Source organism: Salinicola endophyticus (genome assembly GCF_003206575.1).
Lineage (GTDB): Bacteria > Pseudomonadota > Gammaproteobacteria > Pseudomonadales > Halomonadaceae > Salinicola > Salinicola endophyticus.
Genome location: NZ_PZJO01000008.1, coordinates 1 through 56,105, shown reverse-complemented (window position 1 = coordinate 56,105; position 56,105 = coordinate 1). Strand labels below are relative to the sequence as shown.

Annotated in this window: 54 protein-coding genes and 1 riboswitch (1 of these 55 running past the window's edge); of the genes, 35 read left to right on the top strand and 19 right to left on the bottom strand. The window is 66.4% G+C overall.

Annotated features, from left to right (window positions below):
- The 8 genes from DOM66_RS15910 to hemG form a co-directional block, all read left to right on the top strand.
- A protein-coding gene (locus DOM66_RS15910; protein WP_110678524.1) for an enolase C-terminal domain-like protein crosses the window boundary here: on the top strand, positions 1-119 show its 3' portion. 1,249 nt of this gene lie to the left of the window's left edge; the window shows 119 of its 1,368 coding nt (coding positions 1,250-1,368); its start codon lies off the left edge, out of view; it ends in the stop codon at positions 117-119.
- Between the two features lie 240 nt (positions 120-359).
- The gene (locus tag DOM66_RS15905) at positions 360-1,937 is read left to right on the top strand and encodes an aldehyde dehydrogenase (NADP(+)) (RefSeq protein WP_110690847.1); all 1,578 of its coding nucleotides are present in this window, start codon (positions 360-362) and stop codon (positions 1,935-1,937) included.
- 289 nt (positions 1,938-2,226) lie between these two features.
- Entirely contained in the window at positions 2,227-2,700 is a 474-nt protein-coding gene (locus DOM66_RS15900; RefSeq protein WP_110678521.1) for a nuclear transport factor 2 family protein, read from the top strand.
- Between the two features lie 154 nt (positions 2,701-2,854).
- Positions 2,855-4,369 carry a choline-sulfatase gene (gene betC / locus DOM66_RS15895; RefSeq protein WP_110690846.1) on the top strand — a complete coding sequence of 505 codons (1,515 nt, stop codon included), beginning with the start codon at positions 2,855-2,857 and terminating at the stop codon, positions 4,367-4,369.
- Positions 4,370-4,533: 164 nt separating this feature from the next.
- The gene (locus tag DOM66_RS15890; RefSeq protein ID WP_110690845.1) at positions 4,534-6,123 is read left to right on the top strand and encodes an ABC-F family ATPase; all 1,590 of its coding nucleotides are present in this window, start codon (positions 4,534-4,536) and stop codon (positions 6,121-6,123) included.
- A gap of 75 nt (positions 6,124-6,198) precedes the next feature.
- Positions 6,199-6,831, top strand: coding sequence for an isochorismatase family cysteine hydrolase (locus DOM66_RS15885; protein WP_110690844.1), 633 nt, complete (start codon positions 6,199-6,201; stop codon positions 6,829-6,831).
- 184 nt (positions 6,832-7,015) lie between these two features.
- Entirely contained in the window at positions 7,016-8,353 is a 1,338-nt protein-coding gene (locus DOM66_RS15880; protein ID WP_223162025.1) for an aryl-sulfate sulfotransferase, read from the top strand.
- A 157-nt stretch (positions 8,354-8,510) separates the two neighbouring features.
- Positions 8,511-9,935 carry a protoporphyrinogen oxidase gene (gene hemG / locus DOM66_RS15875; protein WP_110690842.1) on the top strand — a complete coding sequence of 475 codons (1,425 nt, stop codon included), beginning with the start codon at positions 8,511-8,513 and terminating at the stop codon, positions 9,933-9,935.
- 35 nt (positions 9,936-9,970) lie between these two features.
- On the opposite strand, the gene DOM66_RS15870 is transcribed toward hemG, so the two are convergent.
- The 4 genes from DOM66_RS15870 to DOM66_RS15855 form a co-directional block, all read right to left on the bottom strand.
- On the bottom strand, positions 9,971-10,828 hold the full coding sequence (locus tag DOM66_RS15870; RefSeq protein WP_110678508.1) for an HAD-IIA family hydrolase: 858 nt from the start codon (positions 10,826-10,828) through the stop codon (positions 9,971-9,973).
- A 79-nt stretch (positions 10,829-10,907) separates the two neighbouring features.
- Complete coding sequence (locus DOM66_RS15865; protein ID WP_110690841.1) at positions 10,908-11,861, bottom strand: 2-hydroxyacid dehydrogenase; 954 nt, start codon at positions 11,859-11,861, stop codon at positions 10,908-10,910.
- Positions 11,858-13,504 (bottom strand): gamma-glutamyltransferase family protein, encoded by a 1,647-nt coding sequence (locus DOM66_RS15860; protein WP_110690840.1) that lies wholly within the window; start codon positions 13,502-13,504, stop codon positions 11,858-11,860. The genes DOM66_RS15865 and DOM66_RS15860 overlap by 4 nt, the downstream gene beginning before the upstream one ends.
- Positions 13,505-13,616: 112 nt before the next feature.
- Positions 13,617-14,600 (bottom strand): TDT family transporter, encoded by a 984-nt coding sequence (locus DOM66_RS15855; protein ID WP_245392463.1) that lies wholly within the window; start codon positions 14,598-14,600, stop codon positions 13,617-13,619.
- 182 nt (positions 14,601-14,782) lie between these two features.
- Between DOM66_RS15855 and DOM66_RS15850 the strand changes: the two genes are divergently transcribed.
- The 10 genes from DOM66_RS15850 to DOM66_RS15800 all read left to right on the top strand — a co-directional run bounded on the left by DOM66_RS15850 (position 14,783) and on the right by DOM66_RS15800 (position 24,470).
- Positions 14,783-15,688 (top strand): LysR substrate-binding domain-containing protein, encoded by a 906-nt coding sequence (locus DOM66_RS15850; protein ID WP_110678502.1) that lies wholly within the window; start codon positions 14,783-14,785, stop codon positions 15,686-15,688.
- A 56-nt stretch (positions 15,689-15,744) separates the two neighbouring features.
- Positions 15,745-15,933 carry a hypothetical protein gene (locus DOM66_RS15845; RefSeq protein ID WP_110678500.1) on the top strand — a complete coding sequence of 63 codons (189 nt, stop codon included), beginning with the start codon at positions 15,745-15,747 and terminating at the stop codon, positions 15,931-15,933.
- A gap of 122 nt (positions 15,934-16,055) precedes the next feature.
- On the top strand, positions 16,056-17,270 hold the full coding sequence (gene ubiM / locus DOM66_RS15840) for a 5-demethoxyubiquinol-8 5-hydroxylase UbiM (protein ID WP_110690839.1): 1,215 nt from the start codon (positions 16,056-16,058) through the stop codon (positions 17,268-17,270).
- Between the two features lie 126 nt (positions 17,271-17,396).
- The gene (gnd, locus tag DOM66_RS15835) at positions 17,397-18,302 is read left to right on the top strand and encodes a phosphogluconate dehydrogenase (NAD(+)-dependent, decarboxylating) (protein WP_110690838.1); all 906 of its coding nucleotides are present in this window, start codon (positions 17,397-17,399) and stop codon (positions 18,300-18,302) included.
- 461 nt (positions 18,303-18,763) lie between these two features.
- Complete coding sequence (gene nrdH, locus DOM66_RS15830; RefSeq protein ID WP_035475161.1) at positions 18,764-18,988, top strand: glutaredoxin-like protein NrdH; 225 nt, start codon at positions 18,764-18,766, stop codon at positions 18,986-18,988.
- Between the two features lie 178 nt (positions 18,989-19,166).
- Positions 19,167-19,571, top strand: coding sequence for a class Ib ribonucleoside-diphosphate reductase assembly flavoprotein NrdI (nrdI, locus tag DOM66_RS15825; protein ID WP_110678494.1), 405 nt, complete (start codon positions 19,167-19,169; stop codon positions 19,569-19,571).
- A complete protein-coding gene (gene nrdE, locus DOM66_RS15820; RefSeq protein WP_232825312.1) occupies positions 19,553-21,724 on the top strand; it encodes a class 1b ribonucleoside-diphosphate reductase subunit alpha in 2,172 nt (723 codons plus the stop codon). The genes nrdI and nrdE overlap by 19 nt, the downstream gene beginning before the upstream one ends.
- 74 nt (positions 21,725-21,798) lie before the next feature.
- A complete protein-coding gene (nrdF, locus tag DOM66_RS15815) occupies positions 21,799-22,779 on the top strand; it encodes a class 1b ribonucleoside-diphosphate reductase subunit beta (RefSeq protein ID WP_110690889.1) in 981 nt (326 codons plus the stop codon).
- A 160-nt stretch (positions 22,780-22,939) separates the two neighbouring features.
- Positions 22,940-23,752 carry a hypothetical protein gene (locus tag DOM66_RS19760; protein ID WP_188115202.1) on the top strand — a complete coding sequence of 271 codons (813 nt, stop codon included), beginning with the start codon at positions 22,940-22,942 and terminating at the stop codon, positions 23,750-23,752.
- 97 nt (positions 23,753-23,849) lie between these two features.
- The gene (locus tag DOM66_RS15800; RefSeq protein WP_110690836.1) at positions 23,850-24,470 is read left to right on the top strand and encodes an NUDIX hydrolase; all 621 of its coding nucleotides are present in this window, start codon (positions 23,850-23,852) and stop codon (positions 24,468-24,470) included.
- Positions 24,471-24,491: 21 nt separating this feature from the next.
- On the opposite strand, the gene DOM66_RS15795 is transcribed toward DOM66_RS15800, so the two are convergent.
- Positions 24,492-25,727: a methyl-accepting chemotaxis protein gene (locus DOM66_RS15795; RefSeq protein WP_110690835.1), complete on the bottom strand. Its 1,236-nt coding sequence runs from the start codon at positions 25,725-25,727 to the stop codon at positions 24,492-24,494.
- Between the two features lie 225 nt (positions 25,728-25,952).
- Here DOM66_RS15795 and DOM66_RS15790 point away from each other — a divergent pair, with 225 nt between their 5' ends.
- The 3 genes from DOM66_RS15790 (at position 25,953) to arfA (ending at position 28,041) form a co-directional block, all read left to right on the top strand.
- Complete coding sequence (locus DOM66_RS15790) at positions 25,953-26,600, top strand: tellurite resistance TerB family protein (RefSeq protein ID WP_110690834.1); 648 nt, start codon at positions 25,953-25,955, stop codon at positions 26,598-26,600.
- Positions 26,601-26,924: 324 nt separating this feature from the next.
- Positions 26,925-27,085, top strand: a riboswitch (yybP-ykoY riboswitch).
- Positions 27,086-27,107: 22 nt separating this feature from the next.
- Positions 27,108-27,686 carry a manganese efflux pump MntP gene (mntP, locus tag DOM66_RS15785; RefSeq protein ID WP_110678636.1) on the top strand — a complete coding sequence of 193 codons (579 nt, stop codon included), beginning with the start codon at positions 27,108-27,110 and terminating at the stop codon, positions 27,684-27,686.
- Positions 27,687-27,888: 202 nt separating this feature from the next.
- Positions 27,889-28,041: an alternative ribosome rescue factor ArfA gene (gene arfA, locus DOM66_RS15780; RefSeq protein WP_110690833.1), complete on the top strand. Its 153-nt coding sequence runs from the start codon at positions 27,889-27,891 to the stop codon at positions 28,039-28,041.
- Between the two features lie 78 nt (positions 28,042-28,119).
- Here the strand turns inward: arfA and DOM66_RS15775 are convergent, their stop codons facing one another.
- From DOM66_RS15775 to rhtA, 3 genes are all read right to left on the bottom strand, one after another.
- Positions 28,120-28,725, bottom strand: coding sequence for a LysE family translocator (locus tag DOM66_RS15775; RefSeq protein ID WP_110690832.1), 606 nt, complete (start codon positions 28,723-28,725; stop codon positions 28,120-28,122).
- A 225-nt stretch (positions 28,726-28,950) separates the two neighbouring features.
- Positions 28,951-29,769 carry an AraC family transcriptional regulator gene (locus tag DOM66_RS15770; protein ID WP_110690831.1) on the bottom strand — a complete coding sequence of 273 codons (819 nt, stop codon included), beginning with the start codon at positions 29,767-29,769 and terminating at the stop codon, positions 28,951-28,953.
- Positions 29,770-29,869: 100 nt separating this feature from the next.
- Positions 29,870-30,763, bottom strand: coding sequence for a threonine/homoserine exporter RhtA (rhtA, locus tag DOM66_RS15765; protein ID WP_110678474.1), 894 nt, complete (start codon positions 30,761-30,763; stop codon positions 29,870-29,872).
- A 109-nt stretch (positions 30,764-30,872) separates the two neighbouring features.
- Between rhtA and DOM66_RS15760 the strand changes: the two genes are divergently transcribed.
- Positions 30,873-31,433: a helix-turn-helix domain-containing protein gene (locus tag DOM66_RS15760; protein WP_245392462.1), complete on the top strand. Its 561-nt coding sequence runs from the start codon at positions 30,873-30,875 to the stop codon at positions 31,431-31,433.
- 30 nt (positions 31,434-31,463) lie between these two features.
- Here the strand turns inward: DOM66_RS15760 and DOM66_RS15755 are convergent, their stop codons facing one another.
- The gene (locus tag DOM66_RS15755; protein WP_110690830.1) at positions 31,464-31,940 is read right to left on the bottom strand and encodes a carboxymuconolactone decarboxylase family protein; all 477 of its coding nucleotides are present in this window, start codon (positions 31,938-31,940) and stop codon (positions 31,464-31,466) included.
- A gap of 137 nt (positions 31,941-32,077) precedes the next feature.
- Positions 32,078-33,484 (bottom strand): MocR-like pyridoxine biosynthesis transcription factor PdxR, encoded by a 1,407-nt coding sequence (gene pdxR / locus DOM66_RS15750; RefSeq protein ID WP_110690829.1) that lies wholly within the window; start codon positions 33,482-33,484, stop codon positions 32,078-32,080.
- Between the two features lie 91 nt (positions 33,485-33,575).
- Here pdxR and DOM66_RS15745 point away from each other — a divergent pair, with 91 nt between their 5' ends.
- Both DOM66_RS15745 and DOM66_RS15740 read left to right on the top strand, forming a co-directional pair.
- Positions 33,576-34,028, top strand: coding sequence for a GNAT family N-acetyltransferase (locus DOM66_RS15745; RefSeq protein ID WP_110690828.1), 453 nt, complete (start codon positions 33,576-33,578; stop codon positions 34,026-34,028).
- Complete coding sequence (locus tag DOM66_RS15740) at positions 34,025-34,621, top strand: FMN-dependent NADH-azoreductase (RefSeq protein ID WP_110690827.1); 597 nt, start codon at positions 34,025-34,027, stop codon at positions 34,619-34,621. The genes DOM66_RS15745 and DOM66_RS15740 overlap by 4 nt, the downstream gene beginning before the upstream one ends.
- A gap of 56 nt (positions 34,622-34,677) precedes the next feature.
- Here the strand turns inward: DOM66_RS15740 and DOM66_RS15735 are convergent, their stop codons facing one another.
- Positions 34,678-35,262: a hypothetical protein gene (locus tag DOM66_RS15735; protein ID WP_110690826.1), complete on the bottom strand. Its 585-nt coding sequence runs from the start codon at positions 35,260-35,262 to the stop codon at positions 34,678-34,680.
- A gap of 298 nt (positions 35,263-35,560) precedes the next feature.
- Here DOM66_RS15735 and ampC point away from each other — a divergent pair, with 298 nt between their 5' ends.
- Positions 35,561-36,742, top strand: a complete 1,182-nt coding sequence (gene ampC / locus DOM66_RS15730) for a class C beta-lactamase (protein WP_110690825.1) — start codon at positions 35,561-35,563, stop codon at positions 36,740-36,742.
- Positions 36,743-36,850: 108 nt separating this feature from the next.
- Here ampC and mqo (DOM66_RS15725) read toward each other — a convergent pair whose 3' ends face one another.
- Both mqo (DOM66_RS15725) and mqo (DOM66_RS15720) read right to left on the bottom strand, forming a co-directional pair.
- Positions 36,851-38,449 carry a malate dehydrogenase (quinone) gene (mqo, locus tag DOM66_RS15725; protein WP_110678458.1) on the bottom strand — a complete coding sequence of 533 codons (1,599 nt, stop codon included), beginning with the start codon at positions 38,447-38,449 and terminating at the stop codon, positions 36,851-36,853.
- 248 nt (positions 38,450-38,697) lie between these two features.
- On the bottom strand, positions 38,698-40,332 hold the full coding sequence (gene mqo, locus DOM66_RS15720; protein WP_245392469.1) for a malate dehydrogenase (quinone): 1,635 nt from the start codon (positions 40,330-40,332) through the stop codon (positions 38,698-38,700).
- A 657-nt stretch (positions 40,333-40,989) separates the two neighbouring features.
- Here mqo (DOM66_RS15720) and DOM66_RS19650 point away from each other — a divergent pair.
- The 3 genes from DOM66_RS19650 to DOM66_RS15710 all read left to right on the top strand — a co-directional run bounded on the left by DOM66_RS19650 (position 40,990) and on the right by DOM66_RS15710 (position 42,144).
- Positions 40,990-41,163: a hypothetical protein gene (locus tag DOM66_RS19650; RefSeq protein WP_157958897.1), complete on the top strand. Its 174-nt coding sequence runs from the start codon at positions 40,990-40,992 to the stop codon at positions 41,161-41,163.
- A gap of 116 nt (positions 41,164-41,279) precedes the next feature.
- The gene (locus DOM66_RS15715) at positions 41,280-41,816 is read left to right on the top strand and encodes a gamma carbonic anhydrase family protein (protein ID WP_110678454.1); all 537 of its coding nucleotides are present in this window, start codon (positions 41,280-41,282) and stop codon (positions 41,814-41,816) included.
- 4 nt (positions 41,817-41,820) lie between these two features.
- Positions 41,821-42,144 (top strand): thioredoxin family protein, encoded by a 324-nt coding sequence (locus tag DOM66_RS15710; RefSeq protein WP_110678452.1) that lies wholly within the window; start codon positions 41,821-41,823, stop codon positions 42,142-42,144.
- Positions 42,145-42,286: 142 nt separating this feature from the next.
- On the opposite strand, the gene DOM66_RS15705 is transcribed toward DOM66_RS15710, so the two are convergent.
- Positions 42,287-42,877, bottom strand: coding sequence for a gamma-glutamylcyclotransferase (locus DOM66_RS15705; RefSeq protein ID WP_110690823.1), 591 nt, complete (start codon positions 42,875-42,877; stop codon positions 42,287-42,289).
- Between the two features lie 221 nt (positions 42,878-43,098).
- Between DOM66_RS15705 and DOM66_RS15700 the strand changes: the two genes are divergently transcribed.
- On the top strand, positions 43,099-43,968 hold the full coding sequence (locus tag DOM66_RS15700; RefSeq protein WP_110690822.1) for a sulfite exporter TauE/SafE family protein: 870 nt from the start codon (positions 43,099-43,101) through the stop codon (positions 43,966-43,968).
- Positions 43,969-43,989: 21 nt separating this feature from the next.
- Here the strand turns inward: DOM66_RS15700 and DOM66_RS15695 are convergent, their stop codons facing one another.
- The 3 genes from DOM66_RS15695 to DOM66_RS15685 all read right to left on the bottom strand — a co-directional run bounded on the left by DOM66_RS15695 (position 43,990) and on the right by DOM66_RS15685 (position 46,529).
- Entirely contained in the window at positions 43,990-45,333 is a 1,344-nt protein-coding gene (locus DOM66_RS15695) for a uracil-xanthine permease family protein (protein WP_110678446.1), read from the bottom strand.
- Between the two features lie 307 nt (positions 45,334-45,640).
- Positions 45,641-46,102: a YkvA family protein gene (locus tag DOM66_RS15690; protein WP_110690821.1), complete on the bottom strand. Its 462-nt coding sequence runs from the start codon at positions 46,100-46,102 to the stop codon at positions 45,641-45,643.
- A gap of 151 nt (positions 46,103-46,253) precedes the next feature.
- On the bottom strand, positions 46,254-46,529 hold the full coding sequence (locus tag DOM66_RS15685; RefSeq protein ID WP_110678442.1) for a hypothetical protein: 276 nt from the start codon (positions 46,527-46,529) through the stop codon (positions 46,254-46,256).
- A 287-nt stretch (positions 46,530-46,816) separates the two neighbouring features.
- On the opposite strand from DOM66_RS15685, the gene DOM66_RS15680 reads away from it, so the two are divergent.
- From DOM66_RS15680 to DOM66_RS15665, 4 genes are all read left to right on the top strand, one after another.
- On the top strand, positions 46,817-47,383 hold the full coding sequence (locus DOM66_RS15680; RefSeq protein ID WP_110690820.1) for an isochorismatase family protein: 567 nt from the start codon (positions 46,817-46,819) through the stop codon (positions 47,381-47,383).
- Between the two features lie 5 nt (positions 47,384-47,388).
- Positions 47,389-48,399: a GlxA family transcriptional regulator gene (locus DOM66_RS15675; RefSeq protein WP_280951269.1), complete on the top strand. Its 1,011-nt coding sequence runs from the start codon at positions 47,389-47,391 to the stop codon at positions 48,397-48,399.
- A gap of 59 nt (positions 48,400-48,458) precedes the next feature.
- On the top strand, positions 48,459-48,710 hold the full coding sequence (locus DOM66_RS15670) for an antibiotic biosynthesis monooxygenase family protein (protein WP_110690819.1): 252 nt from the start codon (positions 48,459-48,461) through the stop codon (positions 48,708-48,710).
- 293 nt (positions 48,711-49,003) lie between these two features.
- Complete coding sequence (locus DOM66_RS15665) at positions 49,004-50,233, top strand: MFS transporter (RefSeq protein ID WP_110678435.1); 1,230 nt, start codon at positions 49,004-49,006, stop codon at positions 50,231-50,233.
- A gap of 283 nt (positions 50,234-50,516) precedes the next feature.
- On the opposite strand, the gene DOM66_RS15660 is transcribed toward DOM66_RS15665, so the two are convergent.
- Both DOM66_RS15660 and DOM66_RS15655 read right to left on the bottom strand, forming a co-directional pair.
- The gene (locus tag DOM66_RS15660) at positions 50,517-51,368 is read right to left on the bottom strand and encodes a hypothetical protein (RefSeq protein ID WP_110690818.1); all 852 of its coding nucleotides are present in this window, start codon (positions 51,366-51,368) and stop codon (positions 50,517-50,519) included.
- Between the two features lie 173 nt (positions 51,369-51,541).
- Entirely contained in the window at positions 51,542-52,882 is a 1,341-nt protein-coding gene (locus DOM66_RS15655) for a diguanylate cyclase domain-containing protein (protein ID WP_188115201.1), read from the bottom strand.
- Positions 52,883-53,153: 271 nt separating this feature from the next.
- Between DOM66_RS15655 and pgm the strand changes: the two genes are divergently transcribed.
- Together pgm and DOM66_RS15645 are read left to right on the top strand one after the other, a co-directional pair.
- On the top strand, positions 53,154-54,818 hold the full coding sequence (pgm, locus tag DOM66_RS15650) for a phosphoglucomutase (alpha-D-glucose-1,6-bisphosphate-dependent) (RefSeq protein WP_110678429.1): 1,665 nt from the start codon (positions 53,154-53,156) through the stop codon (positions 54,816-54,818).
- A 188-nt stretch (positions 54,819-55,006) separates the two neighbouring features.
- On the top strand, positions 55,007-56,105 hold a 1,099-nt coding region (locus DOM66_RS15645), incomplete at its 3' end, for a cache domain-containing protein (protein ID WP_188115200.1).

Below are 56,105 nucleotides of genomic sequence, written 5' to 3'. Positions count from 1 at the left end.
AGCGCGCCCACGCCGACTACCGGCGACTGCCGGCCGGGGGGCGCGACGACGCCATGGCGATGCAGTCTCTGATCGACGGCTGGCGCTTCGATCCCAAGCGTCCGGCACTGGTGCGCTGAACCAGGGCGACCGCGTCGGGACCCGGGGTCGAGGATTAGTCTTTAGTCCTTAGCCCTTAGTCGTAAGCGGCACTCTCTCGGCGGCCAGGCTGCTAGGCTCTCGAGGTTCCGTTGCGATCCTCGACGCCAGGGCGCGTACGAAAAAGCCGTCATCAGGGCGGTTTTCGTAGGCGGCCTGGCGCAGCTGATCCGGCCGCGGCCGGCAGCCAACGCACGACCATTCCCACTTCAGGAGGCAAGATGAATCTGACAGGTGACATGCTGATCGGCCAGCAGGCCGTCACAGGCAGCCGCGATGCCATCCAGGCGATCAACCCGGCCACCAACGAGCGTCTCGAGCCGGCCTACGCGGGGGGTACCCAGGCGGAGGTCGAGCGTGCCTGCGAGCTGGCCTGGGCGGCCTTCGACCCCTACCGCGAAACCTCGCTGGAGGCCCGCGCCAAGTTTCTGGAAACCATCGCCGAGCAGATCGAAGCGCTGGGCGACACCCTGATCGAGCGCGCGGTGGCCGAATCCGGTCTGCCCCAGGCGCGTATTCAGGGCGAGCGCGGGCGTACCTGCGGCCAGCTGCGTCTGTTCGCCCGTGTGGTGCGTGACGGCGAGTGGCTCGACGTGCGCGTCGACCCGGCACTGCCCGAGCGCCAGCCGCTGCCGCGCGTCGACCTGCGCCAGCGCCAGATCGGTCTCGGCCCGGTGGTGGTGTTCGGCGCCAGCAACTTCCCGCTCGCCTTCTCGGTGGCGGGCGGCGATACCGCCTCGGCGCTGGCCGCCGGCTGCCCGGTGATCGTCAAGGCGCACTCCGCCCACCCCGGCACCAGCGAGCTGGTCGGCCGTGCGATCCAGGCTGCGGTGAAGCAGTGCGGCCTGCCGGAGGGCGTGTTCTCGCTGCTGTTCGGCTCCGGCCGCGAAGTGGGGCAGGCGCTGGTCACCGATCCGCGCGTCAAGGCCGCCGGCTTCACCGGGTCGCGCAGCGGCGGTCTGGCGCTGTGGAAGGCGGCGCAGTCGCGCCCCGAGCCGATCCCGTTCTACGCCGAGATGAGCTCGATCAATCCGGTGTTCCCGCTGCCCGCGGCGCTGGAAGCGCGCGGCAAGGAGATGGGCGAGGCGTTCGTCGCATCGCTCAACATGGGCGCGGGTCAGTTCTGCACCAACCCCGGTCTGGTGATCGCGGTCAAGGGGCCGGCACTCGACGCCTTCGTGGCGGCGGCCGGTGAGGCGGTCAAGGCCAGCGGCAGTCAGACCATGCTGACCCCGGGGATCTTCGAAGCCTACGAAAGTGGGGTCAAAGGTCTCGCCGGCAGCGGCAAGGCGCGTGAAATCGCGCGTGGCGACAAGGGCGACGGCCCCAACCAGTGCCAGACCGGTCTGTTCGTGACCGCGGCCCAGGACTTCCTCGGCGACGAGGCGCTGCAGGCCGAGGTGTTCGGCTCTACCTCGCTGGTGGTGGAGTGCGCCGATGCCGCCGAGCTCAAGCAGGTCACCGAGCATCTGGAAGGCCAGCTGACGATCACCTTGCAGATGGACGACGCCGACCTCGATGCCGCGCGCGAGCTGCTGCCGACGCTGGAGCGCAAGGCGGGTCGCATCCTGGTCAACGGCTGGCCCACCGGGGTCGAGGTGTGTGACGCCATGGTCCACGGCGGCCCCTTCCCGGCGACCTCGGATTCGCGCACCACCTCCGTGGGCACCGCTGCCATCCATCGCTTCCTGCGCCCGGTCTGCTATCAGAACCTGCCCGATGCGCTGCTGCCGGAGGCGATCAAGCAGAACAACCCGCTGGCGCTCAAGCGCCTGGTCGACGGCAAGCGCGAAGGCTGAGCGCCGGCCCCGACGCCAACCGGGCCATGACCGATCGAGCCGCCTCCTCTCCGGGGGCGGCTTTTTGATGGGCGCTCGGGTCGTCCCAGGCCGGTGATCGGTCGCTTGCCGCGGGCGATGCCTCAGCGTGCGCGTGGCAGACTGCTGCCTGAGTAACGCATTCCCCCACGCGTACCCGGCCCTGTCGCGGCGCCGCGTGCAGGCCGTTTTCGTACACCGCCTGAGCTCTGTCTGAAAACCGGCGAGCGCAGGCATTTTTCAGACAAAGCGTAGCGTCGAGGAGTACCGCATGAACCCAGAATCACGTCCCCCATTGCCCCCGTTCGATCGCGAGAGCGCGATCCTCAAGGTGCGCCTGGCCGAAGATGGCTGGAACAGCCGTGACCCGGACAAGGTCGCGCTGGCCTATACCGCCGACACGCGCTGGCGCAATCGGGTCGAGTTCATCCACGGACGTGCCGAGGTGCGCGCCTTTCTCGCGCGCAAGTGGGCCCGTGAGCTGGACTATCGCCTGATCAAGGAGCTGTGGGCCTTCGAGGGCGAGCGTATTGCGGTGCGCTACGCCTACGAGTGGCACGATGACGCCGGCAACTGGTTCCGCTCCTACGGCAACGAGAACTGGCGCTTCGACGCCCATGGGCTGATGGCCGAGCGTCACGCCTGTCTCAACGACCTGCCGATCCGTGAGGACGAGCGCCTGTTCCACTGGCCGCTGGGCCGGCGGCCCGACGACCACCCGGGGCTTTCCAGCCTCGGGCTGTGAGCCCTGTCTGCTCGTTGGCGCACGCGAGCGAGCCCCAGCCTGGCTGGGGCTAAGGCCTCGAATCCATCGTTTGCGCGGGCTCGCCGCCGCCGCGCATGCTGGGACTCCACTGCCGTCGCTGGTGCGACGACCACGCAACGCTGCCGGGGGACCCATGACACGACCCAATATTCTGGTGCTGATGGCGGATCAGCTGAACGGCACCCTGTTCGAGAACGGGCCGGCCGACTTCCTGCATGCGCCGAATCTCAAGGCGCTCGCCAAACGCGCGGTCAACTTCAACCGTGCCTATACCCCCAGCTATCTGTGCGCGCCGGGTCGCGCCGCCTTCATGTCCGGCCAGCTGCCGTCGCGCACCGGGGTCTATGACAACGCCGCGGAGTTTCGCTCCGCCGTGCCGACCTGGGCCCATCATCTGCGCCGCGCCGGCTACTCCACCTGTCTCTCCGGCAAGATGCACTTCGTCGGCCCGGATCAGCTCCACGGCTTCGAGACGCGCTTGACCACCGACGTCTATCCGGCGGATTTCGGCTGGACGCCGGATTACCGCAAGCCGGGTGAGCGCATCGACTGGTGGTATCACAACCTGGGGTCCGTGACCGGTGCCGGCGTGGCGGAGATCTCCAACCAGATGGAGTACGACGACGAGGTCGCCTTCCACGCCGAGCAGAAGCTGTTCGACCTTTCGCGGGGCCAGGATTCACGGCCCTGGGCGCTGTGCGTGAGCTTCACCCACCCCCACGACCCCTATGTGGCGCGGCGCCAGTACTGGGATCTGTACGAGGCGTGCGAACAGCTCGAACCGGCCGAGGGGGCGCTGGCCTTCGAGGATCTCGACCCGCACTCCCAGCGCGTGTTCATTGCCAACGACTACGAGAAATTCGATATCCAGCCCGAGCACGTGCGTCGGGCGCGGCGCGGCTACTTCGCCAATATCTCCTACATCGACGACAAGATCGGCGGCATTCTCGACGTGCTCGAGCGAACCCGCATGGCGGACGACACCATCATCGTGGTCTGCTCCGATCACGGCGACATGCTGGGCGAGAAGGGGCTGTGGTTCAAAATGAGCCCGTTCGACGGCTCCTCCCGGGTACCGCTGATGATCGCCGCGCCGGGGCTGGCGCCGGCCAGCGTCGACACCCCGGTCTCGACCATCGATATCAACGCCACCCTGGCCGATCTGGTCGGTATCGACCTCTCCGAGGTGGCCCCCTGGACCGACGGTGAGTCGCTGCTGCCGCTGGCCCGGGGCGGGAGCCGCGAGGCGCCGGTCTATATGGAGTACGCCGCCGAGGGCAGCGAGGCGCCACTGGTGACGATTCGCCAGGGACGCTGGAAGTTCAATCACTGCGAGCTCGATCCGCCGCAGCTGTTCGATCTCGATGCGGACCCCCGCGAGTGCCACAACCTGGCCACTGACCCGGCGCACGCCGAGACGCTGGCGGCGTTTCAAGCCCAGATGCGCGCGCGCTGGGACATGCAGCGCTTCGATGCCGAAGTCCGCGAGAGCCAGGCCCAGCGCCTGGTGGTCTACGCGGCGCTGCGCAACGGCCACTACTACCCGTGGGATCATCAGCCGCTGCAGGATGCCTCCCAGCGCTACATGCGCAACCACATGGATCTCAACGTGCTCGAGGAGGCGCAGCGTTACCCGCGGGGTGAGTGAGCGCAGGCGCGACGGCAGCGTCGCTGCCGCCTGGGCGGGTGGCGTGCCTGTCAGGTGTCATCGGCTGATGGTGGATCGCCGCGGCGGCGGGCGCGTACAATGCGCCCGCGCCGGCCGCATCTGCCCGGGCGCTCCATTCATGCCGTCGCCGCGAGTACCTACCTTTGCTCTCTACCGCCAACATCACCATGCAGTTCGGCGCCAAGCCGCTGTTCGAAAACGTCTCCGTCAAGTTCGGCCAGGGCAATCGCTACGGTCTGATCGGCGCCAACGGCTGCGGGAAGTCGACCTTCATGAAGATTCTGGGCGGCGATCTGGAGCCGAGCGCCGGCCAGGTCATGAAAGATGCCACCACGCGGCTGGGCAAGCTGCGCCAGGATCAGTTCGCGTTCGAGAACGAGCGGGTGATCGACACCGTGATCATGGGCAACCAGGAGCTGTGGCAGGTCAGCGCCGAGCGTGAGCGCATCTACGGCCAGAGTGAGATGTCCGAGGAAGATGGCATGCAGGTGGCCGATCTCGAGGTGCGCTTCGCCGAACTCGACGGCTACACCGCCGAGGCCCGCGCCGGCGAGCTGCTGCTGGGGCTGGGCATTCCGCTGGAACAGCACACCCAGCCGATGAGCGTGGTCGCTCCGGGCTGGAAGCTGCGCGTGCTGCTGGCCCAGGCGCTGTTCTCCGATCCTGACGTGCTGCTGCTCGACGAGCCCACCAACCACCTGGATATCAACACCATCCGTTGGCTAGAGGGGATCCTGCGCGCGCGCAGCTCGACCATGATCATCATCTCCCACGACCGCCACTTCCTGAACAGTGTCTGCACCCACATGGCGGACCTGGACTACGGCGAGCTGCGGCTGTTCCCCGGCAACTACGACGAGTACATGACCGCGGCGACCCAGGCACGTGAGCGCCTGCACGCCGAGAATGCCAAGAAGAAGGCCGAGATCGCCGAGCTGCAGCAGTTCGTCAGCCGCTTCTCGGCCAACGCCTCCAAGGCCAAGCAGGCGACCTCGCGCCAGCGCAAGATCGACAAGATCCAGCTCGAGGAGGTCAAGCCCTCCTCGCGGGTCAGCCCGTTCATCCGCTTCGACCAGAACAAGAAGATCCATCGCCACGCGCTCAATGTCGAAAAGCTGACCAAGGCGTGGGGCGACAACGTGCTGTTCGAGCGCTTCGGGCTGCAGATCGAGGCCGGCGAGCGGGTCGCGATCATCGGCCCCAACGGTATTGGCAAGACCACGCTGCTCAACTGCCTGATGGGGACTATGGCGCCGGACGCCGGTGAGGTGAAGTGGACCGACGCCGCGGAACTCGGCTACTTCGCCCAGGATCACGCCGCCGACTTCGAGGGCGGCGAGACGCTGTTCGAGTGGATGCGCCAGTGGACCACCGAAGGCGAGCAGACCGTGCGCGGCGCGCTGGGCCGCATGCTGTTCTCCAACGACGATATCGGCAAGTCGGTGAAGGTGATCTCCGGCGGCGAGCAGGGGCGCATGCTGTTCGGCAAGCTGACCCTGTTAAAGCCCAACGTGCTGGTGATGGATGAGCCCACCAACCACCTCGACATGGAGTCGATCGAGGCGCTCAACCTGGCGCTGGCGAACTATCCCGGCACGCTGATCTTCGTCAGCCACGACCGCGAGTTCGTCGGCTCGCTGGCGACCCGCATCATCGAAATGAAAGAGGATGGCATCGTCGATTTCAGCGGCGATTATGATGACTATCTGCGCAGCCAGGGTGTCTACGGCTAGACACCACCGCTCCGTGGCCGGGGGTGGGCTACGCTGAACCACAGCGAGTCCATTCCCGGCCAGGAGCCTTCCGCCATGACCTCTGCCCTCTCTCCGCGCGTCGATCCGCTCAAGACCGCCCTGCTGCTGATCGAATTCCAGAACGACTTCACCACCCCCGGTGGCGTACTCCATGAGGCCGTCAAAGCCGTCATGGCGCGTGACGACATGCTGACCAGAACCCAGCGGCTCGTTGCCACGGCACGCGCGGCGGGGGTCAGTGTGATGCACGCGCCGATCCACTTCGCGCCCGGCTATGGCGAGATCACCGCCCAGCCCTACGGCATCCTTGCGGGTGTCGTCGAGGGCAAGGCCTTCGTCAAGGGCGAGTGGGGCGCGGAGATCTGCGAGGCGCTGACGCCGCAGGTCGGTGACATCGTCATCGAGGGCAAGCGCGGGCTGGACACCTTTGCCTCGACCAATCTCGATTTCATTCTGCGCAGCAAGGGAATCGAGACCCTCGTCCTGGCCGGATTCCTGACCAATTGCTGCGTCGAATCCACCATGCGCTCGGGCTACGAGAAGGGCTTCGAGGTGCTGACACTGACCGACGGTGTCGCCGCGACCAGCGAGGTCGAGCACGATGCCGCGATCCGCTACGACTACCCGATGTTCTCCAAGCCGATGACGATCGCCGAGTTCACCGCACGGCTGCCGGCAACCGCCTAGGCATTAAACGTCCCCGGGCGGGGATAAAAACCGCGTCGCGCGGGTCTATCTGAAAGCCGGTGATGACGCATCGCTGTGCTCACCGGCCAGACAAGGTGCGCCGGCAGGCTGTCATGCCGGCCAGGCCCGCACAGGGCGAGACTCGACGAAGGAGCGACGAGCGATGGTGTCACGGAGCAAAGCCGTGTCGGTAGTGATGGGTGCCTGGCTGATGGCCTCGGCGACCACGGTGCTGGCCTTGCCCAGCAGTTTTCCCACCGGCACGACCTACTACGATCCCAAGCGGGCCTACAACGGCTTCGTGCTGTTCCCTGGCGGCGATCGCAAGACCCACCTGATCGATATGAACGGCAACGAAGTGCACCGTTGGGACTATGAGAGCTTCCCGCCGATCCCGCTTTCCGCCGAGCAGGCCGGCGGCGAGCAAGGGCATCTGCTGGTGCAGTCGGCACGGGTCGACAAGCTCCCCGAGCACGCCAGCCCCGGCAACGGTCTCACCAACGCCTCCGTGGCCGAGGTGGATTGGGACGGCGACGTGGTGTGGCAGTGGGGCAGCCAGCAGCATCCGGTCTACCAGCATCATGACATGCGCCGGCTGCCCAACGGCAACAACCTGGTGATGACCGCCGAGACACGCGAGCTCAACGGTTTCGATTATCCGATCATCGATAACGCCATCGAGGAGGTCGACCAACAGGGCCAGGTGGTGTGGGCATGGAAGGCCGGCGATCATCTCGACGAGATGGGCTTTTCCGATGCCGGCCTGCGCGCGCTCAAGGATTCCGGGGACCCCGACTTCCTGCATCTGAACACCGCCGTACCGCTAGGGCCCAATCGCTGGTACGACGCCGGTGACAAGCGCTTCGCGCCGGACAATATCCTGGTCAATTCGCGCAACGCCAACATCACGTTCATCGTCGACCGTCAGAGCGGCGAGATCGTCTGGCGTCTCGGCCCCGACCTGCCGGCACTGCAGCTCAATGGCAAGCTTGGCCGCCCCGTGGATCAGACCGTGGGGGCCCACGATGTCCACCTCATCCCCGAGGGTCTGCCGGGGGCCGGCAATCTGCTGATCTTCGACAATCAGGGCAATGCCGGCTTCCCGCCATCGAAGCAGGGGTTCTTCTCCTCCTCCCGCGTGATCGAGGTGAATCCGAGCAGCGGCAAGATCGTGTGGCAGTACACCGGCAGCATGTCGGGGCGCTCGCCCTACACCTTCTACAGCTCGTTCATCTCGAGCGCGCGGCGTCTGCCCAACGGCAATACGCTGATCGACGAGGGCCAGGATGGCCGCCTGTTCCAGGTCACGCCGGCAGGCGAGATCGTGTGGGAGTACGTGAGTCCGTTCTTCGGCAAGTCGATGCCGGGCGACGATTACGTCACCAACCAGGTCTACCGTGCGCAGTTGGTGGATTATGACTGGGCGCCGAAGGGCACGCCGCACACGGAGAACGCGGTGATGCCGGACTGCGACCTGTATGTCGCGGCGCCCGGCTGTCATCCGGGCGTGCCAGACCAGTAAGCCCTGCGACTGGGCCCTGCGAGTGGGCCCAGTGAATGAGTCCGGCGGGTGAGCGTTCCTGCCGGCCGGCGTGGCGGCAAGACGCCGCACGCCGGCTGGATGCGGGGCGAACGATGTCTGCGTAAACTTCTCATGACACTCTCCCGCGCGAGCTCCCATGACCAGCCATGCTCCAGACCTCCCGGCCGACACGCCTGCCGACCCACATGAAGCGCCCTCCGACACCCTGATCGTCGGTGCCGGGGCCACTGGCCTCGCCGCTGCCTGGGCTCTGGCCAAGCAGGACCGACGGGTGACGCTGCTCGAAGCCGGCGCGCGCGTCGGCGGCAACATCGCCAGCGAGCGCGACGGCGAGTGGCAGATCGAACACGGCCCCAATACCGTGATCATGAAGCCGCCGCTCTACGCCCTGCTCGATGAGCTCGATCTCCTGGGTGAGGCGCAGCCGGCCAACCGTATTGCCAACAAGCGCTATGTGGTGCTCGACGGCAAGCCGGTGGCCCTGCCGATGACACCGGTCGAGGCGCTGACCAGCCCGATCATCGGTTGGCGTGGCTGGGCACGCCTGCTGCGTGAGCCGTTGCTGCCGCGTGGGCGCCAGGCGGAGGAGTCACTGGCGGCGTTCGTCGAGCGACGTCTTGGCCGGCGCGTGCTCCAGCGCATGGTCGATCCCTTCGTCTCCGGGGTCTATGCCGGGGATCCGGCCAAGCTCTCGGTGCAGGCGGCGATGCCGCGCCTGGCCGCGATCGAGCGCGAGCACCGCTCGCTGATCCTCGGTGGTCTCAAGCGCCTGCGCCAGAGCCGGCGCGAGCCCTCGCCCGTGCCGGCCGACTGGCGCGGCCAGCTGGTCAACTTCCCCGAGGGTCTTGCGCGTCTGGCCGAGCGTCTGGCCGAGTGCATCACGGCAAGGCCGAGTGCCACCCTCGAGACCGAGTGCGAGATCGTCGGCGTGCGTCGCGATGGCGAGGGTTGGGTGGCGACGGCCCGCGATGGACGGGAATGGCGTGGGCGGCAATTACTGCTGGCGGTGCCGGCGCCGCTGGCGGCGAGCTGGCTCGAGGCGCTCGATCCGGCGCTGGCCGAGCCGCTTTCGGCGATCGCCTATCCGCCGGTCAACGCCGTGGCGCTCGGCTTTCGCGATGCCGATATCGACCATCCGCTGGATGGCTTCGGCGTGCTCATCCCGCGGGCCGAAGGGCGCCAGACGCTGGGCGCGCTGTTCCCCTCCACGCTCTTTCCCGGCCGCGCCCCCTGCGGGCACAAGCTGCTCAACGTCTTCATCGGCGGCCGCCAGGACCCCGAGGCCGCGGCGGGCGACGATGACACCCTCAGTCAGCGCGTGCAGGCCGACCTGAGCGATATCCTGGGTATCCGCGGTGAGCCGGTATGGCGGCGGATGGTGCGCTGGCCGCAGGCAATCCCGCAGTACGAACTCGGCCATGGCGAACGGCTGGCACGGCTCGACGCCGCACTGGCACGTCACCCCGGGCTGCACCTGGGCGGCAACTGGCGTGGCGGTATCGCCGTGGGCGACTGCCTGGAGAATGGCCGGCTGCTGGGCGAGACGCTCGCCACTCGTTGAGCGGCGAGCCCGGGGCGGGCGTGACTTGTCGGCCGCTACTTGTCCACCAGCTCGGCCACCGAGGCGAGGATCTCCTTGGGCCGGAACGGGTAGCTTTCGATCTCCGATTTGTCGGCGATGCCGCTGAGCACCAGCACGGTGTGCATGCCTGCCTCGATGCCGGCGACGATATCGGTGTCCATGCGGTCGCCGATCATGCCGGTGCCATCCGAGTGCACCCCGAGCTTGTTGAGCGCCGAGCGGAACATCATCGGATTGGGCTTGCCGACGATGTACGGCTTGCGCCCGGTCGCCTCGGTGATCAACGCGGCCACGGCGCCGGTCGCCGGCAGCACGCCTTCGGCACTGGGACCGGTGGCGTCCGGGTTGGTGCAGATGAAGCGCGCGCCATCCCGGATCAGGCGGATCGCCTTGGTGATCGCCTCGAAGGAGTAGGAGCGGGTCTCGCCGAGCACCACGTAGTCGGGCTTGGTGTCGGTCATGATGAAGCCGGCTTCGTGGATCGCGGTGAGCAGGCCCGCCTCGCCGACGACGAAGGCCGAGCTGCCCGGGGCCTGATCGCGCAGGAAGGCCGCGGTGGCCAGCGCCGAGGTCCAGATGCGCTCCTCCGGCACCTCGATGCCGCTGTGCTGCAGCCGGGCGCTGAGGTCGCGCGGCGTGTAGATGGAGTTGTTGGTCAATACCAGGAAGGGAATCTCGCGCTCGCGCCACTGATTGATCAGCTCGGCGGCACCGGGGATCGCCTTGTTCTCATGGACCAGAACGCCATCCATGTCGGTCAGCCAGGACTTGATGTTACGCCGGCTGGCGGTGTTCTCGCCCTGGCTCTTGCTCTGTTTCCCGGACGCGCCCTTGGCGGACGACGCTGTGTCGGAGCTGCGGTTGTCGGCCATGAAACCCCTCGGCGTGCGGCTGTGGATAGAGTGTCGATGATGATCTTGTGTACAGGCAGTTTAGCAACTCGAACGCCTTTCAGTAGCCACGTGCGGCATCGGCGAGATCGGCGACCTCGCCGTGGGTCTCGAAGTGCTGGATATTGGCGGCGACGATGCGGCTGCCGCTCTCCGGGTCGATCAGCGAAGCGACGTGGGGCGTCACGGTGATGTCCGGGTGGTGCCAGAACGGATGCGCCTGGGGGAGCGGCTCCTGGCGGAAGACATCGAGGGTGGCGTGGCGCAACTGGCCGCTGGCGAGCGCAGCGAGCAGGTCTTCCTCGACCAGATGCGGGCCACGCCCGGCGTTGATCAGGCTGGCGCCGCGGGGCAGCCTGGCGAACAGCGCGGCGTCGAGGATGTTCTCGGTGGCGGGCGTCAGCGGCAGCAGACACACCAGGATCTCGCAGCGCGCCAGAAAGGAGGCCAGCCCCGCCGGGCCGGCATGGACCTCCACGCCCTCCAGCGGGCGCGGCGTGCGTGCCCAGCCCAGCGTCTCGAAACCGAGCCCGACCAGGGTGGCGGCGGCGCTGGCGCCGAGATTGCCGAGGCCCATGACGCCGACACGGCGCCGGGTGGCCGGCGGCACCACCTGCTGCGCCCAGCGCTGCTGGCGCTGGTTGGCGGCGATCAGTGGCATCTGACGGTGGTGGCGCAGCACGTGCAGCGCCACGTACTCGCGCATGCGCTGGGTCAGGTCCGCCCCCACGGTGCGGATGATCGGCACCCCCGGCGGCAGCTCGCGGTCGGCCAGGACGTGATCGATGCCCGCGCCCAGCGAGACGATCGCCTTGAGATGGGGAAAGGGCTTGAAGGTGCCGTCGGCGGGTCGCCAGACCACGGCATAGCGGACCGCCTCCGGGTCGCCGGGATCGTCTGCCGGGCGCAGCGTCCAGCCGGGCAGCAGCGGCGCGAGCTGGTCGATCCACCAGGCGATCTTGGCTGCATCGGGAAGCGAGACGACGATCGTGGCGCGTTCCGGCGATGTGCTCATGGGCGTACCTCCGGCGGGGTGTCGGCGAGCGGGTCGAGCTGGAACGGCGCCGGCGTGGCGCCGCCGCCGATCGGCTGGGTGGGGTCGCTGAGGCCGACACACTCGCCCGAAGCCGGATCGCGCGCCACCCCCGAGACGCAGGCGTAGAGTTTGGGAAAGACCCGCTGCTGGGCGATCTCCAGCGCAAAGCGTGACTCCAGCGCGGCCAGCGTCGCCGCGTCCAGGCGCGGGTCGACGCGTATCGAACCGCGATGGCTGGCGTCGAGACGCGGGTGATGCACGGCTTCTTCCAGGCTCATGCCGAAGTCCATCATCAGCGCCGCGACCTGGGTCACCGCCGGCATGATCAGGTTGCCACCGGAAGCGCCCACCGAGAAGCGCGCCTTGCCGTCCTTCACCGCCACCGTGGGGCACATGTTCGACGAGTTGATGCGCTTGCCGCCGGCCATGGTCGTCGGATAGCCGGGGCGCGGGTCGAAGTAGCTGACGCTGTCGTTCATCAGCATGCCGGTCTGGGGCAGCGTGACCCCGGAGCCGAAGCGGTTGAGCAGGGTATAGGTGAGCGCGACCATGTTGCCCTCGGCATCCACCGCGGACATCGACGAGGTGCAGGCGCCGTTCTCGCCGTCGCTGTGATCGCGATGCCCGGCGCTCGGCGCCAGCACGCCGGTGCGAATCTTGTGCTGGCGCCAGCACGCCTCCAGCGCCTCGGCGTAGGCCACCCAGGTCGCCGGGGTCGGCCGTGCGGGCGGCACCGGCATCGCGGTCTCGGCGTGGGCCAGCATCTCGCGCTGGCGCAGCCCGCCCGAGGCCTCCCCGGGGGTATAGAGGGTATAGCCCCGGTGCACGGCCATCATCGGCGTATATTCGCGCACCGTGTAGCCTGCCAGATCGTCTCGCGAGAGGCGTGAGCCGCCGGCCTGGAGGTCGGCGACGATCTTCGTTGCCAGTTCTCCGCGATAGAAGGTCTCGGCGCCGCCGGCGGCGATCTCGGTGAGCGTGTCGGCCAGCTGCGGTATGCGCAGGCGGCTCTCGGGCGCGGCCGGATGCCCGTCGGGCAGATAGATCGCCGCCGAGGTCGGGTCGCGGGACAGAGTGCGGGCACAGAGTGCGATCTGCAGGGTGGTGAACCAGTCGACCTGAAGGCCGCGTTCGGCCAGCGCGATGGCCGGTGCCATGACCTCGGCGCGGGGGCGCGAGCCGAAGCGCGTAAGCGCCTGGTCGAGCCCGGCCACGGCGCCGGGCACGGTGATCGAGCGATAGCCTGCGATGTTGGCGTCGTCGACCACCCCGGGAAAGCCCATCGGAGTCTTCGGCCGGCTGGGGTCGACCGGATAGTCGGCGAGACGGATGGCCTCAGCCAGCGTGCCCTGGAAATCGAGCGCCACGGCGCGCTGCTCCCGGGCCAGCCAGATCACCATGAAGCCCGAGCCGCCCAGCCCGCACATCCACGGCTCGACGGCGTTGAGGGCGTAAGCGGTGGCGACGATGGCATCGACGGCGTTGCCGCCGGCATCGAGCTGAGCCGCCCCGGCGCGGGCGGCGAGCCGGTGCTGGGCGGCCACCGCACCCCTTGGCGAGCGCACCGCCGGGGTGGTCAGGGTCCAGTTGTCGCTATCGGCATGGGGGCTGGGGAGAAGCATTGCCGGGCGGCCTCGCGCAGTCGGGTCTCTCTGCGATCATACGGCCTGTGGCGAAAAGATCACCCCGCAGGAGCGATACCTGGCCGGGCGCAGGCAGTTTTCATACCAGGCCTCAGGCGGCGCCCGCGGCCAAGCGCCAGCTACCCAGATAGAAGCCGAGATAGCGCAGCGCCACATAGCCGACGATCACGCTGGCGACGACGATCTCCAGTGTGGCCAGACCATGGACGATGGCGATGTCGTGGTGATGGAAGCCGGCCTGCTGCATCCAGGCCGCGGTCTTCACCAGTGCCGTGGCGCCGATCACCATGGGAAAGGTGAAGGCGGCGTAGCCGGGGCTGTAGGGCAGGCGCAGCAGCCTGATGAAGGCCAGGTAGATGATCAGCGTCATCAGCACCGCGATGCCGCCGAGCAGCGCCACCAGCAGCGGCGAGGGGCTGGCGACCACGCTCAGGTAGCCGGCCAGCGAAAGGCTGGCGGGGGCTGCCATGATCGCGATGGTGGGCTTGGCCGGATCGGGGATCTCGGCGGCGAAGATCAGCCGGTAGATCATCACCGGCAGCAGCACCGCATAGAGGCCCATGCCCAGGGAGAGCAGGCCCAGGGCGAGCGGATGCAGCGCGGCCACGCCGGGGAAGGCGACGTCGGCGACGATGATCCCCACCGGCGGCACGAACCACGCCGGCACCATGTGGTGCAGCTCGAAGTCGCGCACCCGATGCACCACGAAGGCGACCAGGAACAGCAGGTGCAGGGCCACCGCGACCAGCCACAGGGCCACGCCCAGGTTTGGTGCGAGCCAGGTGCCCGCGGCCTTCGATACCACCATGGTCGCCATGGCGAAGGTGGGTACCACACTGCCCACCACCGGGTGCGCCAGGTCCGCCCACAGCAGCCGTGGGTGGAGCACGAACTTGGCACTGAGCAGTGCCAGCAGCACGGCGGCGATCAGCGCGCCGCTCGCCTGTGCCACGCCGCCCAGCGGGGCGAAGCTCTCCCACGCCCAGCCCAGACTCGAGATGCCAAGGGCCAGGCCGGCCATGGGGGTGGGGGCGTGCTGCAGGCGCTGGTGCAGGGTCATCAGGCGTGTCGCCATGGGAACCTCGACGGTGAGGATGATCGAATGCCGCCCATCTTATGGCTTTTCGTGCTATCGATATATTTTAACTTTCTTCACCAGGCGTTTTATTATACTTAACGAAGTTGCCTGCCCTGCTCTGTAGACGCGATCACCCAGACACGACTCCCGAGACATCCACCGCGATGAAGAGGTATCCCATGGCCATCACCCTGCGCCAGCTCCAGGTCTTCGTCAGCGTGACCCGGGAGCGCACCCTGACCGCGGCGGCCGAACGCCTTTCTCTGAGCAAGCCGGCGCTGAGTATCGCCCTGGCCGAACTGGAGAAGCAGTGCGGGCGGACCCTGTTCGACCGCCACCGCAATCGGCTCTATCTCAACGACCAGGGGCGTCGGTTGCTGCCGCTGGCGGATGAGCTGCTGGCGCGTAGTGCCACCCTCGAGCAGCTGTTCGATGACGCCACCACGCTGGGGGGCCAGCTGCACATCGGGGCCAGCTACACCATCGGCCACCAGTTGCTGCCACGCCTGCTGCGCGACTTCCGCGATGCCACCGGCCATCATCAGCAGCAGCTCACCATCGCCAACAGCGCCGCGATCTGCACGGCCCTGGAGGCGTTCGAGCTGGATATCGGCATGATCGAGGGGCGCGTCGCCGATGCGCGCTTCGACGTCACCCCCTGGCGCCGGGATCGGCTGGTGGTGACCGCCGCCGCCGACCATCCGCTGGCGGCGGCGGGGCCACTCGAGATCGAGGCCCTGGCGGGGGAGGCGTGGCTGCTGCGCGAGCCGGGCTCGGGTACCCGCGAGCAGTTCATGCGCTATATCGCCCCGAGGCTGCCGGCGTGGCGTCCGGGGCTGGAGATCAACTCCGCCGAGGCGATCATCAATGCCGCCGCAGCGGGCCTGGGGCTGACCTGCCTGTCGCGGCTGGAGGCGCGCCATGCGCTGCGCGACGGGCGTCTGGTCGAACTCGACGTGGGCCTCGAGATGACCCGCGAGTTCAGCCTGGTGCTGCATCGCGACAAGTATCGCAGCCCGCTGCTCGAGCGTTTCGTGGCCTTCTGTCGGGCAGAGGGGAACCCCGAGGGCGATGACTTGGTCTAGTCTGATGAGAGGGCCGGATAGGGACGCCGGTCACGGGTACCGCCAAAGGAGAGGTCATGATCATCACCGTGGGTGAATTCAAACGTCTGCTCGACGCCTACGACGACAGTCTGGAGCTGAGTTTCAGCGGGCTCGAATATCACCGTCTCAAGCAGAAGGGCGATGCGCACCTCGAGGTCGAGTTCGAGGAGAAGGTGTTCAAGGACAAGCAGGGCCATACCCGGATTCACGACGACAAGTACTGACGCTCGCCGTGTGGCAAGGCGTCGGGTGCGCGCTTCCGTCGCGCCTGCGCGCCCGGCCGCGGGATTACCCGCGGCCCATTTTTGGTTATCTTGACGCCCCATCACGGTAGGGAGCGCTAGAGATGGAACGATCCAACCCCAGCACGCGGGTCGACGTCGCGATCGTCGGCGCCGGACCGATCGGCCTGTGCTTCGCCAACGCGCTGTCGCGGCGCGGCGTCAGCGCGCTGCTGATCGATCGGCAGCCGCGCGCCAGTCTCGAAGCACCGCCCAGCGACGGCCGCGAGATCGCGCTGACGCGAGCCTCGCAGGAGACCCTCGAGGCGCTCGACGTGTGGCCGCGGATACCCCATGAGGAGCGCGCGACGATGCGTGCCGCCAAGGTCTTCGACGGCCAGTCGCTGTTCGCCATGCAGATCGCGCCGCGTGCGGGGCAGGACGCCGAGCTCGGCTGTCTGGTGCCCAATCGGGTGATTCGTGGTGCGGCCCACGCCGCGCTCAGCGCAGCATCCGAGGCCCGGGCCGAGGTGCTGTGGCGCACCGAGAGCGAGGTCGAAGCCTTTGCCCCCAGCGCCGACGACACCCGGGTCGAGATTCGCCTGGCCGGGGGCGAGACCCTCGAGGCCGCGCTGCTGGTGGCGGCGGACAGCCGCTTCTCGACCACGCGCCGGGCGATGGGCATCCCCGCGCATACCTATCAGCACGGCCAGCACATGCTGGTATGCCGCATGCACCATGCACAGCCCCACGACTTCACCGCCTGGGAGTGGTTCGGCCATGGCCAGACCCTGGCGCTGCTGCCGGTGGACAGCCACTGCTCGTCGGTGGTGCTGACCCTGCCGCCGGCGCAGATGGATGCGCTGATGACGCTGCCCCAGGCCGACTTCGAAACCGAAATCACTCGCCGTCTCGAGGGGCGTCTGGGGACGATGACCCAGGCCGCCGAGGCGCGTCGCTACCCGTTGGTCAGTGTCTACGCCGAGCGTTTCGTGGGGCCGCGCCAGGCACTGCTCGGCGATGCCGCGGTGGGGATGCATCCGGTCACCGCCCACGGCTTCAACCTCGGCCTCGAGGGCGTGCGCCGTCTCGCCGGGCTGATCGGCGATGCCCGCGAGGCGGGGCAGGATATCGGCGCGCCCCGGCTGCTGGCGCGCTACCAGCGCGAACAGCGTCTGGCGACCGGGCCGCTGTTCGCCGCCACCTTGGCGATCGTCGGCCTCTACACCGATGAACGTCCGCCAGCACGGCTGCTGCGCAAGGCCATACTGCGCGCCGGTGAAGCCGCCTGGCCGGTGCGGCGGCTGATCGCCGGCCATCTGATGCGCTCTGCAGGCTAGTAGGCGGGTGATCGCCACCGGCAGGAGGATTTTCCGCTAGGCTCTGAAACATCTCATCGTCGTGCCCCAGTGCATGGATATCGATAGGTCGGTGGCGCGGCTCGAACCCTCGAAGGAGGATGTCACATGGAACTCGCAATGGTGGGGCTGGGGCGCATGGGCGCCAATATGGCCGAACGGCTGGTACGCGGCGGACATCGGGTGGTCGGTTCCGATCCGAGCTCGGAGGCGCGCGCCAAGGCGGCGGACAAGGGCATCGAGCCGGCTGAATCGCTGGCAGCGGCGATCGAGGCGCTGCCGTCGCCGCGGATCGTGTGGCTGATGGTGCCGGCGGGGGATCTCGTCGACAAGCTGCTCGCCGAACTCGAACCGCTGCTGGCGGCGGACGATGTGGTCATCGATGGCGGCAACTCGCGCTACCAGGACAGCCTGCGGCGGGCCGAGCGCGCCGGCGAGCGGGGCCTGCACTTCGTCGATGTGGGTACCAGCGGCGGGGTCTGGGGGCTCGCCGAGGGCTACAGCATGATGATCGGCGGCGAGGACGACGTGGTCGACTCGCTCACGCCGCTGTTCGAGACCCTGGCGCCGGCGGCGGACAAGGGCTGGGGGCATGTCGGTCCTGCCGGTGCCGGCCACTTCACCAAGATGGTCCACAACGGTATCGAGTATGGCCTGATGCAGGCCTACGCCGAAGGCTTCGCGATCATGAGCAAGAAAGCGGAGTTCGGCGTCGACCTGCACCAGGTCGCCGAGATCTGGCGCTACGGCAGTGTGGTGCGTTCATGGCTGCTCGACCTGACCGCCGATGCGCTGGACAAGAACCCTTCCCTCGAGGGCATCGCGCCCTACGTCTCGGACTCCGGCGAAGGACGCTGGACCGTGGCCGAAGCGCTCGAGCTTGACGTCAGCGCGCCGGTCATTACCCTCTCCCTGCTCGAGCGCCTGCGCTCGCGGGAGGAGAACTCCTTCGGTGACAAGCTGCTCGCCGCGATGCGCAATGAATTTGGCGGTCACGCGATCAAGTCGGACTAGGCTCCGTCTAATACCCCGGCTCTCTCCGGGGCGGGCTTGTCAGACAGGGGCTATTGGATAGTGTCTATTGGATAGCGTCTATCGGCTAGGATCGACCAGAGAGTGCGCTACCAGATGTAGTATCCCGAACGCGCCGTTCGCTACCAGTCGAACGGCGCGTTCGACGTTTTTGGAGGCCCTTTTCTGCCGTTCTCGAGGGCTTTCCACCTCCGCGGGAGAAATTTTCGGCCCTTGACAAGGCGTGAGGCGCACAACGGTGGGCCCTCCCGAAGGGGTCGAAAATATCCACAGGGAATACACAGAAAAAAACCACATCTATGCTTGGAAAAACGCCAGGCTACCATATATAGTGTTTTTCCAGAGGCGGCGGACACCACGCAACGGGCGTCCAGACGCCGCCAAGGCCCGCACCATCGGCCAGCGATGGGCGCTATTCCCTATCACGGATGGTAATGATTATCATGAGCATCACGATCTATAGCAAACCCGCTTGCGTCCAGTGCAACGCCACTTATCGCGCGCTGGACAAACAAGGGATCGACTATACCGTGGTCGACCTGACCCAGGACGCCGCTGCCATGCAGCGTGTGCAGGATCTCGGTTACCGTCAGGTGCCGGTCGTGGTGGCAGGTGATGATCATTGGGCCGGTTTCCGCCCGGACAAGATCAGCACGCTGGTCGCCTGATTCGTTGTTCCCGGGGCGCCCGCCCCGGATGGCACGGACCGCGCCAGGCGCGCCGGTCCGGTCTGGAGAGCGCGGCAGAGCGGCCGCTGCATGGCATCGCCACGCGCTCGCAGAGAGTCTCCAGGCCGCAGTCGAACCCGACACGACCTGAATCGCGCAGAAGCGCAGGGGAGTCGTCATGGCTGAGCTGGTCTACTTTTCGACCAAATCAGGCAACACGCGACGCTTCGTGGAAAAGCTCGGCCTGCCGGCCAGCCGGATCCCGCTCAACCGCGATGATCCGCCGCTGCGCGTCGTAGCACCTTATATTCTCATCGTGCCCACCTACGGCGATGGCGAGCCACGCACGGCGGTACCGCCGCAGGTGATCCGCTTTCTCAACGATGAGCACAACCGGTCGCTGATCCGCGGGGTCATCGCCGGTGGCAACGCCAACTTCGGGGCGGCATTCGGTCTGGCTGGCCGGGTGATCGCGCAGAAGTGCCAGGTACCGTATCTCTACCGTTTCGAGCTGATGGGCACCGATGAGGATGTCCGTCGCGTCCTTGCAGGGGTGAATGAATTTTGGAAACGCTCAGCCTAGAAAAAGAGACGGCAGCGCGATCGCCCGCCGATCACAATGCCAAGACGCTCGACTACCATGCGCTCAACGCCATGTTGAACCTGTATGACGCCGAAGGGCGTCTGCAGCTCGACAAGGATCGCGAGGCCGCGCGTCAATATTTCCTTCAGCACGTGAACCAGAACACCGTGTTCTTCCACTCGCTGAAGGAGAAGCTCGACTATCTGGTGGAAGAGGGCTACTACGAGCAGGAAGTGCTCGACCAGTACGACTTCGCCTTCGTCACGGCGCTGTTCGATCAGGCCTATGCGGTCAAGTTCCGCTTCCAGAGCTTCCTGGGCGCTTTCAAGTACTACACCAGCTACACGCTCAAGACCTTCGACGGCAAGCGCTATCTCGAGCGCTTCGAGGATCGCGTGTGCATGGTCGCACTGTCGCTGGCACGCGGTGACGAGACCCTGGCGCGCCAGCTGGTCGAAGAGATCATCCACGGGCGTTTCCAGCCGGCTACCCCGACCTTCCTCAACTGTGGCAAGCGTCAGCGCGGCGAGCTGGTCTCCTGCTTCCTGCTGCGCATCGAGGACAACATGGAGTCCATCGGGCGCTCCATCAACTCGGCGCTGCAGCTCTCCAAGCGCGGCGGCGGGGTGGCGTTCTCGCTCTCCAACATTCGCGAGGCGGGGGCGCCGATCAAGCGCATCGAGAACCAGTCCTCCGGCATCATTCCAATCATGAAGATGCTCGAAGACGCCTTCTCCTACGCCAATCAGCTGGGCGCGCGTCAGGGTGCCGGGGCGGTCTATCTCAACGCCCACCACCCGGACATTCTGCGTTTCCTCGACACCAAGCGCGAGAACGCCGACGAGAAGATCCGTATCAAGACGCTCTCGCTGGGTATCGTGATGCCGGACATCACCTTCGAGCTGGCCAAGCGCAACGAGGACATGTACCTGTTCTCGCCCTATGACGTGGAGCGCATCTACGGCGTGCCCTTCGGTGACATCAGCATCACCGAGAAGTACGACGAGATGGTCGACGACGGCCGTATCCACAAGAAGAAGATCAACGCCCGCGAGCTGTTCCAGACCATCGCCGAGCTGCAGTTCGAATCCGGCTACCCGTATCTGATGTTCGAGGACACGGTCAATCGCGCCAATCCGATCCACGGCCGGATCAACATGTCCAACCTGTGTTCGGAGATCCTGCAGGTCAACACCCCGACCGAGTACGACGACGACCTCGGTTATCGTCAGATCGGCGAGGACATCTCCTGCAACCTGGGCTCGCTCAACATCGCCAAGACCATGGACTCGCCGGACTTCGGCGCCACCGTGGAGACCGCGATCCGCGGCCTGACGGCGGTCTCCGAGATGAGCCATATCTCCTCGGTGCCGTCGATCGCCGAAGGCAACGCCAAGTCCCACGCGATCGGCCTGGGGCAGATGAACCTGCACGGCTACCTGGCCCGCGAGCGTATCTTCTACGGTAGCGAAGAGGGGTTGGATTTCACCAACATCTACTTCTACACCGTGGCGTTCCACGCCATTCGTGCCTCCAACCGCATCGCCATCGAGCGTGGCACGCGCTTCGCCGGCTTCGAGCAGTCGACCTATGCCAGCGGCGAGTACTTCGACAAGTACACCGAGCAGGCGTGGGAACCCAAGACCGAGAAGGTGCGCGGGCTGTTCGAGAAGAGCGGCATCCACGTCCCGACCCAGGACGACTGGCGCGAGTTGAAGGCATCGGTGATGGCCCATGGGCTGTTCAACCGTAACCTGCAGGCGATCCCGCCCACCGGTTCGATCTCCTACATCAACAACTCGACGTCGAGCATCCACCCGGTCACGGCCAAGGTCGAGATCCGCAAGGAGGGCAAGCTGGGCCGCGTCTACTACCCGGCGCCCTACCTGACCGACGACAACCAGGCCTACTACCAGGACGCCTACGAGCTCGGCCCGGAGAAGATCATCGACACCTACGCCGAGGCGACCCAGCACGTCGACCAGGGCCTGTCGCTGACGCTCTTCTTCCGCGACACCGCGACCACGCGTGACGTCAACAAGGCGCAGATCTACGCCTGGCGCAAAGGCATCAAGACGATCTACTACATTCGTCTGCGCCAGGCCGCGCTGGAAGGGACGGAAGTCGAAGGTTGCGTCTCCTGCACGCTCTAAGCCCGACTGTCTGAATTGTTGGAACGCGCCGGCGCTCGCGCCGGCGTCAACCGAACGAGAACATGCTCATGGATATGCCCGCGACCTCTGCAGCCCGCCATCTGAGCCGGGTCGATGCGATCAACTGGAACCGCCTTCAGGATGACAAGGACCTGGAGGTCTGGAACCGTCTGACCGGCAACTTCTGGCTGCCGGAGAAGATTCCGCTCTCCAACGACATCCCGTCCTGGAACACCCTGACCGAGCAAGAGCAGCAGCTGACCATTCGTGTCTTCACCGGTCTCACCCTGCTCGACACCATCCAGGGGACGGTCGGCGCACCGACGCTGATCGAGGATGCGGTGACCCCCCACGAAGAGGCGGTGATCACCAACATCAGCTTCATGGAGTCGGTCCACGCGCGCTCCTACAGCTCGATCTTCTCGACGCTGTGTGCCACCCGCGACGTCGACGACGCCTACCGCTGGAGCGAGGAGAACCCCTTCCTGCAGAAGAAGGCGGAGCTGATCCTCGAGCGCTACCGCGCCGAAGACCCGCTGATGCGCAAGGTCGCCAGTACCTTCCTCGAGTCGTTTTTGTTCTACTCCGGCTTCTACCTGCCGATGTACTGGTCCAGCCGCGCCAAGCTGACCAACACCGCCGACCTGATCCGCCTGATCATTCGTGACGAGGCGATCCACGGCTACTACATCGGCTACAAGTTCCAGCGCCAGCTCGCCCAGTTGCCGACGGAGCGCCAGGAAGAGATCAAGATCTACGCCTATGAGCTGCTCCACGAGCTCTACGACAACGAGGTGAGATACACCGAGGCGCTCTACGACGATGTCGGCCTGACCGAAGACGTCAAGAAGTTCCTCCACTACAACGCCAACAAGGCGTTGATGAACCTGGGCTTCGAAGCGCTCTTCCCGGCCAGCGTCACCGACGTCAGCCCGGCGATCCTCGCCGCGCTCTCGCCGGGTTCCGATGAGAACCACGACTTCTTCTCCGGCTCCGGCTCCTCCTACGTGATCGGCAAGACGGTCAGTACGGAAGACGAAGACTGGGCGTTCTGAAGCTCGGCAACCTCTCCGGTCGACTCATGCCAAACCGCCCCACCTGGGCGGTTTGGCGCGTCTGGGGTCGAGCTTCCATGCTCGCTGCACACTGTGTGCATGAAGTGCGACGATAGTGAGGGTGCACCGTATCCCGGTGCGCCACTGGAGTCGTGTCGTCATGCAAGCAAGGTCCAAGTCACTGTTCGCGCTCGCCGTTACCCTCACCGCACTGTCACCACTGGCGCTGGCTGCACCCCCCGAGCAGCCGCAGCCGCCGGCCCCCCATAGCGCCAAGCCGACGCACGCCACCGCGTTGAAGGATGCCGTGGTCGCCAGCTGGTCGCTCGATCAGCAGCAGCAGGCCGCGCTGACCCGGGCGGATACTGATTTCCGTGACGGCCTGCACAAGCTGCGCGGCGATGGCCCCCAGGCGGCTCCTGAGCAGCGCCGTGCCGCGCTCGATGCGCTGCTCGACCAGCAGCGCCAGCAGCTCGCCAAGGTGCTGGATCCGGCACAGCTGCGCGCCTATCTGATGCTGGAACGGCAAGCGGCGATGCCACGCCACCCGGGGCCGCGCCGCGGTCACGATCCGGCGGCCCTGGACGCCGACCTGAAGGCGCGCTTCACGCCGCTGTTCGCGACCTGGCAGCTCGCCCCGCAGCAGCGTGCGGAAGTGCTCAACGCCCAGCGTACCTTCTTCGATGGCCTGCACCAGCTCAAGCGGCCCGATGCCGCGCCTGACGCCGAAGCTGGCGATCCGCGCGGCGAGCGCTTCAGACGCCTGATCGAGCAGCGCCACAGCGCCCTGGCCCAGGTGCTGAGCCGGGACCAGGTCACCGCCTTCGAGGCGCTGACCCAGCCGCCGCGGCCGCCCCACGCCGGGCAGCCGCCGGCCCCCGATGCGCCGCCGGCGCCTCCTGCGCCCGGCACGCCCTCGGCACCGCCAGCGCCCGACGCGCCGCCGGCTCCCGGCACGCCGCCAGCGCCCTGAGTCGCACCACCAGGCCCTTCTCAGGAAGGGCTTTTTTGTGCGTGCCACAAGTGCACTTGCTAGTCTGAGACCTTCACTCGCCGCAGGATGGACCCCCATGGAAGATCAATGGCTGAGCTGGGCCAAGCGTATTTCCGCGCTCGCCGATACCGGGCTGCATTACTGCCGCGACACCTTCGACCGGGAACGTTACGAGGAGTTATCTGCGCTCTCGCGCGAGATGATGGCGGCGCTGGGCGACGCTACCCCCGAGCGTATCGCCACGGCGCTGGGTCCGCGTGAGGGCCATGTCACGCCCAAGATCGACGTGCGCGCGGCGGTCATCGAGAAAGGTTGCATTCTGCTGGTACAGGAGCGTTCGGATAGCCGCTGGACCTTGCCCGGTGGCTATGCCGAGGTGGGCGTGTCGGCCGCGGACAATACCTGCAAGGAGGTGTGGGAGGAGGCCGGGATACGGGTGCGCGTCAAGCGGCTCTATGCCATCCGCCACAAGGCACGGCACGCCTATCCGCCGGATGTGCTCGACTTCTACAAGCTGTTCTTCCTCTGCGAGCGGCTCGACGACGCCGCGCTGGACCCCGGGCACGAAGTGCTGGATGCCGCCTACTTCGCGCCCGACGCGCTGCCGCCGCTCTCGACGCCGCGGGCGATCGCCCGCGACATCGAGGATGCCTTCGCTTTTCATGCCCAGCCGCAGCGGCCCACGATCATCGACTAGCGAATTCAGCCGACGAGGCGTCTAGAACGCTTCCCACTCGGCGGTCTCCGCCTCGCGGCGCCGGGCCGGCTGGGCGCTTGCAGGTTTGGCGCTCGCCGCCGGCAGCGGCGCGGCCTGCGGGCGCTGCGGGCTGGCCACGGCGCTGGCATCGAGGCGGAACACCGCGACCACCGACTGCAGCTCGTTGGCTTCTTCTTCCAGCGCCCGCGCGGCGTTGGCGGCCTGCTGCACCAGCGCGGCGTTCTGCTGGGTGACCTGGTCCATCTGGGTCACTGCCTGGTTGACCTGGGTGATGCCGTGGTTCTGCTCCTCCGAGGCCGCCGCGATCTCGTGCATGATCTCGCTGACCCGGGTGATCGAGTTGACGATGTCCTGCATCGTCGTGCCGGCCTTGTCGGCCAGAGCGGCACCGCTCTCGACCCGCTCGGCGGAGCGCTGGATCAGGTCGCGGATCGCCTTGGCCGCATCGGCGGAGCGCCTGGCCAGTGTCTGCACCTCGTTGGCGACCACGGCGAAACCGCGGCCCTGCTCGCCGGCGCGGGCCGCCTCCACCGAGGCGTTGAGGGCGAGGATATTGGTCTGGAACGCCACCGAGTCGATGGCGTCGAGCAGCGTCACCGCCTGGCGCGAGTTCTCGCTGATCGCGTGCATCGTGCTCACCACGCCGCCGACCACCTCGCCACCGCGATTCGCCACGTCGGTGGCCTCGCTCGCCAGCTGGCTCGCCTGGACCGCGTTGTCGGCGTTCTGGCGCACGGTCGAGGTCAGCTGCTCCATGCTGGCAGCGGTCTCTTCCAGCGATGCCGCCTGCTGCTCGGTGCGCGAGGAGAGGTCGGTGTTGCCCTGGGCGATGCCGCTGGCGCCGTCGAGCACGTTGTCGCAGGCGTTGCGGACGTTGCCGACGGTGCTCGAGAGATGGCTCTGGGTCTGCGCCATGGCCGCGAACAGCCGCCCGATCTCATTGTTGCCGCGACGCTCCACCGGCACTGACAGATCGCCGGTGGCGAGCTTCTCGCAGTGCGCCACCAGGCGCTCCAGCGGACGAATCACGTTGACCGTCACGCCCCACAGCACGATCGCCACCAGAACCAGGGTCGCCACCACCGCGGCGGCAATGCCGGCGTTGATCAGGGCCGGCGAGACATCGGTGTTGACGGCGTAGGCGGCCAACCCCGCGACCCCCAGCACCAGGAGTGTGAATGCCAACAGTACCAGCAGCCAGCTGGTCTTCACGGTCATGTCTGCGAGACGTTTCATGCTTGGTTCACCTGCCTTCCCTTAGTATCCGAGTGCCGGGCGTCACCACGCAGGTGTCGGCCGGAACGGCGCCGATTCGCGTGGGCGCCGAATACGCTTTATCGGCGCTTGCGCCAGCGCCTTGAGTACCCGTCGCTGCGGCAAACTGGCACACCTGGCCGGCGCCGTGGCTGGGGGCCACGCTGGCGGCCTCACTTCTTCTCGACAGGCAGCGGAGTACAGCAGATGAACGCACAACGGATCCTTTCCCAGCTCATGCAGCAGGCGGGTAGCGGTCAGCGCCAGAAGGCCGGCGGCAACGGCATCGACGTCAAGTCGCTGCTCGGCGGCGGCGCGTTGGGCCTGCTGGTGGGCAGCAAGCGCGGGCGCAGCCTGGGCGGCAAGGCGATCAAGTACGGCGCGCTGGCCGGCCTGGGCGCCCTGGCCTGGAAAGCCTGGCAGGCGCATCAGGAGCAGAAGTCGGCGCCCGCCGAGGCGACGACCGCCACCGACCAACCGCTGGAGCAGCTCTCCGGCGAGCGCCAGGAGACCCGCAGCCTGTCGATTCTGCGAGCGATGATCGCGGCGGCGCGCGCCGATGGCCATATCGACGCCGCCGAGCGCGCCGCCCTGGGCGAGCAGATCGATGCCCTGGGGGCGGATGATGAGCTGCACGCCTGGGTCGAGCGCGAGATGTCGGCGCCGCTGGATGCCGAGGCGATCGCGCGCGATGCCGACTCGCCCCAGGCGGCCCGCGAGCTCTATCTTGCCAGCGTGGCGATCATCGACGACCAGAACCCGATGGAGAAGGCGTGGCTCGACCAGCTGGCGCAGGCGCTGTCACTGGATAGCGAGATGCGCCAGGCCCTCGAACGAGAGGTGCACGCGGTCTGAGCCGTGTGCGGTCGTGGGCGGGTGGGGCGCCCTCAGGCGGGGCGGGGAGAGCCGGCGCCTTCGATGACGACGGTATTGAGGGATACGCGCATGGCGACGTTGACCTGTCACCTGCGCTATTCGCGTGGCGAGATCGCCTCGGAACGGCTGCGCGGCTGGATCGCCACGGTACTGACGGCTTGCTGCTGAGGCGGTTGCGCAACCCCATGTTCAAAGTTCAACTTGGGTGAACTTGATTAACGCCGACGACATGAATTAACCGTGGTGTATTTTTCCCTTTAAATTCAATCATTTATTGAAAATGCTCGGGGTGATGGCTATAGTCTGAGTCTCTTTGGGGAGTAGCCGGTCGCTGGCGTGCAGATCTTGGTCCAGCGGCGTGCGTGTCAACACACTCGGCCCTGGCCGTGGCACGTACACCGATCTCGGTTGGCGAGACCATTGACACCCGCGGCGCAGAGTCGGGCCTGGTGGGTGTCGTGGTTCAACTACCGGCTGGACGACGCCATGAATCCCGCATCTCTTGTCTTGCTCGCCTTCGCGATGTCGACCGACGCCTTTGCCGCGTCGATCGGCAAGGGCGCCTCGCTCAAGCGCACGCGATTTCCCGAGGCGCTGCGCATCGGCGTGATCTTCGGCACCATCGAGGCGATCACCCCGGTGATCGGTTGGGCCATCGGTCTGGCGGCGACCCATTTCGTCTCCGAGTGGGATCACTGGATCGCTTTCGTGCTGCTGGCCGGTCTCGGTTCGCACATGATCTGGGCCGGACTCAAGCCCGACGACCCGCGGGCTCAGGAAGACGCGGATGTCCCGGCACGGCGTTCGTTCTGGCTGGTGGCAGCCACCGCCCTGGCCACCAGCATCGATGCCATGGCGGTCGGCGTCACACTGGCCTTCGCTGATATCAATATTCTGGTCGCGGCGATGGCGATCGGCCTGGCCACCACGCTGATGGTCACCATCGGGATCATGCTCGGCCGCGCCATCGGCTCGCTGATCGGCAAGCGCGCCGAGATCGGCGGTGGTCTGGTGATGATCGTGATCGGCTGCATGGTGCTCTATCAGCATCTCGCCGGTGCCTGAGCGATAGCGGGCCCCGCCCGCACGGCAAGGTAGACGTCAACGGCCACCCTCGGTGGCCGTTGGCATTTGGCGCCTGCCGTTGGCGCGTTTCCCAGGAGATCGGGTGCCGGCAGGTTCGAACCACCAGGCTTGAATTGCCAGGCTGCTTTCTCCATCTTGATCACGCATTTCGATCAGCCACCCTGAACCTCAAGGAGCTTCCATGACTCGTCAGCCGATCCGCGACAACGCGCTCAAGGCCGCGTTACGCACACCGCAGTTTCGCCAGCAGCAGCAGACCCCCAAGAAGGGCAAGGGCAGCTATTCACGCAAAGGCCGTGATGCCCAAGGGGGGCGCCATCGCCAAGCGGCCTGAGAGGCCGTTTCGCCATGGCGCTTTCCTGTCACCCCGCAGACTGCTTGTCCTCTCGTCATCTTCTCGCCGCCTACCGCCTCAGCCCGGCATCAGCACGCTCCACCACGCCACCAGCAGCAAAACCAGCGCCAGCGCGCGGTTGAATAGCCGCCACTGCGCCGGAGAGCGCAGCAGTCGCGCGGCGCCGTCTCCCATCGCCCCCCAGGCTGCCAGGCAGGGCATGGCCAGGGTGGCGAAGATCGCTGCCAGGCCCGCGATCGCGACCGGGGTGACATGATGCGGGGCGAACACGCCCACCACTGCCAGTGCCATCAGCCAGGTCTTGGGGTTGATCAGCTGCAGTATGGCCGCCTGCCTGGCGCCGAAGTTCGGCGCTCGCATACCCTCAGCGCGCTCCGTCGAGGGTGCCGGGGCGTGGTAGAGACGCCATGCCAGCCAGCTCAGCCAGACGACGCCCAGCCAGCTCAGGGTCAGGTTTGCGTAGGGCCGGCTGATCAGCAGCTGGCCCAGGCCCAGCCCCACCAGCAGCACGAGGGTGGCGGCGGCCAGGCTGGCACCGATGACCGCCGGCAGGGTACGCCGGAAGCCGTGATGCAGCCCCTGGTGCAGAATCAGCAGATTGGTCGGCCCCGGGGTGATCGAGGCGACGATGGCGAACAGCGCGAAGGGTAACCAGTTCGGCATGGGGTGGCTCCATGGGACAGCGGGAGCCCCGACTATCGCCTGGCGCGGCTGACGCGTCTGGAAGATCTGAGCAGAGCCGGTAGGCCGGTGGGGTTGGGTCGAGGTGACGGGATCGGCCGGTTCGGGTCTACGGGGTCGAGTCGATGGAATCGGGGCGAGAGGGTTGAGTCGACAGGGTTGGGTCGATGGAATCGGGTCGACAGGAGTGGATCGACTCAAGGCCGCTCAGCGGCGACGACGGTAGTCCGCAGGGGTGAGGCCGTAGGCGCGCCGGAACCAGCGCCCCAGATGGCTCTGATCGGCGAAGCCGAAGCGTGCCGCGACCTCGGCCGGGGCATCGCCCACGGCCAGGCAGCGGCGCGCATGGGCGAGTCGCAGCTGTACCAGGTAGGCGTGCGGCGCCAGCCCGAAGGCGGCCTTGAAAGCGCGGCTGAGACGGAAACGATCGACGCCGCAGTGGGCGGCGAGCGTCTCCAGGCCGATATCCTGCTCGCAGTGGGCGTGCAGATAGTCGCGGGCCAGACGCGCGGTGCGCGGCAGGCGTGGGTCGCCCAGGGCGCGCTCGTGCCAGCCCAGGTGGGGCAGCATGCCGCGCAGCACGGCGTCGAGATGCGTCTCCTTGGCCAGCTGCCAGCCGGGCATGCGCAGAGCGCTGAAGGCCGCAGCCACCTGGCGCGCCAGCTCCGGGTCGTCGGCCAGGGTGCGCCGGAAGCCGGGTTCTCCGCTGCTGACCGGGGCATCGCCGAACTGGCGCAGCTCACGCTGCAGCCAGGCCGGGTCGAGATAGAGCATGGCGTAGGTGAACCCGCCCGCGGCCGGCGCGTGACCGTCGTGGAGCTCGCCGGGCTCGACGAAAAACAACCGCCCCGGGGTGCTGTCGTGGCGCCGTCGCCGGCAGTGGAATTGCTGCACGCCCTGTTCGGTGAAGCCGACCAGGTAGCTGTCGTGCCAGTGGGGATCGTAGGCGTGGCCCTCGAAGTGGGCGCGCAGGGTCTCGATACCGCTAGCGTGGCGCTGCAGATCGATCCACCCGGTCGAAGACATGCTCATCCTCCTGGATGACGTGGACGCGGCTTCAGTCTGCCACGCCCACCCCACCGCGTCTGGAAGATTCGTGCACGGCGGTGGCGTGCTGGCGCCACGTTCAGTCGGGCAGCGGCGCTTCGAACGGCTCCTTGGCGCGGGCGGTGAGCGTGGTTCCGATCGAGGCGACGATCACCAGCGCGATCGCCAGCCACTGCAGCACGCTCAACTGCTGGCTCAGGAACAGCAGACCGGAGAGCGCGCCCACCGCCGGTTCCAGGCTCATCAGGGTGCCGAAGGTCTGGGTCGGCAGGCGTGGCAGGGCGATCATCTCCAGGGTGTAGGGGAGGGCGGTGGAGAGCACCGCCACCGCCAGCGCGAACGGCAGGATCTCGGGGGCGAAGATCGCCGGGCCGACCTCGATCAGCCCGATCGGGGCGATCACCACGGCGGCGATGGTGATGCCCAGGGTCGCACTCTGGGCGCCATTGATCGCGCCGGCCTTCTGCCCGAACAGGATATACAGCGCCCAGCACACCCCGGCACCCAGGGCGAAGGCCGCACCGACCGGATCGACCGGGCCGCTGTGGTCGTCACCCAGCAGGAGCAGCAGGATCAGGCCGCTGACCGCGAATGCCACCCACACCAGATCCAGCCAGCGGCGCGAGGAGAGCATCGCCACCGCCAGCGGGCCGGTGAACTCCAGCGCCACCGCGATCCCCAGCGGAATGCGCGCCAGCGCCTGGTAGAACATCAGGTTCATGATGCCCAGCGAGACGCCGTAGATCAGCGTCGACTTCCACGCCCGGCGGCTGATGCGCCGTCGCCAGGGCTGCATCACCAGCAGCAGCAGGCCGGCGGCCAGGATCAGGCGGATCGAGGTGGTACCGGTGGCGCCGATCTGGGGAAACAGCGTCTTGGCCACCGCCGCACCGCTCTGTATCGAACACATCGCCACCACCAGCATGGCGACCGGCCAGGCGCGCTGGACGAAGGGATGGGTGGCGACGGACATGACACCTCCAGGGGGGCTCGGGCATGATGGCTCGCCAAACCTGGCCGCGCAGCGCCTCGACGGTGAGCGGTGTGGGACGAGAGTCGCGATTGTACGGATGGGCAATATATTGCACAACTCTAACGAGCGCCCCGACGTGCTGGTGCACGTGGCTGCCAATGTCCGGCGCCTGCGCCAGGCGGTCTCCCTGAGTCAGCAGGCACTGGCCGAGCGGGCCGGGGTCAGTCGGCGCATGCTGGTCAATATCGAGAAGGGTGACGTCAACGTCAGTCTGGGCACGCTGGACCGCCTGGCCGAAGCGCTGGGCGTGCTGTTCTATGCCCTGGTCCAGCCGCCTGACAGCGAAGACTCCGCGCGTATCGACGAGGTGGCCTGGGTCGGCCGCTCGTCGGAGAGCCGGGCGCGGCTACTGGCGAGCAAGCCGGCCCGTCAGGAGGTCGAGCTGTGGTCCTGGTCGCTCGCACCGGGGGATGTCTACGCATCGGCGGCCGACGATAACGGCTGGCACGAGATGCTGGTGGTGATCGAGGGCACGCTGACGCTCGAACTGGCAGCGGGTGACATCGTCATCCCGGCCGGCGACTTCCATGTCTATCCGAGTGACCAGCCCTATCGCTATCGCAACGATGGGGCCGGTACGCTGCGCTTCATTCGCAACGTGGTCCATTGACCGGGCAGCGCACGCGATACCCTGCGCCGCTCACAGTCCCGCCTTGTCCAGCCCGAAGGCCTCGTCGGCGGAGCCAGGAACGGCCTGGAAGGCGATGCTGAGACGATTCCAGCCGTTGATGGCGACGATCAGAAAGGTCAGATCCGAGAGCTCCGCTGCGGAGAAGTGGCGGCGCATGTCGTCGTAGGTGTTGTCATCGACCCCATGCTCGGGCAGCCGGGTCAAGGTTTCCGTCCAGGCCAGGGCGGCCCGTTCGCGCGGGCTGAACAGTGCCGATTCTCGCCACACGGTCAGGTGGTGGAGACGGAGTTCGCGCTCGCCGTCGATCGTCGCCTCCTTGGCATGCATGTCGACGCAGAAGGCGCAGCCGTTGAGCTGGGAGGCGCGCAGCATCACCAGATGCTTGAACTCCTGGATCACCTCGATCTGCGCCAGTGCCATGTTGAAATCGAGGTACTTCTGCGCAGCCTGGGGAGAGGTCTGGTAGTAATTCACGCGGGCTTGCATGTCGTTCACCTGTCTGGGCAGTGGGTCGTGGGAAGGGAAGAATCAGATGCCGGGACAGGATGGGATGCCGGTGGGCGGTCGGACAGGGCCAAGATCTGCGACGATTTCTAGGCCATGGCAAGAGGCCCCGAGCCGCGTCACACCATGAGTTCGGCCAGCCGAGCTGCCAGGGCATCGGCATGGGCGGCATCGATGACGTTGGTGAAGCTCAGCAACAGCCCGGAGTGGCGTGCCGAGCTCAGGTGCCAAGCGGACAGCGCATGCCCGCCCAGCCCGGCGCTGGCGGCCCGGTTCGCAAGGGACACGTCGTCGGCGCCATCGGGAAGACGGACCAGCAGATGCATCCCGCCGGCCTGTAGATCGAGGTGAATCCGGTCGCCCAGATGATGTTCGAGCGCCTGGCGAAGATGTTCACGGCGCACCTGGTAGAGCGCCCGCATACGCTTGAGATGGCGGGCGAAATGGCCCTCTTCGATGAAATCCGTCACGACTGCCTGACTCAACGTCGGCGCGCCATGCCCCAGACGCTGCATCGCGCGCCGGAAGGTCGCGACCTGAGCGCTGGGAACCACCAGGTAGGCCAGCTTGATGGCGGGAAACAGGACCTTGCTGAACGTGCCGGTGTAGAGCACGCGCTCGTCACCATCGAGACTCTTCAGCGCCGCTTCGGGCTGGCCGCGATAGCGGTACTCACTGTCGTAGTCATCCTCGATGATCCAGGCTGCTTCCCGCTTCGCCCACGCCAGCAACGCCCGGCGGCGGGCCAGTGTCAACGTCACCCCGGTGGGGCTCTGATGCGTGGGCGTGACGACGGCGAAGCGGGCTTGGGCGGCGCGTGAACACCCCGTTTCGACATTCAAGCCTTCGGCGTCGACGCTCACCGGCGTCAGCTGCATCCCTTCGCCCTGCAGTCGTTCCCGCGCCATCACATAGCCCGGCTCTTCGAACCATCCCCTGTCACCGGGAGTCAGCAGGGCCCGACAGATCAGGCCAAGCGTGTCCCGATAGCTGTCGGTGATGAAGATCTGTTCGGGCTGGCAGGCGATGCCCCGCGACACCCCGAGGTAGCTCACCAGGGCGCGCTTCAGTGCCGGGTGGCCCGTCGGCGGTGGGTAATTCAGTTCGGCGCTGGACTGGGCCCTGAGTCGGCGCTGGGTCAGGCGCGCCCACAACTTGTGGGGGAAGGCATCCAGCGCCGGAAGCCCCAGTTGGAACGGGAGCGGCGGTTCGAGATCGGACTCCGGCGCCTGCCCGGCCATCGTATCCGGTGTCGGGGCCGGCCCTGTGGCGTCGGGCAGGTGGGGCGAGACGATCGTGCCCGCCGGGCCCCGCGGCAACAGATACCCTTCGCTGACGAGCAGCTGATACGCCAGCTCGACCGTGCCGCGTGACAGGTTCAGCTCACTGGCCAGGCTGCGTACCGAAGGCACCCGTTTGCCGGGTGGCAGACGCCCGTCTGCCATCGCTTCGCGCAGGCGCTGATAGAGCTGCCGGTAGATCGGTACGTTTTGTGCGCGGTCGAGCCGAAGTCGGGGATTGGACATGTCGATGTCCTAGAAGATCGAAGACGTCTTGGCGCTGCCAAGTGGGTCTGCACGATTCTAACCTGACGCCTCTGCACAAGGAGGATGTCCGATGACGACGGTTCGACTATCACAGGTGACAACGGAGCAGGCGTGTCTGCGCTGCTTCGATGTCATGCGAGAGCTTCGCCCGCATCTCCAGGGATCGCGGGACTTCGTCGATCAGATCATGCGGCAGAGGGTGTTGGGATATCGGCTATTGGCGGCGTGGGAGGAGCGCCGGGTCGTCGGACTGGCGGGCTACCGTCTGACCGAAAACCTGCTCTATGGCCGCTTCGTCTACGTCGACGATCTCGTCGTCGGCGCAGCAGGCCGCCGCCACGGTTTGGGCGCGCGGCTGCTGGCGGCGGTGCGCGGGGAGGCGAGAGCGGCGGGGCGTCGCCATCTGGTGCTGGACACCGGGCTGGGCATGGCACTGGCGCAGCGCTTCTACTTCCGACAAGGACTGCTCTCCCGGGGCCTGCACTTCGTGGAGGCCTTGAGTGTCGAGGAGGCGGGATCATGACCCGGCGAACGTTGCTCGTGACCGCCAGCCCGCACCGCGACGAGGCCCTGGGGAGTCGTCTGGCGCGGAAGATCGCGGCGCAGCAGGGCGGTGACCTGCTGGTAAGGGATCTCGCTGCCGAGCCGCTGGCGCCGCTGACGGTGGACTACGCCCGGGCGCTGACGCTGCGCGATCCCTTGCCGCGCGCGAACGCGACGCTTGAGTTACCCGAGCGCCTGATCGAAGAGCTCGAATCCACCGACCGGCTGATCATCGCGACCCCCATGCATAACTTCGGCATGCCCGCGGCGCTGAAGCTCTGGGTCGATTACGTGCTGCGCATTCATCGAACCTTTGCTGCGTCCCCCCAGGGCAAGGTGGGCCTGCTGGCGGACCGGGCGACGCTCGTCATCGTCAGTTCCGGCGGCTTCCACCGTGCCGGAGTGTCGTTGCAGCCCAATTATCTCACCCCGCATCTCGAGGCCGTACTGAATACGCTAGGCATTCGCGCGCCGCAATTCGTGTATCTGGAAGGGCTGGTCAGCCGCCGCGACGCGCCGGAGGCGATGATCGCAGAGGCGGCCGCTGCGGTAGACGACACCGGGTACCGATGACGGCCAACGCCGTCGAGAAGCCCATCATCACGAAAGCTCGCTGGCGCCGTCGAGGCTCACGGACCGCACTGCCACTCGCCTTCGAACGTGCGCTGAGCGCCATCGGCCCGGTCGTAGGTCAGGGTCGCCGGCCGGGAGGGCGACTCGCCGCCCTCCCGGGATGCTCCCGTCACGTCGATGCGGAGGGTCTTGCCCTTGCCCTGAAAGGTCGGGTTGTCGGTCGTGCCGTCGAAGCCATCTGGTGCCCAGACCCGTTCCACGTAGCCGGCTACCTTGACCACGCCCTGGGCCGCCGAAGAGGAGTCGACATTCCCCTTCGCGACCAGCAGCGGCGAAGCTTGCGCCGTCGAGAACTGGCAGCCCAGCTCGCCCGAGAGATTGGTCTCGTCGATATCCGACGCTGTCAGCGCGTCGAGGGTGATCTGGGAACCGTCCCCGCCACGGGTGGCGCCGTCAGTGTCCGACGGCCGCTCGACGGTGGTCTGGTGCGCCGGTTCCTGAGTCGTCGTCTGGTGGGTCGATGACGCCTGGCCGCTGGCGACGTCCACGTCTGAATAGGAACCCGAGCAACCGGCCAGTAGCGCCAACAGGCCGACCGCAACGGTCCCGATTCGATGTCCCTTTTTTCGGCTGAACGCCATGTTGCCTCCTGAAACAGCGATGGGTACCCACAGTGACCACGCCCGAACTCTACCGCGAGTGGCCAGCCGATGGGTAATGACGCCCCCGCAGTCGTCTTGAGGGTGAGCGCGTGATGGGCTCTCTCCGCGGCGCCGACCTCGCCCCTGATCTGCGTCAACACAAGGCCGGCCAGGCGGTTGACGAATGGTTACGCAGCGCCGGTATTACCCAATATGCGTTTTCGCGCATGATAGCGGCAGCCGGCGCGCAGGCGGTCGTCAGGTCGCCGATGAGCAACTTGGATCCGAGGAGAGGACGATGAAAGCATGGTGGCTGGGGGTGGCGCTGGTGCTGAGCACGCAGGTGGCGGTGGCCCAGGAGACGGACGCGGCCGCGACCCGCGGTGTGGTCGACCCGCTGGTCGAGGCGCTGATGCAGCAGGAGCAGATTGCCGGCATGGCGGTGGCGGTGGTGCGGCCGCAGGGCGTGCAGATCCTGAACTACGGCGTCGCCGATCGTGACGACAGCACCCCGGTCGACGGTGACACCCTGTTCGAGATCGGCTCGCTGAGCAAGACGTTCACCGCCACCCTGGCCACCCTCGCCGCCGCCCGCGGGCAGCTCGACCTGGATGCGCCGGTGAGCCACTACCTGCCGGTGCTCGAGGGCAGTACCTTCGACGACGTCGATGCGATCAATCTGGGGACCCACACCGCCGGCGGGCTGCCGCTGTTCGTGCCCGAGACGGTCAACGACCAGGATGCGCTGATGGCCTGGTACCGCCAGTTTCAGCCGAGCGCGCCGGTGGGAGAGAGCCGGCGCTACTCCAATCTGGGCATCGGGCTGCTGGGGCTGGAGGCGGCCGCCAGTCTCGGCAGCGACTTCGTGCCCGCAGTTCGCGAACAGCTGCTCGAACCGCTGCGGCTCGACCACACCTGGTACGACGTGCCCACCACCGAGCAGGGGCACTACGCCATGGGCGAGGACAAGTCGGGCGAGCCCGCGCGGGTCTCGCCCGGCGTGCTCGAGGACGAAGCCTACGGCATCAAGACCACCGCCACCGATCTGGCGCGGCTGGTCCAGGCCAATCTGGGTCTGCTCACGCTCGATGACACGCTTCAACAGGCGATCGATGCCACCCACCGGCCCTACTACCAGGTTGGCGACATGACCCAGGATCTGGTCTGGGAGCAGTATCCACGCCCGGTCAGCCTCGACACCCTGGTGGCGGGCAACGGCTATGGCATGATTCTCGAGCCGCAGACGGTCAAGCCGGTCGCCCCGTCGAGCGATACCGCTGCGGGGCCGGCCAAGGTGTGGATCAACAAGACCGGATCGACCAATGGCTTCGGCGGCTACGTGGTGATGCTGCCCGACCGGCAGGTGGGGCTGGTGATGCTGGCCAACCGCAACTACCCCAATGCGGCGCGGGTGGAGACCGCCTACCGCATTCTCGCGGGGCTGGGGGCGATCGAGCCGGACGCGGCGGCGACGCCCTGAGGGTGATCCCGGCTTCTGCACCGGGCCTGAAACGCCAAGCGCCCGCCGGAGGTCGGCGGGCGCTTGGCAGGGCGACGAGGAGTGCGTCCTGGTGCTGAGTGCTGACGTCTAGTGCTGACGCGGGGAGGGGGCGTCGATGGCCGCCTGCCCCAGGTCGGGCTCGTCGAGTTCGAGCAGCTCCCGCGACATCGCGCGGACCTCGCTCAGCAGCGTCGGATTGGAGGCGAGGGGCTGCCCGTAGGAGGGCACCAGCTCGCGCAGCCTGGTCTGCCACGCCTCGCTCTTGACCTGCTCGGGGAACACCTCCTCGATCAGGCGCAGCATGATCGACGGCGCCGTCGACGCCCCCGGAGAGGCGCCCAGCAGGGCGGCGATGGTGCCCTCGGCGCCGCTCACCAGCTCGGTGCCGAACTGTAGTGTGCCGCCCTTGCCCTCGACGTCCTTGATCGTCTGCACCCGCTGGCCGGCGGTCCACAGCTTCCAGTCCGCACGCTTGGCTTCGGGGTAGTAGCCCTTGAGCTCTTCGAACTGATCCTCTTCGGACATGCGCAGCTGGCTGATCAGATAGCGCACCAGATCCAGGTTATCCAGCCCGACCTTGGTCATCGGCCACAGGTTGCTGGCGGTGATCGAGCGCATCAGATCGGTCCAGGAGCCGTTCTTGAGGAACTTGCTCGAGAAGGTGGCGAAGGGGCCGAACATGATCGCCGGGGTGCCATCGAGGATGCGCTTGTCGATGTGCGGTACCGACATCGGCGGTGAACCGGCCGGCGCCAGGCCATAGACCTTGGCGTCGTGCTTGGCGACCACTTCCTGGTTGGTGGTATAGAGGAACTGCCCGCCCACCGGGAAGCCGCCGTACTGCTTGGCTTCGGGAATGCCCGACTTCTGCAGCAGCGGCAGCGCCGCACCGCCGGCGCCGATGAACACGAAGCGTGCATTGACGCTGCGTTCGTTGCCGCCGTCGCTGGTGTTGGCGACCGTCACCTTCCAGCTGCCATCGGCGTTGCGCTTGAGATCGCGCACCTGGGTGTTGAGCGACAGCTCGAAATTGTCGCGCTTGGCCAGCGAGTCCATCATCTGGCGGGTGATCTCGCCATAGTTGACCTCGGTGCCGATCGGCATGCGCGTGGCCGCCACCGGGTCAGAACCGTCACGCCCACTCATCACCAGCGGGATCCACTCGGCGATCTTGGCCGGATCCTCGGCGTACTCCATGCCGGCGTAGAGCGGGTTGCGGTGCATCGCCTCGAAGCGTGCATTCAGGAAAGAGACTCGATCCTTGCCCCACACGAAGCTCAGGTGCGGCACGGTATTGATGAACGAGCGCGGCTCGGAGAGCACGCCGTCGCGCACCTGGCTGGCCCAGTACTGACGCGAGACTTCGAACTGCTCGGTGATGCCGATGGCGCGCTGAATGTCGACACTGCCGTCGGACTGGGGCGAGGTGTAGTTCATCTCGGCGAAGGCCGAGTGGCCGGTACCGGCGTTGTTCCAGACGTTGGAACTCTCTTCGGCGGCGCGATCCAGCCGCTCGAACAGATGGATCGACCAGTCGGGTTGCAGCGACTGCAGCAGGGTTCCCAAGGTGGCACTCATGGTGCCGCCCCCGATGAGAACCACGTCGACGTTGGGGGTATCGTCGGATGCCGCTCCTGCCTGGGTGGTCGGCAGGGAACAGAGCGTGATGCCGTGACGCAATTTCATGAAGGTTCTCTGTCTGATGGATACGGACAGGCGCGAACGCGACTAGGACGACAGTCTAATGAGGTCGCGGCGTTAGTGCCATGACTATGACAGAGCTGGCGCGGATCAAAGGCCGCTTTCTGGTGGGAATTTTATTGTTAATCAATGCCTTGCGTGATTGGGGCGGGCTTTTTACCGATTTGAGGGAAAACACCCCGCAGCGCCGGAGGGCGGTGCGGGGTGCATGGCCTGCGCCATGGCGTCGCGGTTCAGGTGTCGGTCCGGGCTTCGCCGGCGACCGGGCCGCTCGGTTCGATCGCTGTCTCGGAAGGCGCATCGCCCTCCTCGCGCTCTGCCTTCACCACCTGCTCGAAAGTGGTCGGCTCCGGTCCGCCGCCGACCAGTTCCAGTGAGTTGGCCGTGCGGCGGCGCAGGTCGCGCAGCAGCGCCGGGTTGTCCGCCAGGCGCTGGCCGTAAGAGGGGATGATCTCGTGCAGTTTGTCCTGCCAAGCCGCGCTCTCGACCTGCTGCGGGAAGACCCGATTCAGCAGGCGCAACATGATCGGCGGGGCGGTAGACGCGCCCGGCGACGCGCCCAGCAGTGCCGACAGGGTGCCATCTTCTGACACGACCACTTCGGTGCCGAACTGCAGTACGCCACCCTTGTCGGGGTCGTTCTTGATGATCTGCACGCGCTGGCCGGCGGTCCACAGCTGCCAGTCATCGGGGTTTGCCTGCGGGTAGAACTGCTTCAGCGCCTCCATCCGACCCGTATCGGACTGTATGACCTGGCCGACGAGATACTTGACCAGATTGAAGTTGTCGACGCCCACTTCCATCATCGGCCAGGTGTTGCTGAGGGTCATCGAGCCAAACAGGTCGGTCCAGGAGCCGTTTTTCAGGAACTTGCTGGAGAACGTCGCGAACGGCCCGAAGAAGATGGCCGGCTGGCCGTCGAGCAGGCGGGCATCCATGTGCGGCACGGACATCGGCGGCGAGCCTTCCGCGGCGAGGCCGTAGGCTTTCGCCCGATGCTGGGCAACCACGTCCGGGTTGGTGGTGTAGAGGAACTGGCCGCCGACCGGGAAGCCGGCGTACTGCTCGGCTTCGGGAATGCCGGAGGCCTGCAGTAGTGGCAAGGCGGCGCCGCCGGCACCGATGAACACATAGCGGGCATTGACGCTGTGTTCCTTCTCACCATGGGCGAGATCGGCAACGGTGACTTTCCAGGTACCGTCATCATTGCGATCCAGGCCGCGCACTTCGCTGTCGAGCGAGAGCTCGAAATGGTCGTTGTCGCTGAGCGAATGGATCAATTGGCGGGTAATCTCGCCGTAGTTGACCTCGGTGCCGATCGACATGCGGGTCGCGGCCATTGGCTGATCCCCATCGGCGCCGTCCATGACCAGCGGCAGCCACTGGCGGATGGTGTCACGATCTTCGGTGTACTCCATCTGCTCGTAGAACGGATGCTGGTGCATCGCGGCATAGCGGGCACGCAGGAAGTTCACGTGGTCATCGCCCCACACCAGGCTCATGTGCGGCATGCTGGTGATGAAGGACGCCGGGTCGTGCAGCACGCCCTGGTCGACCTGATGTGCCCAGAACTGGCGCGAGACCTCGAAGTCCTCGGTGACCTTGATGGCGCGGTCGATGGCGATGCTGCCGTCCTCGCGTTGCGGCGTGTAATTCATCTCGCAGAAGGCCGAGTGGCCAGAACCGGAGTTGTTCCAGGCATTGGAGCTCTCGGCCGCGACTTCACCGAGGCGCTCGAACAGGACGACATTCCAGTTCGGTTCCAGCTCTTGAAGATAGGTGCCGAGCGTTGCGCTCATCGTACCGCCACCGATCAGAACGACGTCGACGGGTGTCTCGTCGTCGGCCATAAGTGCCGACGAGATCATCAACAGGCCCACTCCTGCTGCCATGCTGCGATATAGTTTCATTGAATGATCCCTGATTCCTGAATGAAGTCGATCGCGATCACACGGCTCCCTCAAGTATCAATGAGACAATGACCGGAATGATCGAAGGGCAGTCACGACAGTGTCGTGCTGTTGCTGCCGACATCACGTTCTGAAGCGTTCTGCGATGCGATGGCGTGATCTGCCGCGGGCGAGAGCCGGGCGGCATGATTCTGGAAAGCGGTATCATGACGGTAAATGGACGTAGGGCGCGTGATACCACTCGCACTGATCACAATGATTTTATAAGTTTAATATTGGTTTTTGTGGTGTGTTTTTAATCAGTGGCTTGCCCCCCCATTTTTTAACAGCTCTGAAAGCCGTTTTCTCTGTTTTGAAATTAAACGAACTAAAGAAAATTAAGATGCGACAAATTGAGCCGCTCTCGAGGACGGTTGAAAATCCATCCATTTCATCGCGGCGCTTGGTGTACTGACGGTCAACGGAGTCGCTCGACAAGACCTGGCCGCGACCATTCCGTGCTTGACGTCCCTGTTTTTGTTTAGCATGCTAACTAGGTGTTGCGGCGAAACGTCGCAGCCGTTTTGTCATCACGTCGTTTCGTCACCACGCCGTGTCATCACCAAAGGAGGGGTCATGAAACTGTTCAATCGTCTCTTTTCGATGCTCGCTGCCGTCATCGTCTCTGCGCTGCTGCCGTTCTCGCTGAGTGCCGAGAACGACGCCAGCCCGCATCAGAGTCTTTACGGCGGCAGCAATCTGAGTGCCTCGGTTGGCGGTCAGGGCAAGCGCCACGACGATCTCGCCTGAGTCCGGCTGTCGACGCAACGTCCGTGGCAGGCTGACGACACCGTCTAAAGTCGGCTGGCGTTGGCTGGCGCATCCGCGCGACGATCACGCTTCTCGTCCCGCCCACGGAGTCTGCCATGCCGCTGTACGCTTACCGTGAACACCGTCCCCGGCTTCCCGCCAGCGACCGCTACTGGATCGCCCCCGGGGCCCATGTCATCGGGCGTGTCGAACTCGAGGAGGACGTGGGCATCTGGTTCAACGCGGTGCTGCGCGGTGACAACGAGCGCATCGTCATCGGTGCCGGCAGCAATATCCAGGAGGGATGCATGCTGCATACCGACCCGGGTTTCGTGCTGCGCGTCGGTGTGGGCTGCACCGTGGGCCACCACGCCATCCTCCACGGCTGCGAGCTGGGCGACCATACGCTGATCGGCATGGGCGCCACCGTGCTCAATGGGGCCAAGATAGGTAGGCACTGCCTGGTCGGTGCGGGGGCTCTGGTCACCGAGGGCAAGCAATTCCCCGATGGCTCGTTGATCGTCGGCGCGCCGGCCAAGGCGGTGCGCACGCTGGATGCCGACGCCCGGGCCGCACTCGAGGCCTCCGCTGCCCACTATGTCGCGCGCTGGCAGGCCTTCGCCGACGGGCTCCAGCCGCTCGACGAGGAGTGAGCTCATGCTGCCCATCGACTACACGCCCCAGGCCCTTGAGCTGACTGCGCTGCGTGACATGCGCGGACCGGCAGTGATCGAGTTCGGCGTCTCCTGGTGCCCCTGGTGCCAGGCGGCGCAGCCACTGATCGCCGAAGCCTTCGCCAGCTTCGAGGCGCCCTATTTCAAGGTCGAGGATGGCAAGGGCCGGCCACTGGGACGCGCCTTCGGGGTCAAGCTATGGCCCACGCTGATCTTTCTGCACGATGGCGAGGAGATCGCGCGACGCGTGCGACCGGCCTCCGCCGAGAGCCTTCACGAGGCCCTGGCGCAGCTCGCCGACGTCTGAATACCCCGCAGATCGCCGCCGTGCTTTCTCCCTCCCTGCGCCACCCCTGCGGTGCGGCGTATCTGCTCTCTACTGCTCTGGCTTGCAGCAGATAGGATGCCCGCGCGACGTCCCAGCTGTCTCTCGGCCCGTCGCGCGCGCTTCAGTCTCTTTCGGAGGTCACTTCCAGGGCGTGCAGCTCGCGCTCCAGGGCAAACACATGGGCGTCGTCCCAGCCCAGCTCGCGCAGGGCCTGGGCGAGATTGAGCAGATAGTCACGGTTGGGCCCGCTGGGGCCGTGTGAGGCCGCGATCTGACGCGCAATCTCGGCCTCCGGCGCCGGGCCCAGATAGGCGGCGTTATCGGCGCCGGCGAGATAGACCACGCCCTCCGCCATGGGCGGCGTGGCGTCGTCCATGAAATCCATGCGGGTCACCACGCGCAGATAGCCATTCTTCTCGCGGATATCCAGTGGCTCGAAGACCCGGGGCGCGATGCGGTAGGCCATGCCGTGGCAGACCGCGTCCGCTTGCTCGACCAGGGTCACCACGCGTCCGGGCGCCTCGGGCGTACCGCGGTGATCGTGGGAACCCTGCCAGAAGCGCCGCGACCAACCATGGATCGCGGCCGGGCGGCGCTCCAGATAGTCGAAGTCCGCCTTCCAGATCAGTGAGCCGTAGCCGAACAGCCAGACCGAGTCGTGGCCGTCGAAATGCGTCATCTGGCGGTTGTACGCGGTGGTATCGAAGGACATGGCGCCGTCTCGTCGGGTGAGGGGGAAGTGACATCGTCGTCGTAGCCAGGGGCATCATCGTCATAGCGGCGAGCTCGATATGCTTATCGGAAATCGAGATTGTCGCGCCTGATGAGAGCTCCGTTATATTGATCGCGTTTCTTATGTCGTTTCAAGTATAAGCGTCATGACCGAATCGACTCCACCATGGCGTGAGCGCGACCATTTCCCGGGAGAACGGTATGCAGCGTCTGATCATCTTCGGCATCTCCGGTTTCATCGCCCAACTGGTGGATGGGGCAATCGGCATGGGGTATGGGCTCACCTCGTCATCGATGCTGCTGGCGCTCGGCGTCACCCCGGCGGTTGCCTCGGCCTCGATCCACATGGCCGAGGTGGCGACCACGGCGGCTTCGGGTACCGCGCATTGGCGCTTCGGCAACGTCGACCGTCGCCTGGTCAAGACCATGATGCTGCCGGGCGGTGTCGGTGCCTTCGTCGGCGCCTGCTTTCTCAGCAACGTGCCCGGCGATGCGATCAAGCCGGTGATCTCGCTCGGTCTTTTGCTGCTGGGGCTCTACATCATTGCCCGCTATCTGTTCGATCTGGCGTCGCGGCAGCCGCGCCGGGGCGTCTCCCGTGCCAAGCTGATTCCGCTGTCGCTGGTCGCCGGTTTCTTCGACAGCGTCGGTGGCGGCGGCTGGGGGCCGATCTCCACCCCGGTGCTGCTGGCACACCGCGGCATCGAGGCGCGCAAGGTGGTGGGCTCGGTGGATACCAGTGAATTCTTCGTCACCGTGGCCGGCACGCTCGGTTTCGTGCTGGCGCTGGGGCTCGATGACATCAACTGGCAGTGGGTGGCGGTATTCGCCCTGAGTGGCCTCGCCGCGGCGCCGCTGGCGGCGTGGATCGTGCGGCTGCTGCCGGCGCGGCTGCTGGCGGTGATCGTCGGCGGGGCCATCGTGGTGGTCAATGCACGTACGCTGCTCGGCTCGCTGGGCGTGAGCGGCGAGCCCGCCACGCTGACGCTGAGCCTGCTGGTGCTGGGCTGGATCACGCTGGTGGCGATGGCGGTGCGACGTCATCGGGCCTCCGTGGCGGCCCTCACCTGAGGGCCGGCGCCAGGGCCAGTCTCAGCGCGGCAGTACCAGGTTGAGCACGATGGAGGCGATCGCGCCGGGGATCAGGCCAGACTCGATCAGCACGCCGACCTGCGCCGGTGCCGCGGCGTAGAGTCCGCTCTGCGCCGGCAGCCCGATCGCCACCGCCAGCGATACCCCGACGATCAGCATGTTGCGCTTGTCGAAGGTGGCGTGGGAAAGCATCTTGACCCCGGCGCTGGCGATCATGCCGAACATGATGACCACGGCGCCGCCGAGCACCGCGGCGGGAATCGCCGAGACCACCGCGCCGAGCTTGGGTACCAGCCCAGCGACGATCAGGAAGGCGCCACCGATCGCCACCACGAAGCGACTGGCGACGCCGGTAAAGGCCACCAGTCCGACGTTCTGGCTGAAGCTGATCTGCGGGAAGCCGCCGAACAGCGAGGCGAAGGTGCTGGCCAGACCATCCGCCATCACCCCGCCGGAGAGTTCGCGCGGCGTGGCCTCGCGCTCGGCACCGCCGATCGCCGTCCCCGAGATGTCGCCGATCGACTCGGCACAGGTCACCACCGCCATCAGCGCGATCGCCAGCATCGCCGTCGGGTCGAAGGTGATCCCCATCTGCAGCGGGATCGGCAGCTGGAACCAGGCCGCCTCTCCCACCCTCGAGAAGTCGAGCAGGCCCAGGGGTGCCGCCGCCACGCAGCCGACCAGAATGCCGATCAGCACCGCCGCCTCGGAGAGAAAACCGCGCCCGAACTGATGGAAGGCGACGGTGATCACGAACACCAGCGCCGCCAGCAGCAGGTGGTGGGGCGCGCCGAAGTCCGCCGCGCCGAAGCCCCCGCCGACGTAGGAGAAGCCCACCGGCAGCAGCAGCAAGCCGATCAACAGCACGAAAGTGCCCGAGACCACCGGCGGAAAGAATAGGCTCAGGCGGCGATAGAACAGCCCCACCGTGGCCATCGCCAGGCCGCCCACCAGCGCGCCGCCGAACACCGCGGGCAGGCCCTGGGTCGTCGCGATGGGGATCATCACCGGCACGAAGCCGAAGCTGGTGCCCATGACGATCGGCAGGCGCGCGCCGACCGGCCCCAGCCCCAGCGTCTGCACCAGGGTGGCGACCCCGGCGACAAACATCGCCATCTGCACCAGGAACACCGTATCGGCCCCCGAGAGCCCGGCGGCCCCCGCGATCACCAGCGGCACGGTGGCATTGGCGACGAACATGGCGAGCACGTGCTGGATGCCCAGCGGTATCGCCTTGCGCAGCGGCGGCAGGTAGTCGACATCGCGCAGGCGCTCGGCATTGGCAGCCTGCGGGTCGGATGCGCTACGGGGGCTGGGCGCGGGGGCGGTGCTGTCCTGGGTCATCGTGGTCTCCGACGGCATTGTTGTTGGTGTTGGCGTGATGGGGGCAGCAACGACATCACGCGTCACGGCTCCAATCTAGCGGTTTTGCCGGCCGATGTAGACTTTCGATTTAGAGTCCATTTCCCAACCCTCTGACGATGGGCGCCGGGGGCAGGGCAAAGCGAGGGTCCTGTGCCAGGGATGGCAAAGGTAGCGCCCAGGGAGGGGTTCACAGCGTCCTCGTCACGATCCGACGGCCGGATGAGCCCACGTCTTCTAGCGGTTGTGCCAGGCGCTTAGCAGGACCAGAGCCGGCGGCAGCAGGCCCTCAGGCCGGCGGTGACTCGGACGACTCGGGCCACCAGCGCGCCAGCACCGCGGCCGCCTGGCGCTCGACCTCTTCGTCGATATAGATCGAGACCGCGACCAGTGCCGCTGCCAGCACGCTGGCATCGTCGGTGAAGCCGACGCCGGCGATGACATCGGGAATCGCGTCCAGCGGCGAGATGAAGTAGCCCAGTGCGCCGATGATGGTCGATTTGGCCCAGATCGGGACGTCGGGGCGCTTGAGCACGAAGTAGAGCTGCAGCGACTTGAGCGCCACGCCGCGTCCCGCACGGCTACCGAAACGGGCCAGCTTGCGCCAGAAGCGTGTGTCGCTATAGGCCTCGGCATGCTCGATGACCACGGCGTCAGCGGCGGTCACGGGCGGGGGCGTGTCCTGGGTCGCCGCCGGCGTGGAGGGTTCGGCTGCCGGCGGCGTATGGGTGAAGCGGGGCAGGCGGGGCATGGCTGGGTTTCCTCGTCGCGGACGCTGAGAGGGTGTCTACACAATGTCTGCGCTCGCCGAATTCGTAAACACCCTCTGAGACCGGGGGTAGCCGCGTGAGTTTAGCCAACAGCACCCGCCCGCGCCTAGCTCGCAAGCGTCGGGCGCGGCCTCAGCCCTTGACGCCGCCGGCAAAGTCCACCGACAGCCGTATCGGGGTGTCCTGGGGCAGTTTGACCACCGCCAGGGCGTGCTCGGTCATGCGGCGGATCAGCTGCTCGTAGGCGTCGCCGCCCTCGGTCTTGATCGCCTTGACCTGATTTTCCGAGAGGTTGTCGCTGCCCAGTTGGTTCTTCGCTGCGTGGCGCAGCGTCTCGCCGGTTTCTCCGGCGACGAGCTGATGGAATTCGTCGCCATCCATGCCGTCGTTGTGCAGTGTGATTTCCATAGCGCTCTCTCTTTCTTTACTGATGCGTGACTTCCGTGTGTGGCTTCGTGCCGAGCGGCGTCGCGATGCCGCCCGCGCTACACAACGTAGAAGTCGGGCGGGCAGGGCACAACTCGCGTCTCATCGGCGCTGATCCGGCGGCGCGTATCGGCCACCCATGGCGCCTGCGTCCGAGAAGTCCGAAAATGTCCGCTATCGGAGCACAGATGCCCTCGTGGCCGGCACGGACGCGGCGCTAGTCTGAATCCTCCGGCCGCTTCGGCCCTATCCTGTTCGAGGAGTTCGTCATGCTCGCCACCGCTCTGCTGCTGATCGATGTTCAGGCCTCCTTCCCCGCCCGTGACTACTGGGACGAGACGCTCGCCGAGGTCTGGCGCCCGGCCCAGCGCCGTCTGCTCGATCTCGCCCGCGAGACCGGCGTGCCGCTGGTGCGTATCTTCCACCAGGCGCCGGACAGTGCCACACCCTTCGACCCTGCGAGTGGCCTGATTCGTCCGCTGGCCGGTTTCGACGATGACGCCACCGTCACCTTCCACAAGACCGCGCACAACGCCTTCAGCGATACCGGGCTGGAGCGCTGGCTACGGCTCAATCGCATCGAACGCCTGGCGATCAGCGGCATCCGTACCGAGCAGTGCTGTGAAACCACGGCGCGGGTCGGCTCGGACCTGGGCTTCGCGATCGATTTCGTCAGCGAGGCGACGCTGACCTTTCCCATGACCCGCGCCGGGCGTACCTGGAGCGCCGACGAGATTCGCGCGCGTACCGAGCTGGTGCTCGAGGGGCGGTTCGCGCGCATCGTCGATGTCGAGACGCTGGCTGCAGACTGGCGTGGCGCCAGAGCGGTCGCTTGAAAGCGGTGCCGGCGGGCGCGACGCAGCGGGTCGGGGTACTGATGCTGCCGGGCCAGGTGCCGCTGGACCTGGCCGGGCCGCTGCAGGTGCTGCTCAGCGCCACGCAGTTGGGCGCACCGCTGGAGCTGCGCTTCTTCGGCCCGCAGGCGTCGCTGCCGTGGCTGGGGTCGCTGGCCCTGACGGGCATCGAAGCGCTGCCCGAGGCGCCGCTGGCGCTCGATCTGCTGGTGGTGCCGGGGCAGTATCGGGCGCGGATCGACAGCGCACTGCAGCACCACGCCGGTGACTGGCTGCGGCAGCAGGCGCCCGCTTGCCGAACCCTGATGGCGGTCTGCTCCGGGGCGCTGTTACTGGCGGCGACGGGGCTGCTCGATGGCCGCCGCTGTACCACGCATCACAGCCTGCTCGACGAATTGCGCCGGCTGGCGCCGCTGGCCCGGGTGCGCGGCGACTGCATCTTCGTCGAGGATGACCGCTATCTCACCAGCGCCGGGATCTCCACCGGTATCGACACCATGCTGCACTGGCTGGCGCTCAATCAGGGGCAGCGCCTGGCCCAGCAGGTGGCGCGGGAGCTGGTGATCTACTGGCGGCGCAGCGGGCAGGAGCCCCAGCTCGGCATCTGGCTGGAGGGGCGCAATCACGTCGAGACACGCATCCACCGTCTGCAGGATGCGCTCGCCGCCGATCTCGCCCGGCCCTGGACGCTGGCGGAGATGGCGCGCCTCGCCACCCTCGGCGAGCGCCAGCTGCGGCGACGCTTCAGCGCCCTGACCGGGCTCTCGCTGGGCGACTATCTGGCGCGTCTGCGCCTGCAGCAGGCGCGCCAGCTGATGTGCGAGACCGACTGGAGTCTGGCGCGTATCGCCGAGTGCAGTGGATTCGGCGATGATCGACAGCTGCGACGGGTATGGCAGCGCTTCGAGCGTGGCTCTCCCGCAGCCTGGCGCCGCTCGCACCAACACGGCGGCGCTGTGGGTCACCTCGATGATCCGACCCAGTACAAGTCTCGATGATGCGTGCCGGCGATGTTGCCGGCGACCGACGATGAGAGTCACCTGGAGATGCCCACGTCATGCTTGCCGATACGCCCGAACCGCCCTACTACGCGGTCATCTTCACCTCGCTGATGCGCGACGACAGCGCAGGTTACGCCGCCATGGCGAATAAGATGCTGACACTGGCTCAGGACCAGCCCGGCTTTCTCGGCGTCGAGTCGGCGCGGGAGGAGATAGGGATCACCGTCTCCTACTGGGCCGACCTCGAGGCGATCCGCGCCTGGAAGCGCGACATCGACCACCGCGAAGCCCAGCGCCTGGGGCGGTAGCGCTGGTATGCGGCCTATCGCACGCGTATCGCTCGGGTCGAGCGCGACTATGGGTTCGATCACTGAGGGCGTGGGCGACGTAGGGTGGCGCTGATTGGGGGAGGTGAGGGCGGCGAAGGCGGATCTTGACGACCGATGGGCCGATTCTTGGACTTTTGATCAAGCATTGTGGATTTTCGTCGATAGTGGCCCTTCGCTTAATACTTTAGTCTTATCGGCACTCTCGGGCGGTCGCGCTCCCTGTCATCGACCACCGCGGCCGTTCTGCACTGTCATGCCTGGAGACTGCCGTCATGTCGACTCCCTTGCCCACTGCCGCTCGGCCGGCGCCGCCCTCACGCTGGTTCGCGGTCATTGCTCTGACCCTGGGTGTGTTCAGCCTGGTGATGGCCGAGTTTCTGCCCGCCAGTCTGCTCACGCCGATGGCCGAATCGCTGGCGATCAGCGAAGGCCAGGCGGGGCAGGCCGTCACGGTGACGGCGGTGGTTGCGCTGCTCTCCGGTCTGCTGGTGACCGCGGTGACCCAGCGACTCGATCGCCGCCACGTGCTGCTGGCATTCTCGCTGCTGATGATCGCCGCCAACCTGGTCGTGGCGTTCGCCCCCGGCCTGGCCTGGCTGCTGCTCGGCCGGGTTCTGCTGGGCATCGCGCTGGGCGGATTCTGGGCGCTCTCCGCTGCTACCGTCATGCGGCTGGTGTCGGAGCACGACGTGCCGCGGGCGCTATCGCTGCTGTTCGCCGGTGTCCCCATCGCCACCATCAGTGCTGCGGCGCTGGGCAGCTATCTCGGCGATCTGTTCGGCTGGCGTAACGTCTTTCTGCTAGCGACGGCGATCTCGGTAGCGACGCTGATCTTCCAGTACGTCACCTTGCCGCGCATGACGCCGGAGCGTCCTACCCCGCTCGGCACGCTGGTCAGCGTGATGAAACGACCGGGCATGATGGTCGGCATCGTCGCCATCCTGCTGGTGTTCTGCGGCCATTTCGCCTTCTTTACCTATGTTCGCCCGTTCCTCGAGGGCGTCTCGCACATGGGGATCAATGCGCTCTCATCGACCCTTCTGGCGTTCGGGGTGGCCAACTTCGTCGGCACCTTGGCCGCGGGGTATCTGATCGAGCGCAGCCTGCGTCTGACGTTGCTGCTGATGCCTCTGGCCATGGGCTCGCTGGGCTGGTTGCTGGCAACGCTGGGCGGCTTCTCGATGGGGACCGATGCCCTCATGGTCGCGCTGTGGGGCTTCGCCTTCGGCGCCGTGCCGGTGGCCTGGTCGACCTGGATCACCCGTGTCGTGCCGGACGAAGCCGAGAGCGGAGGTGGCTTGATCGTCGCCTCTATCCAGCTGGCGATCGCCCTGGGCGCTGCCGTGGGGGGCGTGGTCTTCGGCATCGGCGGCGTGCTGGCCGTCTGCGCCACCGCCGGCACCCTGCTGCTGGCCGGCGCGGCGCTGGTGGTGGCCGGGGTGAAGACGCGGCCGGTGTCCGCCACCGCAGAGTGCAGTGCGCAGGGCTCGGCCTGTGACTGAGCCTGGCGCTGCGGTATCTCGGTATAGCCGGGAACAGTTCGAGATGTCCCGGCACTTCCGGGTTCGGTGAAGCGCTGGGTTCAAGGCTTTTCACCCGTGTCATACAGTCTGTTTACTGTTCCTGGGTCACCCAACCAAGTGTGGCAAGCTCGCGAATGCCGGTGTGGGAGGGAGCATCCGTTGGCACCTAAGCTTGGCAACGTTCATCAAAGTGCGGCACGTTTTCTTGATGCCGGGCCAAGCGCTCAAGCAATAGCGGCCGCAGCACCGTCGCCTCCAACCCCTAGCGCTTACCGCTAAGCCGTTCGCAATATGTGCTTGGCTTGTAGTATGGGTTTATGCACTGACGTACGGTTACGTAGAGCTTTTTTATGAGGTAACAGCCAAGCGCGACGATCGCGATGTCGGTGAGCGCTGCCAGTAGCAGGAGCAGCGGGTTCGTTTCCAGCAATCGTTCTTTGGGAAAGGCATATAAAAAGCCCAAAAATCCGATGGCTAGACAAAAAACGGTCACCCCGAATATGCTCAGGCACTCCCGAATGAAGTAGTGCTGCCCATGCCGGGTGAGTGCGGTATCAATATCGATGTAGTCCTCGAGATACACCACGATCGCTTCTTTTTTTGTAACGCTGCTTTCACTGTCCGGTGTCTGCTTCGAGCTCGTTTCGATAAAAACGACGTCCAACTCGGTTTCCCGATATCCGTTTTGCTCATTGGCGACGAAGATGACCAGTGATGTTGCGGGTGGCAGTCGAAGCGTGATATCTCCGATGAAGAACTCTTCCCCTTTGGCGTTGCCCACGTGATGGGTGACGTAAGTAACGGGACCTTTGAGCGAACACACCTTGTCGTCGAGTACGGCCTTTTTCTTATGCCCCTGCCTACCGATCCCCCGGCCGACGTAAAAACAAAGACCCACGAGCGGTACGCCTAATAGCAGCACCGTTAAGATGCTCGCGCGCGATACTCCGAACAACAGCACCGGTATCAGCATCCCGGCCATGGCGAGGAAAACGGCGCCGATCAGGACATAGGCGTGAAGCTCGATGCGTTTGAGCACCAATACCTGCTTCGTATAAGTCAGCTCATTAGCCGTGATCTCTCGTTCGCTCTGAACGTTGACACCACCGTCCATAGGGAATCCTTCTAATCATATGTGTCATGGGTTGGCGGGCTGAGTGTGTTAGGGGCCGGTATCGCGGTGCAGCGAATTATATCGTCCCTGCGGCAGACATGCTGTCGGTGGAGACGTTCTTGTGTCAGCGCTGCGCGCACGGCTCTGGCATATAGCGCCCGAGCGCGGGCCGATCAACTGGCGTCGATGTCGGTGTCCGGCGCCGTGCGTGACGCTCGCTTTTCGGCATACATGGCCTGATCGGCCCGGCGCAGCAACGCCTCGGCGCTGGTGCCATCCCGCGGATAGACCGCGACACCGATGCTCACGCCCACCTGTAGACGCTGGCCCGAGACGTCGAATGGCTGGCGCAGCGTGTGGCGCAGATTCGCCGCCACGCTGTCGGCCTCTGCTGGCGCATGCAGATTCTGGAGAAGTACGGCGAACTCGTCCCCTCCCAGGCGGGCCACGAGGCTGGATTCGCGGACAGCGTGGCACAGGCGCCGGGCAGCGAGTTCGAGCAACGTATCGCCCAGCGCGTGGCCGTGTGTATCGTTGATGCGCTTGAAACCGTCCAGGTCGAGATAGAGCAACGCCAGGCGGTTCGGGGTGGGGCCGGGCGACACCAGCGCTGCACGCAGCCGTTCGTGGAAGGCTTCGCGGTTGGCCAGGCCGGTGAGCCCGTCGTAGCGGGCCATGTACTCCAGGCGCTGGAACAGGCGCTTGCGCACGATCGCCTGGGCCACCTGGATGGAAACGAACTGCAGCAGTTCGCGATCGTCTTCGTCGTAGGACTGTCTGTTGTCATAGCTTTTCACCACCAGCGCGCCGATGGTGCGGTCGGCGCTCTTGAGCGGTACGCCCAGCCAGGAGTGCGCGGCGTCCCTGTTCAGCAGCTCACGCGCTGCGCCTGCCGTCAGCGCCTCGGTCTGGGCCGGCAGCAACAGCTCACGACCATGGCGGATGACCTGGCCACACAGGGTATCGGCGCTCATGGGGGGCGATGCCCCCGGGGCGGCGCGCTCATCGACATGGTAGAGATAGCTCAGCTCGTCGCGCTCGACGTCATGCAGCGCGACCGTGAAATTCTCCGCCGGCATGAGCGTGTTGATGATGGCGTGGATACGTGCCGCCAGATCCGTCAGATCGGCCGACAGGTGCGCCGCTTCCGAGATCGCATAGACCGCCGCCTGGCGCTGCTCGGCCTGCTTGAGCGCCGTCACGTCCCGGGCCACGCCGATGCGTACCCCATCGGCTGCCGACCAGCGCGCCGTCCACATGATATGCGCGATCCCGCCGTCCTTGCGGCGGTAGCGGTTCTCGAAATGGGTTTCGATGCCGCCGCGCATCACTCGCTCGGCGGCGGCGCGGGTCCGCTCGCGATCCTCCTCGTGCACCAGATCGAGCATACGCATGCCGACCAGCTCCTCCGGCGTATAGCCAAAGATTCGCTCACACGCCGCGCTCACCGACACGAAGCGCCCCTCAGCGCTGACGACGCAAATCGCGTCCAGCAGCAAATCGGCATAAACCATGCAACCCCTCGCAAAAGCCGGCACGCCCATGGTCCGAGCGGCATCGGGCCAGCCAGCGACGTGACCCCCGCCCCCGGTGACGACCCACACGCGATGCGCGCGAGCCGAACGGAAGCGTACTCTCCCCTCGTCAGGGTAGGTAAGCAGTGTAGAGGAGTTGTCTGAGCCGCGGGGAGTCTTGCTTGTCGACTGGTGACAGTGGTCTGCTATAGGGAATCTGGCCGGCGTGTGCGTGTCAGACCCTATTCCAGGCCATCGAAAGGAACCGACGATGAGTATCGACCCCCGGGCAGGACGCCTGCCGGACCCGCACAGCCTCGCCAATCTGCCGCGGCTGGTCTCGCGCTACTACAGCGAGCGTCCCGATGCCCATGACCCGGCCCAGCAGGTCGCGTTCGGCACCTCCGGCCACCGCGGCTCGTCGCTCAAGCGGAGCTTCAACGAGTGGCACATCCTGGCCACGACCCAGGCGATCTGCGAGTACCGCGAGTCCCAGGGCATCGATGGGCCGCTGTTCATCGGCATGGACACCCACGCACTCTCCGAGCCGGCGCTGGTGTCGGCGCTCGAGGTGCTCGCCGCCAACCGGGTGGCAGTGCGTATCGACGCCGGCTGCGAGGCGACCGGCTTCGAGCCCGGCTACACGCCGACACCGGCGATCTCCAACGCCATCCTGAACTACAACCAGGGGCGCCACCACGGCCTGGCCGACGGCATCGTCATCACCCCGTCGCACAATCCGCCGGTGGATGGCGGCTTCAAGTACAACCCCACCAACGGCGGCCCGGCCGATACCGGGGTCACCAAGTGGATTCAGGAGCGGGCCAACGAGCACCTCGCCGACGGCCTGCGCCAGGTCCAGCGGGTGAGCTACGCCGAGGCGCTGGCGGCGCCGACCACCCAGCGCTTCGACTATATCGAGAGCTATGTCGGCGGTCTCGACAAGGTCATCGACATGGCCGCGATTCGTGACTCCGGGCTCACCTTCGGGGTCGATCCGCTGGGCGGCGCCGGGGTGCACTACTGGCCGCGTATCGCCGAGAAGTACGACCTGCCGCTGGAGGTGCTGTCGACCACGGTCGATCCCACCTTCCGCTTCATGCGCATGGATTGGGACGGCAAGATCCGCATGGACTGCTCTTCGCCCCATGCCATGGCCGGGCTGATCGAGAACAAGGATCGCTTCGACGTCTCCTTCGCCTGTGATACCGATCACGACCGCCACGGCATCGTGGCCCGCTCCACTGGGCTTTTGAACCCCAATCACTATCTTGCCGTGGCCATCGAGTACCTGTTCACCCATCGTCCGCACTGGGGCGACAAGGCCGCCATCGGCAAGACGCTGGTATCGTCGTCGATGATCGATCGCGTGGCCGAGGGGCTGGGGCGAGAGGTCACCGAGGTGCCGGTGGGCTTCAAGTGGTTCGTCGATGGCCTGATCGAGGGCAGTCTCGGGTTTGGCGGCGAGGAGTCCGCGGGGGCCTCTTTCCTGACCCTGGACGGTCAGCCGTGGTCGACCGACAAGGATGGCATCATCCTGGGCCTGCTCGCCGCCGAGATCACCGCCGTCACCGGCAAGGACCCGGGCGAGCGCTACCGGGCCCTGACCGAGCGTTACGGCGCGCCGGTCTATGAACGCGTCGATGCACCGGCCAACCGCGAGCAGAAGGCCAAGCTGGGCAAGCTGTCGCCGGAGCAGGTCACCGCCGATACGCTGGCCGGTCATCCGATCATCCGCAAGCTGACCGAGGCGCCGGGCAACGGGGCGGCCATCGGCGGGCTCAAGGTGGTCACCGAGGCGGGCTGGTTCGCCGCACGCCCCTCGGGCACCGAGGACGTCTACAAGATCTACGCCGAGAGCTTCGAAGGCGAAGCGCATCTCCAGCGTATCCAGCAAGAGGCCAAGGCGCTGGTCGACGCCGTGCTGGCGGGCTGAGCCCGCATGGGGCGGTGGCGTCGCCACCGCCCTGTCATACCTGCCGATCACTGACTGGCGACGCCGGGCGACACCTCGGCGACAGTCGTTTCACTGAGACTAAAGTTGCCCCTTTCCCGGGCGATATCTCCCCTGTTCCGCTTCGTTGCCGCACCTCCGGCAGCGCCATCCGCTGACAGGGATCTACCATGCACTTCAAATCCATACGTACGCTGGTCACGCTGCTGGTGGGGGCGTGCATTGTCTTTGTGGTCGCGGCGTTGGTGGGTTACACCGTCTACGCCAACACGCGTTCGCAGGCGCTGGTGGACGCGCGTACCGACGAGTTGCTGACCGCCAGCATTCGCGAGCGCCTGAACGCGGTGGCCGGACGCGAGGCCGAGCGTATCCAGGCGCGTCTCGATCACGCCCTGACCCTGGCGCACTCCCTCGCCAACACCAATGCGCTGATGGGCGCGGTCGACGATCAGGGCCGGCGGCGGCTCTCGCTGGGCCGCGACGAACTCTCCAACCTGGTGCGCCAGACGGTGGTCGACAATCCCGACCTGCTCGACGCTTTCATCGGCTGGGAGCCCAACGCCTTCGGCAGTGACGCCTACTATCAGGGGCGCGAAGATGCCGGCTATGGCAAGGATGGGCGTTTCATGCCGTGGTGGTATCGCACCGCCGACGGCAAGATCGCGGTGCTGCCACTGGGCGATACCCTCGACAGCACCAAGGTGATGCCGAGCGGGGTACGCGAGGGCGAGTACTATCTCTGCCCCAAGGAGACCCGCAAACCCTGCATCATCGACCCCGCGCCTTACGACTATAACGGCAAGACGCTGATGGTGACCTCGTTCAACGTGCCGATCCTGGTCGATGGTGAGTTCCGCGGCAGCGCCGGGGTCGATCTCTCGGTCGACTTCATCCAGGGGCTGCTCAACGACGCCAGCCGTGCGCTTTACGACGGTGCCGGCGACTGGACGCTGATCGCCCCGCGTGGCGGGATCACCGCCTACACCGACGACCCCAAGATCGTGGGCAAGAACGCCAGCGAGGTGTTCGATGCCGACGTCAATGCGCTGCTCGAACAGGCGCGCCAGGGCCAGCCTGAGCTGCGTGAGGAGGGCGGCCAGATCGAGATGGCGTGGCCGTTCCATGTCGGCGCGGCCGACGGCAAGCCCTGGATCGTGTTGATCCGCCTGCCCCAGAGCGTGGCCATGGCCGGTATCAACGACCTGCAGCAGCAGCTCGCCGGCCAGCGCTATCAGGACACCCTGGCGATGCTCACGGTGGGCGCCGGTC

Coding starts and splice junctions, on each gene's coding strand:
- arfA (WP_110690833.1), top strand. CDS start 27,889: ATGACTCGTCAGCCGATCCGCGACAACGCGCTCAAGGCCGCGTTACGC.
- DOM66_RS15860 (WP_110690840.1), bottom strand. CDS start 13,504: ATGCTTCTCCCCAGCCCCCATGCCGATAGCGACAACTGGACCCTGACC.
- DOM66_RS15700 (WP_110690822.1), top strand. CDS start 43,099: ATGCAGCGTCTGATCATCTTCGGCATCTCCGGTTTCATCGCCCAACTG.
- DOM66_RS15850 (WP_110678502.1), top strand. CDS start 14,783: ATGGCCATCACCCTGCGCCAGCTCCAGGTCTTCGTCAGCGTGACCCGG.
- DOM66_RS15845 (WP_110678500.1), top strand. CDS start 15,745: ATGATCATCACCGTGGGTGAATTCAAACGTCTGCTCGACGCCTACGAC.
- DOM66_RS15795 (WP_110690835.1), bottom strand. CDS start 25,727: ATGAAACGTCTCGCAGACATGACCGTGAAGACCAGCTGGCTGCTGGTA.
- DOM66_RS15685 (WP_110678442.1), bottom strand. CDS start 46,529: ATGGAAATCACACTGCACAACGACGGCATGGATGGCGACGAATTCCAT.
- pdxR (WP_110690829.1), bottom strand. CDS start 33,484: ATGTCCAATCCCCGACTTCGGCTCGACCGCGCACAAAACGTACCGATC.
- DOM66_RS15900 (WP_110678521.1), top strand. CDS start 2,227: ATGAACCCAGAATCACGTCCCCCATTGCCCCCGTTCGATCGCGAGAGC.
- DOM66_RS15715 (WP_110678454.1), top strand. CDS start 41,280: ATGCCGCTGTACGCTTACCGTGAACACCGTCCCCGGCTTCCCGCCAGC.
- DOM66_RS15660 (WP_110690818.1), bottom strand. CDS start 51,368: ATGGACGGTGGTGTCAACGTTCAGAGCGAACGAGAGATCACGGCTAAT.
- ubiM (WP_110690839.1), top strand. CDS start 16,056: ATGGAACGATCCAACCCCAGCACGCGGGTCGACGTCGCGATCGTCGGC.
- DOM66_RS15705 (WP_110690823.1), bottom strand. CDS start 42,877: ATGTCCTTCGATACCACCGCGTACAACCGCCAGATGACGCATTTCGAC.
- ampC (WP_110690825.1), top strand. CDS start 35,561: ATGAAAGCATGGTGGCTGGGGGTGGCGCTGGTGCTGAGCACGCAGGTG.
- mqo (WP_110678458.1), bottom strand. CDS start 38,449: ATGAAATTGCGTCACGGCATCACGCTCTGTTCCCTGCCGACCACCCAG.
- DOM66_RS15775 (WP_110690832.1), bottom strand. CDS start 28,725: ATGCCGAACTGGTTACCCTTCGCGCTGTTCGCCATCGTCGCCTCGATC.
- hemG (WP_110690842.1), top strand. CDS start 8,511: ATGACCAGCCATGCTCCAGACCTCCCGGCCGACACGCCTGCCGACCCA.
- DOM66_RS15735 (WP_110690826.1), bottom strand. CDS start 35,262: ATGGCGTTCAGCCGAAAAAAGGGACATCGAATCGGGACCGTTGCGGTC.
- DOM66_RS15740 (WP_110690827.1), top strand. CDS start 34,025: ATGACCCGGCGAACGTTGCTCGTGACCGCCAGCCCGCACCGCGACGAG.
- nrdF (WP_110690889.1), top strand. CDS start 21,799: ATGCCCGCGACCTCTGCAGCCCGCCATCTGAGCCGGGTCGATGCGATC.
- DOM66_RS15800 (WP_110690836.1), top strand. CDS start 23,850: ATGGAAGATCAATGGCTGAGCTGGGCCAAGCGTATTTCCGCGCTCGCC.
- DOM66_RS15870 (WP_110678508.1), bottom strand. CDS start 10,828: ATGGCCGACAACCGCAGCTCCGACACAGCGTCGTCCGCCAAGGGCGCG.
- nrdH (WP_035475161.1), top strand. CDS start 18,764: ATGAGCATCACGATCTATAGCAAACCCGCTTGCGTCCAGTGCAACGCC.
- gnd (WP_110690838.1), top strand. CDS start 17,397: ATGGAACTCGCAATGGTGGGGCTGGGGCGCATGGGCGCCAATATGGCC.
- DOM66_RS15710 (WP_110678452.1), top strand. CDS start 41,821: ATGCTGCCCATCGACTACACGCCCCAGGCCCTTGAGCTGACTGCGCTG.
- DOM66_RS15885 (WP_110690844.1), top strand. CDS start 6,199: ATGACCTCTGCCCTCTCTCCGCGCGTCGATCCGCTCAAGACCGCCCTG.
- DOM66_RS15865 (WP_110690841.1), bottom strand. CDS start 11,861: ATGAGCACATCGCCGGAACGCGCCACGATCGTCGTCTCGCTTCCCGAT.
- nrdI (WP_110678494.1), top strand. CDS start 19,167: ATGGCTGAGCTGGTCTACTTTTCGACCAAATCAGGCAACACGCGACGC.
- DOM66_RS15680 (WP_110690820.1), top strand. CDS start 46,817: ATGCTCGCCACCGCTCTGCTGCTGATCGATGTTCAGGCCTCCTTCCCC.
- DOM66_RS15745 (WP_110690828.1), top strand. CDS start 33,576: ATGACGACGGTTCGACTATCACAGGTGACAACGGAGCAGGCGTGTCTG.
- DOM66_RS19650 (WP_157958897.1), top strand. CDS start 40,990: ATGAAACTGTTCAATCGTCTCTTTTCGATGCTCGCTGCCGTCATCGTC.
- DOM66_RS15690 (WP_110690821.1), bottom strand. CDS start 46,102: ATGCCCCGCCTGCCCCGCTTCACCCATACGCCGCCGGCAGCCGAACCC.
- DOM66_RS15695 (WP_110678446.1), bottom strand. CDS start 45,333: ATGACCCAGGACAGCACCGCCCCCGCGCCCAGCCCCCGTAGCGCATCC.
- DOM66_RS15790 (WP_110690834.1), top strand. CDS start 25,953: ATGAACGCACAACGGATCCTTTCCCAGCTCATGCAGCAGGCGGGTAGC.
- pgm (WP_110678429.1), top strand. CDS start 53,154: ATGAGTATCGACCCCCGGGCAGGACGCCTGCCGGACCCGCACAGCCTC.
- DOM66_RS15665 (WP_110678435.1), top strand. CDS start 49,004: ATGTCGACTCCCTTGCCCACTGCCGCTCGGCCGGCGCCGCCCTCACGC.
- DOM66_RS19760 (WP_188115202.1), top strand. CDS start 22,940: ATGCAAGCAAGGTCCAAGTCACTGTTCGCGCTCGCCGTTACCCTCACC.
- DOM66_RS15655 (WP_188115201.1), bottom strand. CDS start 52,882: ATGGTTTATGCCGATTTGCTGCTGGACGCGATTTGCGTCGTCAGCGCT.
- DOM66_RS15770 (WP_110690831.1), bottom strand. CDS start 29,769: ATGTCTTCGACCGGGTGGATCGATCTGCAGCGCCACGCTAGCGGTATC.
- DOM66_RS15855 (WP_245392463.1), bottom strand. CDS start 14,600: ATGGCGACACGCCTGATGACCCTGCACCAGCGCCTGCAGCACGCCCCC.
- mqo (WP_245392469.1), bottom strand. CDS start 40,332: ATGATCTCGTCGGCACTTATGGCCGACGACGAGACACCCGTCGACGTC.
- DOM66_RS15905 (WP_110690847.1), top strand. CDS start 360: ATGAATCTGACAGGTGACATGCTGATCGGCCAGCAGGCCGTCACAGGC.
- DOM66_RS15670 (WP_110690819.1), top strand. CDS start 48,459: ATGCTTGCCGATACGCCCGAACCGCCCTACTACGCGGTCATCTTCACC.
- betC (WP_110690846.1), top strand. CDS start 2,855: ATGACACGACCCAATATTCTGGTGCTGATGGCGGATCAGCTGAACGGC.
- DOM66_RS15755 (WP_110690830.1), bottom strand. CDS start 31,940: ATGCAAGCCCGCGTGAATTACTACCAGACCTCTCCCCAGGCTGCGCAG.
- mntP (WP_110678636.1), top strand. CDS start 27,108: ATGAATCCCGCATCTCTTGTCTTGCTCGCCTTCGCGATGTCGACCGAC.
- rhtA (WP_110678474.1), bottom strand. CDS start 30,763: ATGTCCGTCGCCACCCATCCCTTCGTCCAGCGCGCCTGGCCGGTCGCC.